This is a genomic window from Sporolactobacillus shoreae (genome assembly GCF_004684935.1).
In the GTDB taxonomy this organism is placed as follows: Bacteria; Bacillota; Bacilli; order Bacillales; family Sporolactobacillaceae; genus Sporolactobacillus; species Sporolactobacillus shoreae.
In genome coordinates this window covers 57,672-115,342 of record NZ_SRJD01000008.1, presented here as the reverse complement: position 1 = coordinate 115,342, position 57,671 = coordinate 57,672, and the positions used below count along the sequence as shown (strand labels likewise).

Here is a 57,671-nt window from a genome sequence, read left to right as displayed (position 1 = left end):
GGCGTGTCCGATGTCAAGATGGAGGAAGGTTCCCTGCGCTGTGATGCTAACATTTCGATTCGTCCGTTTGGTCAGACGGAATTCGGCACAAAGACAGAACTGAAGAACCTGAACTCCTTCACTTTTGTAGAAAAAGGGCTGGCGTACGAGGAACGGCGCCAGGAGAAAGTCCTCCTTTCCGGCGGCCAGGTTGAGCAGGAAACACGACGTTACAATGACGCAACGAAGACAACCACGCTGATGCGCGGCAAGGAAGGCTCTGACGACTACCGTTACTTTCCGGAACCGGATATCATCAAGCTTAAAATTGATCAGGAATGGATCGACCGCATTGAGGCAGAAATTCCGGAACTTCCGGATGCACGTCAGCAACGCTACGTCGAAGAGCTTGGCCTGACGGATTATGACGCAATGGTACTGACCCAGGCAAAAACAATGTCCGACTTCTTTGAAAGTGCCATCAGCACCGGATCCGACGCGAAACTCATTGCCAACTGGCTGATGGGTGACGTGTCCGCCTACCTGAACAGCAACTACAAGACCATTGACGAAGTACCGATGACACCAGAGGCACTCGCCAAATTGGTCAAACTGATTGAAGAGGGCACGATCTCAAGCAAGATCGCCAAGAAAGTTTTTAAAACACTGATTGAAAAAGGCGGCGATCCGGAAGACATCGTTAAAGCGAAGGGTCTCATCCAGATCTCGGATGAAGGAGCCCTCCACAAACTGATGGATCCGATCCTTGAAGCCAACAAGCAATCCATGATTGACTACAAAAACGGCAAAGATCGCGCGCTTGGCTTCCTTGTCGGCCAGGTGATGAAAGAATCCCACGGCAAAGCCAATCCGAACATGGTTAACAAAATTATCCTTGAAGAAATTGAAAAGCTTTAATACATTTTGACGTGAAAACCGGGCTGCGAAGCCCGGTTTTTCACTACTTGGCGGTATTTACTGTGCAGAAGAAAAGTCCCACTAGATCAGGCAAAGATCGTCTCGAATCGATTGGAAGTCGCACCTAAATTCATGAATCGCACCCAATTGAGTGAAAGTCGCACCTAATTGGACGAAAGTAACTCCGAAACTTATTAAAGTCGCACCAAAATCGTGAAAAGTTGCACCGAAATGATACCCTCGAGGCATTTAATCTGATTTCAGGTACATTTCTTTATCTAAACCCTACACTTAATGTCAGAGGTGATAAAAATGATCACTTATCACTATAGAACAAGATTCGATTTTTCCACAAGACAAACAACGATTTACAACGAGCAAGATGAGACGATCGGATCGATTCAAAGAACCTATCCGACCAAAGTTCAGCAGTTGATTGATACAGTTCTATACAGAAGCAGGCATTATAAAAATTATGAAATTAGGAATCAGGAGAGACGCCTCATTGTGTCCATTACGGATCAAACGAAACGCTTTAAAAGAAGAGATCAAAAAGTGATTTACTACAAGAATGATCAAGTGTATTCATTTCATTTAATAGACAGCACGGTCTTCGGGGACACGGAAAATGTGACTTTTTCGTTCGAAAACCAAAAATGTTCGATTCAAAAACTTCCCCTTGAACCAGCCAAGTTTACTGTAAATGGCCAACTGGCGGCGGACTGGAAGATTCCGGTTAAATCACCACTGAATACTCAGGTAAGATTACTTAATGAGGATTTAAAAAAAGATATTTTGTTGTTTATCGGCTGCTTGCATGGCTACTATAGTGCGGAAGGATACTGACTCTTCGCAGAACACCTTTGGCCGAAAAGAGAATGTACTATGGAATGCTTGGGCAACAAGTTTAAGGTGTCACGTCATATTTTGAGCCATATCCATAGCTATTCTTCAAGGGGGCATATTTTAACGTGTTCATTTCAGAATCTAATAATCCTGCTCCTCCCCATTCATGTTTCAAAATTAATTTTCGATCAATATATTCAGCGGTAAAATAGACCTGTCTGATTTCCGCTTTATAAATATACTCATAAGCAATATTGGGTTTTTCACCCTGTACATAAATAAAGCGATGGTATTGACCGTCATCCTGAGTGAAAAAGGATGACACTTTTATATCAGATTTTTTAATACCTTGTTTTTCAATGTATTGATTGATTGCTGCCCAAGCGACATCACGTTTATGTGCCCAATAGAAATGGCTGGCAAACAATCCGCTGGCAATGATGACAATGAGAACGGTTAAGATTATGACTTTCCTTTTTTTCTTGATCGAAATCATCTCCCTGCCGAATGAACATTTTGGAAATAATAGTGATGCTCATTTCTATAATAATAGCACGCCAAAAGTTAAAGATATAATCACACGTTGGTCTGACGCACAGCGGGGTTCCATCAGCCCTGCTCATTTTGCTTTTAAAAAATTTTTACAATATAATAAAACAAGGTAAATAAAGGTATCGGAACGTTGTTACAGCATTTCCATAGGAGTAATAGTGGCCCTGGATACAGAGATTGATTAGGTGATGAATCATGAAAAAAGCACGAATCATATATAATCCGACCTCCGGGAGAGAACTGGCGAAGAGGAATATCGCTTATATTCTTGACCGCTTGGAGGACGCTGGATATGAGGCTTCCGCCTATGCAACGAAAAGCAAGGGGGATGCCACGAAGGGCGCACGCAAAGCGGTCAGGCGTAAATTCGATCTCGTGGTCGCGGCGGGCGGAGACGGAACGATCAATGAAGTGATCAACGGCCTTGCGGAAAAAGAATTCCGCCCGAAACTCGGCGTTCTCCCACTCGGGACGACCAATGATTTTGCGAGGGCAGTCAATATTCCCCGTGATATTGTCAAAGCGTGCGATGTGCTTTGCGATGGATATGACATGCCAATCGACATCGGAAAAGCCAATGATCATTATTTCATCAATATCGCCGGCGCGGGAAAATTGACTGAGCTGACCTATGACGTTCCGAGCAAGCTGAAAACCATGCTCGGACAGATGGCTTATTTTATCAAGGGTATTGAAATGCTGCCCTCCCTGCGCCCGACCAACGTGACCATTCACTATGACGACCGGACCTTTTCCGGCGATATCATGTTATTCCTTGTCTCAAACACGAATTCTGTGGGTGGGTTTGAAAAACTGGCTCCGGATGCCAAATTGAATGACGGCCTGTTCGACCTGGTTATTCTGAAGGCGACCAATTTGGCCGATTTCATCCGTCTGGCATCCCTCGCCGCGCGCGGTGAACACATGAAAGATCCGAAAGTCATTTATGCGCAGGCGAGCCGCATCAGAATTGATGCCAATGAAAAAATGCAGCTGAATATCGACGGCGAGTACGGCGGCAACCTGCCCGGTGAGATTGTCAATCTTTATCAGCATCTGCACCTGATGGTACCTAAGAAGACAGCAGATGCTCAGCATGCCCGGCTTGAAATTGAGGAACAGCCAACAGAATAAGCAATGGATTCCGGTCATTCAGGTGTGCCCGACACAAAGAAGGGGCGCACTTTTTTATTATTACAATCGGAATCGGCTGGTAAACCGTGTAAGGCGGCTGGTAAACGAAGCAAAGCGGCTGGTAAAATGCCAAAGTTGGCTGGTAAAGTGCTGAAATCGGCTGGTAAACAGCGAAAACCGGCTGGTAAACTTCTCAAAGCCCGCTCAGAAACCGTGATAATAACATCTATGACGTGTTGAAATAAATAAAAGGGAGCTCTCATATGCCAGAACAAATGCCTGTAGAAAAAAATGACCAGATTGACGTTACTTTTTCCGACCTCACCCAGGATGGATCTGGAGTCGCGAAAGTAGATGGGTACACATTGTTTGTTCCGGGAGCCCTCCCAGGCGAGAAAGGTACCATTCAGGTTCTGAAAACGAAAAAAGGCTACGGATACGGACGGCTGATTCAGCTGACGAAGCCCAGCGAAAAGCGTGTGGATCCGCCTTGTCCGATTTATGACCAGTGCGGCGGGTGTGCCATTCAGCATCTCAGCCCGGAAGGCCAGCTCGATCATAAACGGCAAATCGTAATAGACGCACTAGAACGCATTGGCGGCTTTTCTGATGTCACGGTCTATCCCACCCTTGGAATGGACGAGCCATGGGATTACCGTAACAAAATTCAGGTGCCCGTCGCCACACAAAACGGTACCTTCGCTTTCGGTTTCTATAAAAAACGCAGCCATGAAATCGTGAATATGGATCACTGCATCATTACGGATCCAACAATTGACGATATTGTTCAGACCGTGCGGCGGATCGCTGAAGACAATAGCATTGCACCCTATGACGAATCAAAAAATCGTGGCACTCTCCGCCATGTGATGGCCAGGGTTGGCAAAAAAACCGGTGAAGTGATGGTTGTGCTGATCACGAGAACCGAAGAACTGCCATTCCGGAAAAATTTTATCAAAGAACTGACCGAAAAACACCCGGAAATCAAGTCCATCGTTCAGAACATTAATCCAAAAAGCACCAATGCCATTCTGGGTGAAAAAACTAAAACATTGTGGGGGCGTGATGTCATCTATGATCAGATCGGCGGTGTGACCTTTGCCATTTCCGCTCAATCCTTCTTCCAGGTCAACCCGGAGCAGACCGAAGTTCTTTACGGGAAAGCACTGGAATATGCAGGACTGACTGGAGATGAAACCGTCATTGACGCCTACTGCGGCATCGGCACAATCTCGCTCTTTCTGGCGAAACAGGCTAAAGAGGTCTATGGCGTTGAAATTGTCCCCGAAGCGATTGAAGATGCCCGCAAAAACGCGGAACTAAATCAAATCACCAATGCCTATTTCGAAGCAGGAAAAGCTGAAGATGTGATTCCGAATTGGCGGGACCAGGGCATCGAACCGGATGTCATTGTCGTCGACCCTCCACGAAAAGGCTGCGAAGCTTCACTGATCGAAACGATGATCGCGATGCAGCCGAAGCGGATTGTCTATGTTTCCTGTAATCCGGCGACACTTGCGCGGGACCTGAAAATGCTCGTACCAGGAGGGTATGAGATTAAAAAGGTTCAGCCAGTTGATATGTTTCCACAGACGCTGCACGTCGAATGTTGTGTGTCGCTTGAAAAAAAATAAAAGATAGATGGGGATCCGAGAATCGGTAATAAATTCTCGGACTACCATCTTCTTTTACTTCTATTCTCTTGATCAATCTGTGAAGTATTTCATCATTCAAGTTGGATTTTTAATGAACTGTTCAATTTTTTGAATAGCTCATTACATTATTGCTCATTAACTTGAGTGGATGAAATTTTTCCGATTTTTCTTTGGTTGCCACTAGACGAGAAATAATGGAGTCTACAAATGATAATCACAATATTTAATTCTTTATCAAACATTAAGAAGAAGTGCGGTAATGCATGAAAATAAGCAGAATCTTCAGAATGGTAGCATGATTTGATGCATTTATCCAATGTATGGCTATTCGTTATATGGACGAAAAAAGACTCTAATTTCCTTGACAAGCAGTATGAATTCTTCAATGCTGCAAAATGACCTCCTCGTAAAAGTTCCGTCTTTATGCATGCATAAGGCCGATGGTGAGTTTTTTAGGCAGTAAGCAAGCGTTTCTGAGGACATGTGAATTGCTGGTGTTCATATGCGCTTTCTTTTTTTCACTTAAGTCTGGATACATATTCCCGTTCTGATTCTGTAAGGGTAGGTACTCTCTGGGTAAGAATTTTGGGCTAGCCAATGCATGCAGGTGCATGCCGATCACATTCTCGGAATGAAAGCGTCCGAGGTTTGTTGTTACCTCCTGTCCCAATATATTCTCATCCATGAGCACTAAAATGATGGAAGCCTAGTATGTCAATCATGAGTTTTGTCCAGGGGTAGGAGATAACTTCCAGTACTATTTTCCAAACTTTTTTGAAAAAATGTGTGTTTTTTAAGCGTACTCGGTCTATTACACGAATTTTTTATCAAAAAGTACTCTGTTTTTACAAGTCACCTAAAAGGAGGTTGATTATTCAACGTCCTTGCAAGTATTTAGTCTGGGAAACCGCCAGAAATCATTTTAGGATGAGTCGTTGCATTTGGTTTGATAATCCGTTTTGAATTAACATTTTACGGACGTATTAGAGTAAAATATTAGCTATGGTAGTTCGATAATTGCAGGAATCCCTTACACCAACAACAGGCATAAGAAAGGCACAAATATATAAGCCTCCTCGCTAAACAATATGGGTTTATAGACTAGTTTTATAGTTCATACTGGGCAGTAAACTTTGAAAATACCCAATCATCGAGATTGGCGTTTACAAGCTGTTGTCGAGGGCTTTGAAGGGCAGGGCAGATAAGGTGATCAATGGATCTGCCGCGGTGTTTACCGTTTTTGTATGATTACTTGTCGCTTTGCTGTTGGTAAGCCACTGATAGGTGATAATCAGATAGTATTTGTAAAACAACTAGAAGGAATGTGGATGAAATGTGGCAATGTCCGAAGTGCGGCCCTGAGTTTGAAAAGAAGGAACAGGATCACGTCTGCGCAGCGTCCAGCGCTATCGACGATTACATCGCCGCACAGCACCCGCGCGGCGAAAGTAGATTTTGACCACAAGATGTTGTGGTTTGAGAGCAAAAATCGGGCGAAAATTGAGGCTAAAAAGTGCAAATTTCAGCTCGGTTTTTTGGCCGTTTTTATGGATGACATAAAGTCAAATAGGAATGTGGCGGTGAAATAAATTGGATTTTTCAGAGATAAAAAATATGTATACTGAGGCTAGAACAGAGGAGAGAAATAAAATTTCGCGTTTTTTTAGTAAGCAAGCTGATTTTGAAACTGAGAAGCCAGCTGCTGGCAGCAAGAATTATAGCTCTGGTGGGAGGTTGATAGAAAAATATGATTTGAGTAATTGGAAATGGGTTTGTGTAAAAAGAAATGATGTGCATTTTTTTGTTTCACTGCAAACATTTGATAGAGATCCACGTACAGGGAATCTTCATACACTTATGGATAGAATCGGAGTTTATGCTTATGTAGGTAATTATTCTTCAGTTGATGCTCAAACAAAGATGATGACGACGAATATTGAATTGCCACTGGATGATAAAAAGTTAAATGAATTGGGCCAAACATTACGGGATTTGAGCGAGTGCGATATATATAAATTACAGGCGCAATATGAGAAGGTATGTACTAATCATAGATTGGTATAATGTAGAAAATTTCAATTTGTCAAGGAATGTATGTAGTAATTTAAAAATCCCCCACTCTATTATAAAATGAACCCACACAAATGAACCCACACAATGGATGACTTTTTTTGTGGGGAGATGGGATGATGATGATTTTGAAGCAGAAACAAGAAATTCTATTAATGTATCTGAGGGAGGGAAAGTCTCAAAGGGAGATAGCGAATCAAGCGGGTGTTGATCGTAAGACTGCCCGGAAATACATTCATGCTTATGAACAAAGATTAACTGAGCTGGAGGGAATGAATGCCTCCGTAGATCGAGGAGAATTGATTCAGGAGTTGGTTGAAGCCCCAAAGTACTGTTCCGGTGCCCGACAAAAACGTGTCTTGACTGAAGAAATAGAAGAAAAGATCATCCATTACCTTCAGGAGAATAAGGAGAAACGAGCAAGGGGACTCCATAAGCAACAAAAAAAGATTATGGATATCTATGAGGCACTGATCAAAGAGGAAATGAACGTCAGTTACAGTACGGTTCTTCGAACCGTTCGACAACTGGGAGGATTTTTTCACGATTATCATAAACTTTAAGAATTCACGGCACCCTACGCTCATCCCGTAGAATGCCGTGTTCATTTTTGCCCTTATTCTTTTACATCCACCATTACGCCGGACTTAAATTCCACGGTGAATTTATTCTCGTAGACGGTGACCTTTTCAATGAGCCGTCGGACAAGCGGTTCGTCGTATTCGGTCAGGGTAGTGGGCTGCTCCCGAAGGAAGGTGCCCATGTCGGTGATGCGCTTTTTCTGCTCGTCCCGCCCGGCACCTTCCAGTTGAAGCTTCTGCTTATCCTCGCGCAGGCGGTAAAGCGAAAAAATACTACCCGTCCATTGATAAGCTTGATAGTTGGAACGGGACAAAAAGGGCAAGGCAACTCGTTTGTCTTTTTTGTCTTACTCCATGTATTAACTTTTGTAAATGGTAGCTATATCATATATTCTACGCTTCATTTCTGCGCGGATATGTAACGGCTCTAAACACTCGCATTTATCCCCAAAACTGAAAAGAATATTGTAGTAGTAATCATTCTCTATGAAAGGAAAACGAACAATGTAATGCTCATCACCATCTGGAGAAAAATCTTCATAAGAACAAAAATCAAGTACCCTGTCCATGACAGATTTATGAATACGAATTTTGATTTTTGTTTGTATTGTTTCCAAAATTTCTGCAAAGTCTAAAATCGGCTTTTGATAATCTCGTGGTGTAAAAGTTTCCTCTTGCATTTGTAGGTTTGATGTGCGGGATAGTTTGAATAAGCGAAAATCATTTCTTTTATGGCAATAGCCTTGCCAATACCAATGGCTGCTTTTCAATACAAGCTGATATGGTTCGGCTGTTCGTGCGGTTTTATTTCCGTAGCGGTCTGTATATTCAAACGAAAGTAGCTTGCTTTCCTGTAAAGCTGTTTTGATAATTTCTAAATAGGGTTGTATGGTCCTGTTGCCCATCCACGGACTTAAATCTATATATATTTGATTTGCTTTTAATTCAATGTCTTTCGCTCTGTCGGCGGGGATAAAGCTCTTGACTTTCGCAAGGGCGTTTACCAGTTCATCACCTCGTATCATGTTGGAAAGACTGGAAAGCCCCATCAAGATAGCGGAAAGGTCGGCCGTCGAAAAAACCTTTTTATCAATCTTGTATTTCTGCATGATTTCAAAGCCACCGCCCACTCCCGATGTTGAGCGAACAGGAATACCCGCCATGTTGATCGTGTCTATGTCGCGGTAGATTGTACGGGGTGAAACTTCAAACATATCTGCTAACTCCTGTGCGCCTATCCGCTCTTTTTCAAGGAGTATCATAATAATGCTAACAAGCCTGTCTACTTTCATCTGATAGACTCCTTTCAAAATTTCTTTTTATCACTATAGATTGTTGCCATACTGTTGTCAACAATTACATAGTACAATAAAAAGCAAGTAAATCAATCTATCCATCAGGATGAAAATGGAGGAAATTTATGTTTACAATCTATGTTTACGTTCTTGATACTTTAGCCGATTGGGAACTTGGGCATGCTATTTCGGAGCTGAATTCTGGCCGATTTTTCAAAAAGGGCGCGCACCGTGTATCGCTCAAAACGGTTAGTTATTCTCAAGAGCCAATCCATACAATGGGCGGGCTGACAATTATGCCCGATTGCTTAATCGATAATATTGTTGTGAATGAAACAAGCATGTTGCTATTACCGGGCGCAGATACATGGAACGACCCAAAGCATGGCGCTATCATCGAAAAAGCAAGCGAATTTCTCTCTTTAGGCGCTACGGTGGGTGCAATCTGTGGGGCTACCGCTGCGCTTGCCAACTTTGGGCTACTTAATAACCGTCCGCATACCAGTAATGGACCGGGATTTCTTGAAATGGTTTCTCCTGGTTATAAAGGGCAAAGTTTTTATATAGACAAGCCATCTGTAGCGGATAACAACCTTATTACTGCAAGTTCCACCGGAGCTTTGTTGTTGGCGAAACAAATTATTGAGCATTTAGGTGTTTTTGGGTCAAACACACTGGAATCTTGGTATGAATATTTTAGTACCGGTGAGCCTAAACATTTCTTTGCCCTCATGCAAACTTTGCCGTCCAGCAATGAAAACTGATCCACCTTTAAGAAGGCTGCCCAATCCTAACGTTGATAAAGTTATAGAGAGACTGTCTATTTTGGATTTATGTGTCGGAATCACATCTTTCACAAAAAATACGGAACCAATTAAGATAATGACCACAATCGGTATGATCATCTCAAAGAGTATGCGCCAAGAATAATTGTCCAGCAAGTAACCGGAAAGCGTCGGTCCTATCGCCGGGCCTAATCCTACAACAACGCCGTTCAATCCCATGGTGAATCCACGACTTTCCGGAGCGAAAATCGTCAAAATGATAGTTTGCAGCAGAGGCATTGTCACACCGACCCCTATCGCCTGTATTAAGCGGCCGATGAGTAAACCGCTAAAGTTGCCAGCCGCCGCAATGATCGATCCTATTAAAAAAATAATCATGGATCTGATATATAAAACTTTAGTCGGAATACGATTCGACAACCATGCTGTGATCGGGATCATAATGCCGTTTACCAAAAGAAACCCTGTTGTCAGCCACTGAACGGTAGCGGTGGAAATGTGAAAGGTGTTCATTAAAATGGGAAAAGCGGTCGCTAGGATGGTTTGATAGAGTACAGTTACAAAGGTCTCAATCAGCAAAACGGTGACCATTAGTGTTCGATTGTATGATTTTTCATGAACGTCAATAATCTTGAACGATTCAGACATACTGACATTCCCCCTTTGCGGATCGAATAAAAGATTTAGTGTAAATAATGGTTAAGCAGAACCACACAGGGTCCTGCTTAACCATTTTTCAGTATCAATTTTTTTGTTGTGTATCCCTTAGAAAAGAAACTCACCACAGACAATTTAATGTGGAACGTCAAATTGATAGCATATCTTTCACGCGGATTTAATTGTGGGGAAATGGAAACCAATCATTCTTTTCCATCTTCTGCATAATGACAAATTACGCTTTTCTGAACTGCAGCGAGCAATACCAGAAATTTCAAAGAAAATGTTGACAACACAGCTAAGAGAATTAGAATACCACGATATAGTCCATCGAAAAGTGTATGCAGAAGTCCCGCCTAAAGTAGAATACTCAATCACAGAATATGGAAAAAAATTAATACCGGTTTTAGAGGTCATGCGAACCTGGGGATTAGAGCATCTACAGCATTTGGATGAACTCTATGGGACAAAAAATTAATTAAACGACCACCTGCTTAGAAGGTGACCATTTAATTAAAAATTAGGCTAAGAAATTTTAGATCTTATAAATCAGCAGATTTTAGGTTGCCTTATCAAGGTCGGAGAGGGTTTTGATGCGTATCTAGCCATAGACACTATCGTCAGAAGAGTTTATTTAGGGTAGATCTATTTCAAAAACGTCAGAAAAATTTCGGACTGGAATGCTGTTGTAAAAATTTTATATATTCTTCAGGTATAAAAAAAGAAATGGGAATGACAGATAAAAAGATCTATGGTCATTTTCTGATTACAATTAACGTAACTTGAAACTTAAAACTAAAAGTGATATGATTGAAAATCAAATAAGAAAGACTATCTATTAAAGTCAAGTCTAAAATGAATTCTTTTTAATATTGTTCTGAAAGTATTCTAGGAATATTAGAACTTTGTAAGCTGGATTGCATATTAATTTCTTTGCAAGAGCTTTAAAAACAACTGTCCTTGTAGAGGGACTTTAAACACTACTATTGTATAGTGCGAGAGGTGATGAATTTGGACAAGATTTCGTTAGATAAAGAAATAATACTCAATGCAACAGAAGAAGTTATTCGCCGTTTCGGACCAGAAAAAGCGAATATTTCTGACGTAGCAAAATCATTAAAAGTTAGCCATGCTGCCCTTTATAGATATTATAATGGAAAAACTGACCTTTGGAATGCTGTTACAGAACGCTGGCTTTCAAATTTGCATGCTCCTTCAAAAGATATTTTAAAAGAAGATAATTCTGCTGATATTAAACTTTTTCGTTTACTTGAGGACTTCGCGGAAGCGAAACGTCGCAGTGCCGTTAATGATCCGGAAATGTTTGCAAATTATCTTAAACTCGCCCAAAGTTCAATGGATGTAATAGAAAAAAGTATAGAAGACGGGATTAATAGTATTAAGGAAGTTATAGTACAAGGAATTACAGAGGGAATATTTTTTGAAGAATTTCCTCATCAAGCGGCGATAACTGTATATCTTGCAACTAGCGTTTTTATTCATCCAAACTCATTCGAAGTTCCTAATCGAAAGCAAAACATAGATTCTGTTTTAAATCTTCTGATAAGAGGACTTAAAAATCCTAATAAATGAATCGAGTAAGAGAGGGAAGAGCCCAGCCCTCGTCCTCTCACAATATTTAGTATGAGAGATAGCACTAGGTTTTTTTCGAAGATTGACACAGCTCTAAATACGATGAGTTAAAATTTTTTCGCCCTTGACTTTCCCAATAGGATTGTTAAGGGCGTTATTTATTTGTATTCCAAGGCTCTGACCATACTGAAAGAGGGAACAACACTCTTTTATAAAATTTGTTACAAGTTACATAAACAATAATATTGTAATTAAAATCGCGGTGTGATATTATCAATATTACAAGTTACAAATGACAAATAGTGAAACATGAAAAATTAATTTTTAACTTTTAAGGAGGGTTTATTTATGCGTGTTTTTGTAACAGGAGCAACAGGTTATATCGGTTCTGCGGTTGTCCGAGAACTCATCGATGCTGGACATAAAGTCATTGGTTTAACACGCTCAGACAAGGGTGCATTAAAGTTAAAGGATGCTGGAGCCGAAGTGCACCAAGGTTCACTTGATGACCTAGATAGCCTTCGCAGTGGCGCTGCCATTGCGGATGGTGTTATTCATCTGGCTTTTAAGCACGATTTCTCGGACTTTGTCGGTTCACTCGCCACAGATTTACAGGCAATCGAGGCGATAGGGGAAGTGCTTGAGGGAACTGGCAAGCCATTTTTGACTACAGCTCACGCAAATGGTACAGCATCAGATAACGCCACTTTAGCACTTGCAAAGCGTGGTGTACGAGCATCGGTCGTGTCGCTTTCAACGTCTGTGCACGGAGATGGCGATAAGGGTTTTGTTCCACTATTAATCAATATCGCCCGTGAAAAAGGTTTTTCTGCATACATCGGCGATGGGTCCAACCGCTGGCCAGCTGTGCATCGTCTCGATGCGGCACACCTTTTCCGTTTGGCGTTGGAAGCTGCCCCCGCAGGATCAAAGCTGGACGGGGTTGGAGATGAGGGTATACCGTTCCGTGATATCGCCAATGTAATCGGTCGTCATCTGAACCTGCCAGTTGTCAGCATTACACGCGAGGAGGCAGAGGCCCACTTCGGTTTTCTTGGCCCCATTGCGGCTCTTGACATCCCAAGGTCGAGTGTACAGACTCAAGAGCTCTTGAACTGGAGGCCAGTGCATCCTACCCTGATCTCGGATCTCGAACGGGGGCACTACTTTAAAAAATGATCTGAGGACAAATGTCACTACTCATGACGAACAATAGTGACAATGGAGTAATCTTGCCTGGTTTGAGAAACCATTCTGGATAATATGAGACACAGTACTGTTGCAACTGATATTGTAATGAACTGTTATCTACTAAGGCGAAATAAGTTTTAATTTATGTGGCTGTCCATTTTCATGATAAATGGACAGCTTCTTTCTAGGACATGTTCGTTTCAGTAAGATGGGTTATCCATAAATTGTTCTTATTGCCAGTCCTGTTACACGTCGAATCCGTTGCTTTGCCAGAGAGAAAACTGTCTAACAAAAAAATAAACTTCTGAACCAAAAGAAACATTTCCGATTTCTGGGGCCCAAACGCCCCTTTCTTATTTGGTCTTGTTAAATGTAAAAATGGTAGCATTCAAAATTCATGCAGCTTGATTTAAAGTGCTTAAGCATGCTATAAGTGTTAAGAAAACAATTTTGGGGATAAAGTTTTTGGCTGGGTATCCCATAATGTGAGGATTTGAATTTAACTATGATTGATAATTTTTGGCGTGATTTGCCACGTCCTTTTTTTGCACTGGCACCAATGGAAGAGGTGACGGATGTTGTTTTTCGCCATGTAGTGAGTGAAGCAGCTAAACCTGATGTGTTTTTTACAGAGTTTACAAACACGGAGAGTTATTGTCACCCAGAGGGAATTAATAGTGTGCGTGGGCGTTTGACTTTTACAGAGGATGAACAACCTATTGTAGCCCAAATATGGGGGGATAAACCTGAATACTTTCGGCAAATGAGTATTGGTTTGGCGAAGCAAGGGTTTAGGGGTGTGGATATCAATATGGGCTGTCCAGTACCCAATGTGACAAGGCATGGGAAGGGAAGTGGCCTTATCCTGCGTCCCGAAGTCGCAGCAGATTTAATACAAGCAACAAAAGCAGGGGGATTGCCTGTAAGTGTGAAGACAAGACTGGGTTACACTGATGTAGACGAATGGCACGACTGGCTCACACACATATTGAAACAAGACGTTGCTAATCTTACCATTCATCTGCGTACTAGAAAGGAAATGAGCAAAGTCGATGCCCATTGGGAACTCATCCCGGAGATTAAGAAACTTCGTGACCAGTTGGCACCAGATACACTTTTGACGATTAATGGCGATGTCACTGACCGTCAAACCGGCTTGAAACTCGCTGATCAATATGGTGTGGACGGGCTAATGATTGGGCGTGGTATTTTTACAAATCCATTTGCCTTTGAAAAGGAACCGAAAGATCATAGTAGCAAGGAACTGCTTGATCTCTTGAGATTGCATCTGGATCTCCACGATCACTATTCAGAAGAATTAGAGCTACGTCCGTTTAAAGCTCTTCATCGTTTTTTTAAGATCTACGTCCGTAGTTTTCGAGGGGCGAATGAATTAAGAAATCAACTGATGAGCACAGAGTCGACAGATGAAGTGCGTGCATTGCTTGATCACTTTGATCAGCAACAGGACAAAGACGATCTGGGGCCGCAGTCCGATCTATGATCAAATTGGCGGCGACGCAATTGCGATTTCAGCACGCTTTTTTTCAGGTCAACTCGATAAAATAATGTTTCTTAGGGTTTATCGTTGTGAGAGTACAAGAAAGAAGGTCCGCAGTATCGGCAGTACTGGAGCCTACGAAGCAGTCTATGGATTTGTTGATGCGGAAATATAAAAAATAACCGACTCGCGCGGGGGCGTATGTGGATTTGCAACCCCAACGTCCATAAAATAACGGGAGTAGTCTGTGGCGTTCGCGTTGGGAAATCGAAGACCCGCTCATGCAGAAAATTCGCTGGCTTGACAAAATGGTTGACGAATTGGCTTGTTAAACTGGTACCACATCGCATGGGCAAACTGATTTAATATAAGTGAAGAGTTCTCCGTTTAATACTAGCTTAATGAAAAAAGCGGAACAATACAAGTGAAATCCTGCTGTCTGCTGGTGTTTCATGAATAGAGGGACAAGATCATGTCAAATAAAAAGACAAACCGTAAACTCGTTACCATTGCAATGCTCGTCGCCATTCTTATCGTGGCGATCGATGTGACGATTGTCAGTACTGCAATGCCGAAAGTGGTTCGCGATCTGCATGGTTTAAGTTTAATCAGCTGGGTATTTGCCATCTACACGTTGACGACATCGGTGACCACACCGATCTATGGCAAGATTGCCGATCTGTTCGGCCGAAAGAAAGTCTTCATCATTGGGGTTATACTGTTTATCGGCGGATCCGTTTTATCCGGACTGTCGCAAACAATGATGCAGCTAATTATCTTCCGTGCGATTCAGGGGATTGGTGCAGGAGCGGTGATGCCGATCACTTTCACGATTATCGGTGATCTTTACCCGGGCGAGGAGCGGGCGAAAATGCAGGGAATGTTCAGTTCGGTCTGGGGTATTGCCGGTTTGCTCGGTCCGCTTGTCGGCGGCTTTTTTGTCGATCAAATCAGCTGGCGCTGGATTTTTTTCATTAATTTGCCGATCGGCTTGGTGTCGTTGCTTTTGATTACAATCTGCTTTCACGAATCGTTTGACAAGAAAACAAGCCATTCAATCGATTATTTCGGAGCAGCTGCGTTTACGCTCGGCCTCTCGTCGCTTCTGTATGTGCTGCTTAACGCGGGACAGAGCTTTGCGTGGAACTCGGCTCCGGTATATGCACTCTTTGCTGCTTTTGTCATCTTCATGGTCTTATTTAGTTATTTGGAAACAAGAGTGGACGAGCCGATGCTTCCACCATCTTTATTTCGAATTCCTGTAATTCTTGTTTCCAATCTTGTGACTCTGCTGGCAAGCAGTGTAGTCATTGCGGTTAATGTCTATCTGCCAATGTGGATTCAGACAATTCTCGGAAAAAGCGCAACCAGCTCAGGACTGACGCTGATGCCAATATCGTTTGCCTGGCCGCTCGGAGCAGCCCTTGCCGGACGCTATATGTATCAGGTCGGGTCAAAGCGAACCGCTGTGATCGGTACGATTCTCGTCACACTGGGCGGCATTTGGCTCGCGGCCTTGTCACTTGGGTCACCCTACTGGTATTTCGTCGGGATCATGATTGTCATCGGCTTCGGCATGGGCTATGCGATGACACCGACAACAGTACTTGTGCAATCTGCGGTCGGCTGGAGTATGCGCGGTGCGGCGACCGCATCGAATATGCTGATGCGGTCCGTTGGACAAACCGTCGGCATTGCGGTCTTCGGCACAATATTTAACAACGCGCTTTCAGCTGAAAAAATATCATCAGGTGGAAACACTGCTGTCCACATGGCTCATGGTATTCATCTCGTCTTTATTTGTGTCTTCTTTATAGGCATTGCCACGTTGATCGCGTCCCTGCTGCTTCCCTCACATCAAAAAGTGGTTGCTCAACAAAAAAGCGTGGCGAATTGACGATGACCGACCGTTCGGTTATTATTGAAATATGAAAAGTAAAGATAAAAATAAGTTACCACTTATTCGTCATGCAGTTTTTGATCTGACTTCAACCGACGACCTGGTTAATTTGTCGATCAGTAAAATCGCGGCTGCAGCCGGAATATCCAAATCAACGGTATACGTGTATTTTAAAGATAAAGAGGAACTGCTTTCCAAAACCTATATGTATGTCAAGGACCTGATGGATGAAGGCATTGCAGAAGTTGAAGCCGCGCATCCGGATTTGGAAGCACGAATTGGTGCATTGATTCGCCATTTTGTCGCTCGCTTTCAGTGTTATCCTAAAGAAGCGAAATTCATGGAAGCAATTCAATCAAACCCGAGCATGGTAAGCGAAGAAGCGCACAAATATGCCGAGGCCACGGCTGCTCCCATTTACAGGACTTTTGAAGAAATAGTCGGAAGTCCAGAGTTTGTTCAGGCACCAGCCTATGTGTATGCAGCCTTCTTTTCGCTACCCATGAAAGTGGCAGAGATGAATGGGACAATGACAGATACAGAACTGGATTCAATTATTTGTATGGTGCTGAACGCAATGAAAGTGCGTTAAAGATAGGCAGGAGCGCAGAAATGCGCTTTTTAATAAAATATAAAAAGACCGAACGTTCGGTCATCAGAGGAGCCTTGACAATGCAAAATGAAAAAAGAGTGGTATTAATTACAGGAGCTTCATCGGGCATGGGTCACGCAAGTGCAAAGTATTTCCATGAACACGGCTGGATCGTTTATGCGGGAGCCAGGCGTACCGAACGTATGAAAGATCTGCAGGAACTTGGCGTTCACGTCTATCGATTGGATGTGACGGATCATGAATCCAATCAATACTTTGTTGAAGCGGCGATTAAAGAACAGGGAAGAATTGATGTACTCATTAATAATGCGGGATACGGAGAATACGGTCCACTCGAAGAAATTAGCCTTGATAACGCCAAGCATCAATTTGATGTGAATGTGTTTGCGGCCAGTGAATTGACTCAGCTCGTTTTGCCGCTAATGCGAAAACAGACTTTTGGACGGATTATCAATGTGACATCAATTGGAGAAAATGTATTTATGCCTCTTGGCGGATGGTACCATGCAACCAAAGCGGCGCTTGGGATGTGGTCCGATGTGCTTGATATGGAAATCCGGCCATTCGGCCTTCGAAGCATCGTGATTCAACCCGGAGGAACCCAATCCGAGTGGGGCGAAATAGCGATGCAAAACGCTGAGCATAATTTAAAGACGGATTCCCCATATAAGAAACTGGTGCTGGCGATCAAGAATGCCTTCTCCTCATTCAAGATATCAGCAACTTCCGATGATCTGGCGAAAATTTTCTACAAAGCTGCGACAGACGCAAAACCTTCAAGAAGATATTATCACTCATTAACGGATAGAATGGCGGTACGGATTGCACGAAACCATCCATCCCTTTGGCGTCTGGGAATGGGGTTCATCGTGAATCGGCTGAACAAGTAAAAGGCATTTCGAAGAATGATTCATAATCTTGAAGTTTTATCTTCGAAACGGATCAGTAGATTGAACGACTGGACAGTCAGGCTGATGCGACTTGCGGCTGTTACAGCCAAATCATTGCAATCAATGTCCATCTGATCATTCATCTGCGTACAAAAAAGGAAATGAGCAAAGTAGACGCTAATTGGGAACGCATCCCGGAGATTAAGAAACTTCGTGACCAGGGTGGCACCAGATACACTTTTGGCAATCAATGGCGATGTCCCTGACCGTCAAACCGTCCCTGTTTAGATAATGACCAAAGTGGTGTCTGAGCAGTTTACTCAGTTAGATGTATCCGCTCGGAAGGGCAACGCAAAAACCCGGTCGTATCATCAATCTTTTTCTGCATCTGGCTTAATCATTCAAAATACTAGGCTATATTTTGAAAAGAAGTACTCAAGGAGAGGGGCATATACATGAGTGTAATAACTTTATGCGGTTCTACAAAATTCAAGAATCAATTTGAACAGATGAATGTATTTCTGTCACTTCAAGGAAATATAGTTATTAGCTTGGCCTTCTTCGAACAAAGCGATGGTTTTGAAATGACACAAGAACAAGCTGAACTTCTTGGTGATTTGCATTTTAAGAAGATTGATATTTCCGATGAGATATTCGTTATCGATGTTGGCGGCTACATAGGAAACAGTACAAGAAAAGAAATAGAGTATGCCGAAAAGAATGGAAAAGTAATACGGTACTACTCTAGTTTTGATGAGATACCGCACAAACACCAACCGATGTAGGAACAGGCGCTTGAAATGATTGCGGGAACAATCAAACCCGCACAGTACAAGACGTGGTTCAATCAAACATCGGCTACTTACGATGGTGATACGTTCATTATTAATTGTCCAAATGACTTCTCGAAGGAATGGCTTTATTCTCAGTATTCTAATATAATCCTTAAAGCCGTAGAGCAGGTAACTGGGAATGATAAAGTAAAAATCGGTTACCGATCGTTCCAGCGTCCTGCCAATACTTTTGATAAATCTCGTGTAATTCTGATTGACAAATAATCGAATAAAACCGTGACTGTATATTAATTGCTGCCAAAGGGATCAGAGAGGCATGGCATCTTTTTTGCACACTCAAGGTAGCGAATGGTAGTATAGTGATGCATCATGAAAGAATTTCAAACACAGTACCCTGGTTCGAATCATTCACATTCATAGAGCCATAGACTCCTAAATAGAGTTTGGTTTGATCCAGATTCGTTCCCAAACTGACATAGAAAGCGGATTGAGACCCAAAATTATAATCGGTTTCAATAACACTAAAATCGCTTAGTTTATGATTAGCTCTTACCCTTGTATAGGCTAAAACCCCTCTAACTGGAGGTTGAGATCCTTCATTCCTGGCAATATCGGTAAACACAACACTTCCAGTTAAATCGGGGATTCCATGGCCCATGTAAGCTTGGACTCCAGTGAGTGCAGTTCCTCCAAACTTATCGGGCCTGGGATCTTGATGAAAATAACTGGTTAGAGGTTGAGCGCGCAGCACTGAAGTTTTTATTGCATCATTGTAATAGGCAATGACTTTCTCATCCAAGGCCGGATTTGCCGAACAGCTATTTATTATCGAAGTAGGGAAAGCACCTTCCCATCCACGCCAGCCAAAGTTAATCAATCCTTCTTGGTCAGCCTGAGAATTCATTAAAGAAGCTTGAATAAGCTGAGTAACCGGTAGGGCTTGATAATCAACGAACGAATAAATTGACTCTGCCAGATCCTGTCCGACAATGCCCACATATTTGATATACTGATTATAAAATTTTTGAAATGAGATGCCGGGTATATTGCGGACGCCTTTGGCCATTACCGCAAGCGTTTCTTGAATCTGTGCGGGAAGTTCATTGAAACGTGTGACTACGGGTGAATCATTGATAAACGTATTCTTATCGACGTCAATTTCAATGATTTTACCGGCAATTTCCATATCATTCTGACTTAAATTAAACGGATCATAGCCCATTCCACCATCTCCGGTTGTTAAAACAAGTTTTCCCGTTTCAGGTGAAAAGTTTAAGCTATTGACACCATTATGATTAAAAAATGGCCGCCTTAAATTAAGTAATGTTCGCCTCTTTTGAGGTTGGCCATTCGGTTGTAAGATCCATTCTTCAACGGTATCAATATGATCATAAAGAATTTCTCGATCGATCCATTTTAAGTTTAAGGTTCCGGGGTCACACGGGTTTGGCTTAAAAAATTCAGGAAGAACAGCCGGTTCTTGTCTTGCGGCTTCTGGTTTACTAAGCGCGCCTGGACCCTGAGTTCCGGTTACTGAATAATGGAGATAAAACAGACCGTTATATTGAAACTTGGGATGAAACGCCATCCCTATCAATCCACGTTCATCATACTTGCCGCCAGAAGCACCTAATTTTAGGATTCGTGGGCGAATATCTAAAAAATTTCCTATAAACCCGTTTCTAATGTAATAGATCTCTCCTGACTGGGTTGCAACAAATAGTGTTTCAGTTGAGTCACCCGGAAGTATCGTTGTCTTTAAAACAGTGGGTAAATTTAGATTGCTGACGATGGGCTGCAAACTAACTTTTGTCAACTCGCTTTACCTTCCTTATTTATCGTTTTTGTTTTAAAGCATATGGTTAGAACGGTTCCATTAGTATTAAGTTGAGGTCATGTGGATTGATTATTTGCAAATTGCAAATATATGACCTATAATGAATTTAGGTTACGAGGAGGAATAAAAATGGAAAACCTTAGAGAACTCTTTCAAATTATGATCAGGCGCTTCGGCTTTCTGGATAAATACTGTTGCTCAACAGATGAGTACAATATTTCTCTTGTTCAGAGTCATATCCTTTACGAAGTTGATCGTAGACCGGGACAGTCGATACAAACCATTTCCGAAACGCTGGGCATGGAAATGTCGACCTTCAGCCGACAAATTCAGACGCTTGTTAAAATGGATCTGGTAAAAAAATCGCCAAGCCCGGAAGACGGAAGGGTGTTTGTGCTGCGTCTGACCGAAGAAGGGAAAGGGGTAGCCAGACAAATTGACCAACAAATGAATGCTTTTTTGGATGATGTGTTTTCTCATATGAGCTCTTTTGAAAAAGAGACGGTTATTCGGTCCATCCAATTACTTAATGCATCAATGGCCCAGTCGGACGGATGTTGTTCCTGTAAAACAGAGATATCTTTGGCAACAAAAGAATCATGAGGCTCTTAGTTCTGACAAAGGGAGGCTTTTGACCTATATTTGCAAAATACAAATTTATTGGAGCGATTCAAGATGTTTGGGAGTATTTTTCAAAGCTTTTTATCCATTACTTTTGAGCTAACCTTATTGTTTATCGGCATTTCTTTTCTCATTAGTTTGATTCAGGGATTGATTCCTTATAAAAAAATCAATCGATATTTAAGTGGAAAAAACACGGCTTTAGGGATTCTAGCGGCTCTGCTCCTGGCCTTCATCACTCCTTTTTGCTCCTGCTCTACTGTCCCTGTTATTGTGAATCTTCTAAAAGAAAAAATCCGTTTTGGGATTGTTATGGTTTTCCTGTTCTCTTCTCCGGTTCTGGATCCGACGATTATCACCTTGATGGGGGCTTTGTTAGGCGTTAAGGTTGCGGTTGCCTATACGGTGATTACATCGATATTGTCAACGATCATTGGCCTACTTCTCGAAAAACTTGGCTTCGAAAAATCGGTAAAGCAGGTCATCATGACAGGATATGAAGAAAACGCACAAAAATTCAGTTTGAAAAGGGCCCTTCAAGAAACTCTTGAATTGATGAAAACCGTTTATCCCTACTTGATTATCGGAGCGGCAATCGGAGCGGTTATCCATGGAGCGGTTCCCACCGAATGGATCTCCACAACCTTTGGAGGAAATCAATGGTGGATTGTTCCGGTCGCAGCCATCATTGGCATTCCACTGTACATTCGATTATCCATGATGATTCCAATGTCACAGATTTTGATTGTTAAGGGCATGGCCGTTGCTCCTGTCATGGCCTTAATGATCAGCTCGGCTGGTGCAAGTTTACCGGAGTTGACGCTGCTCAATTCCATTTTCCAAAAGAGATTGGTCGCAGCCTTTGTCGTTTCGGTCTTTGCCATGTCCACTCTTTCAGGATTTCTGTTTTATCTGATTTAGAAGATGATCCATCGTATGAACCGACCACTTTATTTAAAGGAGGTGAGGGCCATGAAGTTATTTGGAAAAAAGAAGGACCAGTCCTGCTGCACCATCAAGATTGAGGAAGTTAAAACGGACAATCAGAAAACGTCGTCTTGCTGCTCTTCTGCAAAGACAGCAAAGGAAACAAAAAGTGTAAAATAAGCATTAAATGGATGCATGGGATGGGGTCCCCGGTGCATCCTACTTTTATTTTTCGATTGGGGAGAAGTGAGGCTAAGAATGAACATCAATCAAGTGAGCTATCAAATGGATTTTATGAAAGCTTCGGACTGGGAGCAGGTCAAAAAGATTTATCTGGATGGCATTAAAACGGGATTAGCAACCTTTCAAGACGCGGCTCCGGAATGGGATGAATGGGATCAAAGCCATGTGAAGGCGTGCCGGATTGTGGCACGTTCAGAAGATTCCATATTGGGATGGGCTGCATTAAGCCCAACTTCGAGCCGTTGTTGTTATAAAGGCATTGGGGAAGTCAGTATTTATATTAGCAATGTATGCAAGGGGCAAGGGGTTGGAACAGCACTTTTAAAACACTTGATTCGTGAATCAGAAGACAATGGTTTTTGGACCTTGCAGTCTGCAATCACCAGAGAAAACAAAACAAGCTTAGCATTGCATGCAAAGTGTGGATTCAGGGAAATTGGGTTTAGAGAAAAGATTGCTCAAATGCCTGATGGAACATGGCATGACGTGATTCTAGTGGAACGCAGGAGTCATGTTGTTGGAATATAATCAACTAAAAAAAATAGCCGACTTTTTTAAGTCGGCTATTGATCTATAAAATTATGGCTTAAAGGCTTGAATCGCTGACGATCCAGCACACTTTTCAATATTTGCTTTTGGGAATCCATTCAGCGATTGAAGCGATTAAGATTTCTGGCGCAGCATACTTTTGATCGCTTCTTTATAATCACCACGAAGGGCTACGATAAAAAGGATGATTCCCAGTGGGACGAGCGCGACATATTGGATTAAATGAAGCAGCAGTCCCGCAGTCAGCGCTTCACTTTGCAAGATACCCAGTCCTGCGAGCCCGATAATGACGCCATCTTCAAAGAGGCCGATCGCACCGGGCGAGGAGGGTACCAGTCCGACTAGGTTTGTTGCTGCGAATACGGCGAGCGACATGCGGAAGGAGGCACCAATGCCGAATCCGCACGCGGCAAGGCCCACCCATGTCGCAAGAAGCAATAGCACGTACGAAAAAGTCACCCAGAGCATCATTTTCAGCAGGTGGATATTTAGAAATTCATTAAAATAACTGCGGAACCGTGGCACAAAATAAAGAATGGCCAGGAGCAATACGATAAGTGCAATACATAGAAAGAAAAGAATCCATAACGCACTAACTAGTCTGTGGTCTTTAAATCCCGAAAAGGGGACAGCGAATAGCGAGATCGCCATCATCGCAATAAAATCGGCAAATGCCGGTATCATAACCAATTTGGTCCGTCGCAGCGCGTGATAATCACTTGGGAAAAAAGCGAAGCGCAGTCCGTCCCCGATATGAAGAGGCAGGATCATGTTTGCGGCGTGGCCGATGACAACGATTTGCAGCGCATTCAGGCGATTTATATTCGGGTCAATGCCAAAAGTATACCCCAGAGCCCGAATATAATTGGCATAGATCGTGATAATGATTGAAACGATGACCAGAATCCAATTCATATTCGAATTTAATAAGGTGTCCAGATTCAGGCGTTTGAGTGTCTTGAATGAATAATAGATAACGATTATCGTGATGACAATCCCTAAGAGTAACTTGACTTTGATTTTGGCTGACATGGAACTGCTCCCTGTTGAACCTTTTTTTCTGTTTATTAACTATGATACATAAATGAAGACGTATGTATGAGAAGGATCAGGCGAGAAAAAGTCTCTTTCATGCCTTCTCTGAATTGATAAAAGAGAAGCGGAAAATTCACGCGATGGGCTGATCTTGAGATGTATGGGTTTCTTTAGCCGTTTGGATGAGCAATTGAGCGATCGCATGTGCAGACTCCGGTTTCCGGAACAAATATTGACTTTTAGAAATTTGCATTAATTTTTCACCATGATTTGCAAATAAAGCTGAGATCATGTTCGGAAGGCTGCTAATGTCTCTGCAATAAAGTCCTAACTGGTGTTTTAAGACAAACTGAGGGTTCTTCGCTTCTTGTCCCCTCAATGCACCGGTCACGATGATAGGTCGGCACAGGTTCACCGCCTCCATTAATACATTGGGACTTGCTCTCAAGATCAAAAGATCTGCCTCCATCATACGTTTTTCCACTTCCCTGATGAATCCGTAAATGGAGACTCTTTTTCCAACGTAAGGTGACAAAGCCTTCTCCAAAAATTTTTTTAAAGACGTGTTATGACCGGCAATAATCGTGATGCGGATCTTTTCATCATTTAATAATGTTTGCGCGATCTTGAGAATTTGAGCCGATCCCTGGCTGCCGCTCATCAGAAGGACGGAGATATTTTTTTCGTTTTCACGCCAATGAAGCGGCTTGGGAAGATGTACATCACAGAATTTACGGCGCACCGGGAAACCGGTCAAAAACAATTGATCGTTTGTCATGCCCGCATGCAACATGATTTGTTTTACCTCTTCTGACGGACAAATGATATATTTTGCCCGCTTGTCTGCCCAGAGATCCGTGACATTGTCCAGATCCGCAATCAATGAAATGACCGGAATATCCAGATCTGCACGGTCTAATACGTTTATAACCGAACCGACGAAAAGGTTATGGACGGATACGATCAAATCCGGATGAAAGGCATCGATTTGTTTTAATAAAGACTTTCTAATATTTTGCCCGACCATCCAATTGACAAGGGCTTTAAATGGGTTGCCTAATTGATAGATGAATCCCCAAAATAGAGGGAATTTTACAGCAAAAGAGTCATAACTGCGGCTGGAAGACCGGAGAAACCAGTTGCCAAGATCGAAACCATCAATAATGGAGAACTGAATATCCGGAGAAAGCAGTAAGAGCTGCTCGCTTAGCGCTTCTATAATGCTCTTATGCCCACTCCCTGTATGTTCTGATGAAAGAAACAGGATGCGATACACAGCAAGAATTCTCCTTTATACATCTTTATGAAGTCTTTTCAAATCATTGTTGATCGTTCCTTTTATCGTTGCCCTTTTATTGGCAAGAAGGTTTAAAATCCGTGGCCGATTATAGCGCTGTATGATGATATACGGGAGATTGAATACTACAGCGATGAAGATCATGAGAAGCGACATGCCCATACTATTCCATACTGAAAAAATCAGCGAGCTGAAAATAATGCACCAATGGACAAGCTCAGCGCGGCAGGTTTCCAAAGCGAATCGGACTAAATAATCCGGACTGTATTGCATCATTTGTTTTTTCGAAAAAAGGAAGGATAAAAAATCGCTGAGCTCCGGTAATTGATTCTTCCACTTTTTTACGCCAAAATACCACTGATAAATTTGTCCGTTTTTTTCCCAATGCGTCACTCTGAAAAACCAGCTGTCATAATGGAATAGGGAAATGGGCAACTTTATCGAAATCAGTGTATTTATAATAGAGAGGATCAAAAAAACAATCAAATTATTAAAAAGTAATATAGGTTTCAAAACGCCTGTCTCTCCCTTCTATTTCAAAAATAAAAAAAATGAAAGGCAACGTATGCGCGTCGGGATCATGATTTAAAAATCAATTGATTTCGTACAACTGTTTACAGAAGCAGTGAATCCACGAAGGGCAGGGGGTTAACTATAGTATAGGGCAAGTATTATTCCGGAGAAATGGTTACACTGGCTCAATTGTCTGATCTGCTTCTATGTAAAACCTGTGGTATTTGTACTGCTGATCCATACAGGTTATACGAAAAATGTTGTCTGACAACGTCATCTGTCAAATCATGGCATAAATGATATCCACTTTTACACTATAAGTTATTTGTTATAGATATTCAATTTTGATCGATTTTTAAAGAAAGTCATCATTTTACATTTCGGGAGGTTACCAATGATGGAAATTTGGGACGTGTATGATCAAGACAGAGCTTTAGTCCACAAAACAATGCGTCGGGGCGACCCATTCGAGTCCGGGGCCTATCATTTGGTCGTTCACCTATGTATTTTTAATGCGGCCGGCGAACTGCTGATTCAGCAAAGACAGCCATTCAAAAGCGGGTGGTCAGGCATGTGGGATGTTACCGTCGGGGGCAGCACCGTATCCGGTGAGACGAGCCATTCAGCGGCTGAACGCGAAGCTTTTGAAGAGCTCGGATATAAGATTGACCTGGCCCATGTCCGCCCGTCGCTGACCGTGAATTTTGAAAATGGCTTTGATGATTTTTATCTTGTGGAAGACGATGTAGCTATCAGCGGCTTGAAGCTGCAATACGAAGAAGTACGGCAAGTCAAATGGGCCCCAAAAAGCGATATCTTTTCGATGATTGACAGTCAGGAATTTATACCGTATCACAAAAGCCTGATCGAATTACTGTTCGACATGCGAAAGCAGACGGGTGCACATCGCAGTGAAAAGCGGTGAAGTTCGTTTCAGAATTAGGCTCAACGTCTGGAGCTCGTAAATTTAATTGTTTGCCAATCAAATGTAAGGGATCACGAATTCATCTCGTGCCCCTTTTTACTCCAGACGGTCGCTTTCCACGAACCTGGCTTGTGGTTCTCACAGGAGACTCGTGCTTTCCGCTTCAATCAGCAAAAAACAAGATTGAATTTTAACAAGGCAAAAAAAGGGCTCATTCGTGAACAGCCTGCGTTCTTCACGAATGAGCCCTGATGCAGGTCCAAACTTTATTGATTTTTCGCCAAATTTTCCAGTGCCCAATAATTTGGTTTTCCGCTACCGAGAAGCGGGACCTCTTCCACATATTTAATGTCAGAGGGCATATACAATAATGACATTTTTTTGTTCTTGATAAACTTTTTAAAATCTCTGGCTGAAATCTTGGGCTTTGTGGTAAACATGACGATCTGTTCACCTTTTCGCGTGTCAGGTATGGCAACGGCAAAAAAGGCGGACTCGCCATAGCACTCTAAAGCGAGTTCCTCAACTTTATTCAGTGAGATCATTTCTCCGGCTATTTTCGCAAACCGCTTCAGACGACCGATGATCCGAATGTACCCATCTTTGTCGATTTCCGCGATATCGCCGGTATTGTACCATTCACCGCAAGGCACAAACCCTTTTCCGTGAATGAGATAGCCTTTCATGACATTGGGGCCTTTGAGCAACAGATTTCCGCCTTCCTGAACGCCTTCCACTTTGGCAATCTTCGCTTCCATTAACGGGATCAGCCGGCCTACCGTTCCCTCTTTGTGGTGTTCATGCGTATTGAGCGAAATTATCGGCGACGTCTCCGTTGCTCCGTAGCCCTGAAGAATGTTAATCCCAAACTTGTCGTGATAAACTTCCAAAACGTCTTTCTGCAGCTTTTCTCCACCGGCAACGACAATTCTTAGCGTCTGGAACTGCTCTTTCGTGGCGAATTTAGCGTAATTCTCAAAGAAAGTGTTTGTGGCCACAAAAAGTGTGCTCTTATCCTTTTCAATCGCCTTTGGGATCTCTTTATAGTGAAGTGGCGATGGATATAGGAACACTTTAGTATTTGTAACCAGTGGAAGTATGGCCCCCACAGTCATACCAAACGAATGAAAAAGAGGCAGCGGGTTGAATATCCGATCAGTGTCCCAGATTTCGATATGAGCAAATACTTGCTTGATATCGGCGTAAATATTCCGATGGGTCAGAATAACGCCCTTGGGTTTCGATTCCGTTCCGGAGGTAAATAAGACAACCTGCGACGAGTCTCTTTTTTTGAAACGCGATACCCGCGATTCAATAAGCCCGGACAGTTTGTGAAGGGTAGAGATACCGTCCCGTAAATCCTCCAGGTAAATAACTTTAACCTGTTTTTCCATCTCTTCAACGGTATAGCCGAGATCAGCCACCTTCACAAATTCCCGTGATGTGATCACCGTCTTCAGGGAAGCCGTCTCAATACAATCGATGATATTCTGCGTTCCCATCGAAAAATTTAAAATGCACGGCTGCTGCTCATTTTTAAACAAAGAAAACAGCACGATGACATGCGCGACCACGTTCGGTAAAAAAAGACCGACTCTTTCTTCATTCTTCACGACTTCATGAATCTTTTTACTCATAATATTTACAGCGATTAAAAACCGGTTATAGGTTAATGAACTATTCACATCCTCGATAATCACTTTTTTCGGATGCGCCTTAGCCTGCTTCACCATTTCATCAAATAAATTCACATCGTCCGGTAATTGTAATACCAAAACTTTCACTCCCAATTAAAAATATTCAGTTCTTGTTTATATCATTAATAGATTAAAAAAGCAAGGGCAAGATGGATGGAATTACCAAAATAACACATATACATTATGATTGATACTAAACCACCATTGAGAATACGAAAAAAACATGAAAAATGTTCCATTAATGTGTGCTAGTGATTTACTCAACTTGTGCAGTTTAATCAAGGTAGTAGGCTTTGATATAACTGTACGGACACGCAAACTATTGCTAGATTTAATGTGCCACCATCTTTTTGATTTCCTGTAAGCCGTCTAAAAGCATCCTTTAGACTGTTGATAAAACGTGTGAGTGGACTTCAAAGTCTAATTGACATTCCATTATTGAGTTCATAGAACAATGCCACAGCGTGTCTGACCATCTGGATTGCATAGGTTCTGCTAGGCAAAAAGATAGACCCCATATGGTAATTTAGCATATCAGCTAAAATATTATCGCAATAGTGAAATACTTCATGAATATAATGGTGTAAATATTTTTGCAGTATGTATAATGAAAATTAATAAAACGTTTGAGATGGGGAGACTATTTCTATGAGTAAAATCATGAGAGGTGCAGAACCAAAGAACTATGTAGGCAACTCGGTGGGCGTACTGGTACTACATGGATTTTCTGGGACACCGCAGAGTGTTCGTCCCTTAGCTGAAGACCTGGCTGCGAGAGGATATACAGTGAGTATGCCACTGCTAAAGGGACACGGCCGAACCCCGGAAGAAATGGAACAAAGCAGCTATCAGGAATGGATCAAAAGCTGTGTGAACGGGTTGAATTGGCTTAAAGAGCATACCCGAAATCAGTACGTTTTCGGCCTTTCAATGGGCGGAACGCTGGCCTTGTATCTCGCAGAAAATTATCAGGTGAGTGGATTAATTTTATTAAACGCCTGTTACTCCAGACTTGGAATGTTCAACATGTACGAAGATCTTCACCAGCGAGGTATTGCCTTTGCCGAGAATGACGGATCGGATATAAAAAAACCCGGCGTTAAGGAAGTGGCATACAGCAAGATCCCTGTCCGTTCAGGCTTTGAATTTAGAAAGCTGGTAGATATTGTACAATTGGGAAGTTCAAAAGTAGATGTGCCAGTCATGATTTTCTCAACTGTTCAGGATCACGTCGTTAATTTTAGAAGCGGGACGGATATCTTCACAGCTATTTCTTCAAGAGAAAAATACTTCTACACTCTAACAGAGAGCGGCCATGTGGGCTTGCTGGATTTTGATGCAGAGACTATCAAACGGATCACAGCTGAATTTATTGCGGATCAGGTTAGTCATGTGGGGTGATTATTCGGATTTTAGAAATACTATTTACCATAGTGAATAAATTTTTAAAATCATGTCAGAATATATGACAATTTGTGTTAAAAATATTGATCTTGGAATTAATGTTTGGTAGAATGATAACCGTTAAGTTGTCAGTAAGTTTAAAACATTTAAAACATAACGACATGATGAAAAATATCAGCTTTGGAGGTGCTTTAAGTTGTTAAATAGAACTTCATGAACTCAGTGCAGATTATTTTTTTTACTTCAACTGGTTATGACGACATTACCTCATAGTATAAACATCTTTTTATTTAGAAAGGTGAAAAATTGATGGATTCAGTAGGAATTGTTGGCAACTTTAACCTCGATGTGGTGATTAGCAGTGTTGACCATTTGCCAGATTGGGACGAAGAAGTAATGGCGGACAGCTATGAAAGGCGGGTTGCTGGAACCGCAGGCTACATGGGAATGGCACTTAATGCTTTGAAAGTTCCCTCAGTTATTATTTCAAGCATAGGAGATGATGGGAATGGAAAATATTTGATTGATCAATTAAACTCACATGAGATTTCAACTAATGGTCTAGTCTCCATTCCTAATAGCATGACACCAACGAGCTTTGTGATAGTAAATGAATTGGGTGATCGGGGAATTGTCTCCGTGACCGGAGCACATAATAAATTCAGCATGGAGATCTATCAAACAAAAAAAGAATTGTTAAATTCCTGCCGTGAAATTGTAATTTGCGGAAATTATCTGCTTCCTGGCTTTTCAGTGTTTGATGCAGTTAAAGTAGCTAAAGAACAAAAAGCAAATGGAAAATTGATTTATTTTGATCCTTCATGGGATCCGAATGGATGGAAGGAGGTGACCCGACAGGGAACTTTGAATCTTCTTAAATATATTGATGTATTTCTACTTAATGAAACCGAGCTGTACCATTTAACACAACTAAATAATTTGAATGCGTCATTGAAATATCTTGGTAAGTTCTGTAATGAAATTATTGTAAAACTCGGGGAAAAAGGATCTGCTGCGCTGGTCAACGAAAAAATATTTACAGTTCCAGCTTTTAAAGTATCTGCAATCGATACAATCGGAGCAGGAGATATTTTTGACATGGGGTATTTATACGCTGCAAGGAAGAAGATGTCCGTGAATCAACGCCTTGAGTTTGCGGGCAAAATGGCTTCATTAGTTATCTCCCAAAAGACAAGAGAAAGTTATCCGGGAATAAAACAAATCAAGAGTTTGTCGGATCATAATTAAGTCATCCATAATGGAGGGATTCATAGTGAAAGGCTATAGAAAAACCGCATTTCTTCTTGCTGTTATTTTTGCTATTACGATGCTCGTTTCTGCCTGTGGTAACTCCTCAACCGGTAATAGTTCCAGTACCTCGGGACAGACTATAAATGTACTGTTGCCGCCTTGGGGAAACTTCCCGAAGAGTATGCTAGCACAATTTAAAAAAGAAACAGGAATCACAGTACATCTAACTACAATGTCCTGGGATGATATTCATGACAAGATTGTCACAAGTTCTGCAGCAGGGGTTGCTCCAGCGGATGTAACAGAGTTCGATTGGTCATGGATCGGCCAATTTGGTCAAGCAGGCTGGTATGAACCCTTGAATAAATATTTTAGCAGCAGTGTCATTAATGATACTAAAACGATGCCAATATTTAAATATAAGGGTAACTATTTAGCGATGCCTTACTCGAATGATTTTCGTGTTACTTATATCAATAAAAGCATTTTTAATAAAGCAGGTATAACCAAGATGCCGACGACACCGGAAGAATTAATGAATGATGCGGTTCAGGTGAAGAATAAAGGTGTATTTAAGTATCCAATAGGACTGCCACTCTCAGCAACAGAGGGGACGGCTACACCATGGTACTTACTGACAAAATCTTTTGGTGGGGATTTGTTTGATAGTAACTTTAAACCGGAATTTACAGATAAGAATTCAGCCGGGTATAAAGCAATGGCATTTATTATCAGTGGTTTAAAACAGCAAAAAATCATTGATCCGGCGGCTGTCAGTTTGAAAGACACTGATGTGATCAGCAATTTCCAGCATGGTAAAACAGCAGTCGACCTTGCTGGTTGGGTTGGGAACATGTCACTCTATCAAAATAAAGCTAAATCTACTGTTGCAAATAGTGCGGTCATGATTCCAACACCTGGTGAAAATGGAAAATCACGTACTTTTGGACTTCCAGAAGGATTAGGTATACCGAAGGCTTCGACACATAAAGAGGCTGCGGCGAAATTCATTCAATGGATTATTCAACCAAAACAGTTAACTGAAATTTATTCCAGCCTGGGTCTACTTCCAAACCGCCAGAGTGTATTACAAGAGCTAGATAAGGAAGGAAAACTAAGTGGTGGTAAGACAGTAATCAAAGTGATGCCTACAGTTGAACCACTTTTCAAGCAAGGAGCTCCTTCATGGTACTTGAAATTCAGCACGGATGTTTCAACGACTATTAATCAGATGGCTTCAGGATCTATGTCAATTGATGCAGGATTAAAACATATTGCCGACAATGTGAATCAGATTAATAAGAATAATTAAGAGAAAGATGGATATTTAAGGAAGGGCCACTGTCCAATCCATGCCCTCCTTTATTTTTTACCCCTGATCACCATGACTATCAGTAGGCTGATGGTCTTAAACATACTCAGTAAGCAAAAACGGCTATTTCTTCATAAAGGAGTTACAGAAATGTTGCTGAAAAAGTATATTTTTCCTTACTTACTTATTCTGCCACTGATTATTATCATGATAGGTCTGGTTTTCTACCCGGTACTAGTGACATTTACAGACAGCTTTAAATCAATGAGCTTGTTAAATCCAGGTGATGAAAGATTTATTTGGTTATCAAATTATTATACTTTATTGCATGATCCGACCGTGCTCCGAACATTGGAAAACACTTTTTTTTATTTCTTACTTGCGATTGTTGGTGAATTAATTGGTGGTCTGTTCATTGCAATGGTACTAAACAGAAAATTCCGTGGAAGAGGGCTTGTTCTTGCAGCAGTGATTATTCCGTGGTCGTTGCCACCAGTTGTTAACGGAATTATATGGAAGTGGATTTATGATCCGAGTACGGGAGTTTTGAATGATATCCTTATGAATTTCCACATCATTCAATCAAATCAGATATGGTTGGGTAATTCAACTCTTGCTCTGCTGTGTGTCACTCTGGTTCATATATGGAAAATGATACCTTTGACAGCAGTGATTTTGTTAGCTACTTTACAAACTATCCCAAAGGATCTATATGAGGCAGCAAGGATGGACGGTTCATCACCTATTAATATTTTCCGCTTTATCACTTTGCCTTTTCTAAAACCGGCTATTGTTATTTCTTTAACACAGTCTACAATAGCTGCAATTAATATCTTTGATGAAATTTACGTATTGACCGGAACCAACTTGGGTACGCGGTCTGTTTTACTTCAAAACTATTTAATCGCCTTTCAACAATTAAATCTAGGACAAGGCATGGCGCTATCATTAATGATTACACTAATCACCGTATTAATAAGCATTGTCTATGTCCTGTGGCTTAGAATAGGGAAGGGTGAGAAGATGTGAAACGTAAAATAGGGATTTTTATTTCTATTTTATTAATACTTTTTTGGTCATTGGCACCAGTATATTGGGCACTTCGAACCAGTCTAATGTCTTCAAGCAGCCTTATACAAAAGCCTCTTAAATATTTACCATATCCAATAAATATTGAAAATTACAGTCAACTGCTGGGATTTAACAGCAGTCAGAGTATATGGCCACAATTTGAGAGTGCAATGCTCAATAGTATCATTTCTGCGACAGGGACGACCCTTATCGTTATTGTGATCGCAATACTTGCGGGATACGCCTTCGGAAGGCTAGAATTTGTTGGTAAAAACATCATATTTGTTTCTGTGTTAGTTACCATGGCGCTACCAGCCTATGCAGTGATGATCCCTCTTTATAAAATTATTATCAGTCTGCATCTTATTGATACACAGACTGGTATAATACTAATTTACACATCTGCCTTTGCCCCCTTAGCTGTGTGGTTGATGCGAAGTTTCTTTATGACAATTCCTAAAGATCTTGAAGAGTCTGCGATGGTTGACGGTGCTTCAAGATTCAGGGCACTTTGTACGATACTTCCTATGGCAGCACCCGGGTTAATTGCAGTTGCGCTATTGACATTCCTTAATTCATGGAGTCAGTTTGCGATCCCACTGGTTTTTGCACCGACCAATGCTAAACCACTAACTATTTTAATCACTGAGTTCCAGGGAAAAAGCTTTATAAATTATGGGTTAATGACAGCTGCTGGAATTGTGACAATTATTCCGCCTATATTAATTGTTTTATTCCTCAATAGGTATTTGATTTCAGGTCTGACAGCGGGCTCAGTTAAAGGCTAATAAATATTAGAAACTTACTTTACAAAATAATATGAAAACTTTAAAATTACGTTAGTAAATTACAACGGAGGTTTATGTGGTGTTAAATGCAGGGATACATGCATCCAATAATATAGATAGGAAGACTGGAATCCCATTATATCTTCAACTTATGGACATTATAACAAGGGATATAAACAACCATGTTTATAGACCTGGTGATCAGTTGCCTTCTGAAAGGGAATTCTGTAGTACCTATGAACTAAGCAGAATAACTGTTCGCCAGGCCTTACAAGAGTTAGAGAGAGAGGGATATATTAACAAAAAGCATGGCAAGGGAACTTTTGTAACGAAAGAAATTTTTCAGCAAAACCTTATTAATCTGTACAGTTTCACTGATGAAATGAAACGAATTGGAAAAAAGCCAAGTACGAAAGTAACTAGCTTTGAGATCATTCCTGCAAATGATAACATTGCTCGGCGGATGAAATTAACAGGACATAAGCAGGTTATAAAAGCAAAGCGTCTCAGAATAGCGGATGATGAGCCCCTTATGTATGAAACAAGTTACCTTCCAAGGGATGTCTTCATTAATCTGACAAAAGAGCAACTTGAAAAACAAGCAATGTATGAGATATTCCAACAGGATTATCATATTGGGGTAACTAAGGCTATTGAGGATTTCACTGCAACGACTATGGAAAAATCCGAAGCTGATTTTCTTCATGAGGAAGCTGGTTCTCCTGCTATTCTGATAAAACGTTATGGTTATTATAATGACCAGATTATTGAATACACTACAAGTATAGTTTCAAGTCTAAAGTTCCATTACAGAGTAGAGATTAGTAAGTAGGTTATTTATTTATACAGCTGGTAATAACGACATTACCACTTAAACAGGGAGTGGAGGACTATTGTTCAATCTTTCAGAAACGGAAATTAATACCAAAAAAGCCAGATATACGATTCACGAAATTCAGCAACAGCCAGAACTTTGGGAAGAATTATTTATGTCAATAAAAACAAACAGGAAAAATATTGATCATTTTTTGCAAAATCTGATAGACCGATTTCAATCAATCAGGGTTATATTTACGGGAGCAGGTACTTCTGAATTTGCAGGAAATGTGATTACACCTTTATTAAGAAAAAATTCACACATACCACATTTATCTTATGAATCAATACCGACCACTGATATCGTTTCTGATCCATTATCATTTCTGCTTAAGGATGTACCAACGGTTATTGTCTCCTTTGCTCGTTCAGGAGACAGTCCAGAAAGCGTCGCAGCGGTAAATCTTGCAAGAAAAATAATAAGAAATTGCTTTTTTATTACTATTACCTGTAACGCCAAAGGATCACTTGCTAGACTTATGGAAAAAGACGATAAGTGTTTAACCATTATCATGCCTGAAAAATCGAATGATAAAGGTTTTGCAATGACAAGCAGTTTTACATGCATGCTTTATGCGGCTTATTTGGTCTTTATACCTGAGATGACGGAAACTACTAATAGAAATTTGATTAATACTGCTATCAAATTTATTAAAACTTGTGAAAAAAGCGTAATAAGACTTGAAAAGTTTAAATTTAAACGAGTTATTTACCTTGGATCCGGGGCACTTGGAAAACTCACTCAGGAGGCGGCATTAAAGTGCTTGGAACTGAATGCCGGCAAAATAGATACCTACCATGACAGTTCGATGGGGTTTAGGCATGGCCCGAAGTCACTGCAGTCGGATGAGACGCTGATTATTCTATTTGGGTCATCCGATTCTTATACAAAGATGTATGATTATGATATTGCACTTGAAGTTGCAAGCGAACCGCTTACTAGCAAATTAGCAGTTCTCTGCTCAAATATTGAAGTGGAAAATTACTCCTGTGCAGATTTAACAATTCCATTTTATATAGTTGATAGTATGCATGATAATGATCTTTTGCGTAGTTTTTTCTGCATTCTTTTCTCACAGATTTTTGCATTGCATCATTCACTCATATTAGGCATTACTCCTGATAACCCAAGTCCAGACGGAAAAGTTAATCGTGTTGTTCAGGGTGTAAAGATTCATGATTTTAACTAAGAGGATCATCCATGTCTCAATATCGATCAGTGTCTGACTAAAATATTAATTGGAGGATAATGTTATGGCTTCCATTGTACTTAATCATATTAAGAAGCATTATGGAAAAAGTGATAGTAACGCGGTTAAGGATTTCAATCTTCATATTGATGACAAAGAATTTATTGTACTAGTCGGTCCATCAGGATGCGGCAAATCAACAACATTACGAATGATTGCAGGACTAGAAGATATCTCAGAAGGAGATATCTATATTGATAATAATCGAGTTAACAAACTAGCTCCGAAAGACAGAGATATTGCAATGGTTTTTCAAAGCTACGCCCTTTACCCATATATGACAGTATATGAAAATATCGGCTTCGGATTGAAAATGAGAAAGTTCAAGAAACAGGAAATTGATGAAAGAGTTCGACATGCAGCAAAGATACTTGGACTTGAACCGTACTTAAAGCGTAAACCAAAAGATCTGTCAGGGGGGCAACGACAACGTGTCGCATTAGGGAGGGCAATCGTTCGGAATCCTAAGGTGTTTTTAATGGATGAACCTCTCTCGAATTTAGATGCAAAGCTTAGAATACAGATGCGTTCTGAAATAATCAAGCTACATCGTCGCCTAAACACAACTACGATTTATGTCACCCATGATCAGGTCGAAGCTATGACAATGGCTGACCGTATTGTAATTATGAAAGATGGCGAAATTCAGCAGGTTGGTACACCTGAAGAGATTTATAACCAACCGGCAAATATATTTGTGGGTAGTTTTATTGGTTACCCCGGAATGAACTTTATTCCTGCTAAATTTTCTGAGGGCTCAATTCTAATTGAAAATAGTCGCTTTAATCTTCTTGATGAAGAAATAAAGCTACTCACAAAGCATCATTATCAAGATAAATCTTTGATCGTTGCTATTAGACCAGAAGATATTCATATGGCTTCTGCTGGTACGGATTCTTCGTTTGAAGCCCTTATAGAAATTTCAGAATTATTGGGATCAGAGAGTGTTCTTCATACAAGTATTCATCATCATGACCTGCTTGTAAAAGTGTTTGCAAGTAATATTAAAAGCAATGACAAAATCGACTTACAATTTGATTTTACAAAGATGCTTTTCTTTGATGCTGAAACAAAAAAGCTAATTCATTAACCCATTGTTTGAATAATTGTCTAGAAAAGTATACAGTGCACCCCTGATGTTGGATTCTAAGATCCAATGGATGGGGTGCATTTTTGGCAATGATTAGCCCCTAGTGTACAATCATTCTTTTTTAACAACGCGTTTATTTTGCCAATATAGTCTTCAACATCATTTTATTGAGGGTAGCTGTGATACCTATGAGTGGACGGCACGTCTCATTTGTAGTTGCAAGTTTGAGTAGCTGAATCAAATGATCTTATATTATTTTGAGTGAACGGATCAGGTGACAGGAACCATCAACCCAGTCGCCAAAACAATTTGCAATTTCCTGCGCAAATGAGCAATTTTTCCTATGATTATATGTTTAATAATGTATAATAAAATTAACATGTTACGGTTCGTTTCCAGAATAGTTCTCTTGTTTGACCGAAGCGTCATTTAACTTCCGGCAGATCCCCTAGTCAGCTTTTAATAGCCGATCAGACCGGCTGAAATGAATCGATGAGATGAAACGAAGACTCTGAGCATCACGAATTTTTCCTCCTTGCTTCTATTTAATGATATAAATTTTACTTCTAGTGCAATGACGAAGGATGAGGCGTTATATGAAGGCGATCTTCATCAAAAAGAATGAACATGTCCGATTGAATCGGAGCGAGAGCGAGCGGAAATTTACTGTCTTTTGCAACAAATCAATTTCCTTCGCATTTGTGGCCCACATTCTGCTCATTCCCATTTTTTTCTTATTAGGCAATCCCTATGTTCTTACCAGTGATTTGATTGCGGTTGTCCTCGATCTGATCTGTCTGCGGCTGATTAAAAAGGATTTTATCCGTATGTCCAGCCTGATCTGGGTTCTTGAGATTACGGTACTATCCAGCATTTGTGTGTTTGTCTTTGGATGGGGACAAGGGCATTATTATTATTTATTTTCCTTAATACCTGTTGTTTTCTTCTCACGGTGGCCGCAATTTTTGCGCATCATCATTTCTGCTTTCCTTTTCTCGGTGACGCTGTACCTTTATTACTACACGCACATGTATTCTCCGATAACAGTCTTAACCCCGTTTATGGCAACTTTTATGTATGTATTTAACGTGACAGCGAACTTCATCGGACTTGCCTATGCGTCCTATTACTACCGCCAGTATTCGGAACGGCTGGAGCAGAAACTTCAGAAACTGGCGAACACGGATGACCTGACCGGCATCCGCAATCGTCGGTGTTTCGAGCGCACGGCAAAGTCTCAGCTTGAGCACTATCGCGGTCATGAAACGCAATGCGCCCTCATCTATTTTGATCTTGACCATTTCAAAAGGATTAATGATACGTACGGACATGCGGCCGGAGACCGGGCCTTAAAGGCTGTTTCGGATGCATGCCGGCAGTTGCTGCGGAAAGAGGATCTCTTTGCCCGTATTGGCGGTGAGGAGTTTGCCGTGCTGCTTGTCAATACGACACATACGGAAGCCGCCCAGGTGGCTGAGCGGCTTCGAAAGTGTATCGCCTCATGCAGCTTAGTACTCGAGGATGGTACGCAGCTGTATTTGAGCGCAAGCGTTGGCCTTGCCGCTCCTCAAACAGATGATGACAAACTGTCTCAACTTATGGCTCATTCGGATCTCGCACTGTATCAGGCGAAAAGAGGTGGAAGGAATCAGGTAGTTTCTCTAATATGATGTACATCAGGTTGACGATCCTGGCCTTGTACATAAAAGGCTGAAGGCAATGATGGAAACAATAGTGCGGTAATTAAGGAATACCGATAAACGCCAGCAAAAGAAGCATCAACAAGTCACGCTCATCATTCGTCGTTGAACGGAGGCAAAGGCCTTCTACATCCTCGCGTAAGCCACAATTCACCCATGCTTTTTCACAGCATCTTCATTAATATTGCGCGGCTCGACATGTTTGAGCTGTTTGAGACGGTGGGTTCCCCATTCATACATCAGATCAATGATTGGAAGAAGTGTCAAGCCAAGTTCGGTGATTTCATAGTCAACCCGGACCGGAACCTCTGGATACAGCTTGCGAGTGAGCAACTCGTCCTGCTCCAACTCGCGCAGCTGTTGCGTTAATACTTTATTGGAGGCGTTCGGCAAGAGTTTCTTCAATTCACCGAAGCGATAGACCCCGTCTTTCCCCAAGTGATACAAAATGACAATTTTCCACTTGCCGCTGAACATGGATAGGGTCAGTTCCTTAGCGCAGCTGTAATCTCCGGATAGCAATTTTTGCTGGACATCTTTTCGTACGACATCAGTCATTTATCTGCCTCATTTCTTTATTTAAGTTACCATCAGGTTACTGGATAACAAAAAAGTGCGTACTTTAAAAAATAATATACCTAGTATACCATATAGTTGTTGGTGTTAAAAAGAACCTAAGGGGGACTTTAGATATGAGCAAGGTTGCAGTCATTGTAACGAACGACGTTGAAGATATTGAATTTACGTCACCGAAAGACGCTTTGGAAGCTGCCGGACATGAAGTGACGGTTATTGAAAAAGAAGCGAATACCACGGTCACCGGTAAACACGGCACGGAAATTCATGTGGATAAAGGCATTGATGATGTGAAACCAGAAGACTTTGATGCACTGCTTGTTCCAGGTGGTTTTTCGCCAGATCAGTTGCGTGTTGATCCACGTTTTGTCGCATTCACAAAATATTTCTTAGGCTATGACAAGCCGTTGTTTGCGATCTGCCATGGCCCGCAGCTCTTCATCCAAACCGGTTTGGTCAAAGGTCGTACGCTGACAGCTTATGAATCGATCCAGCCGGATCTGTACTATGCAGGTGCGATCGTTAAAAATGAGCCAGTCGTCATTGATCATGCACTGGTGACAAGCCGTGTTCCGGATGACCTTCCGGAATTCAACTCAGCCATTGTTAAGGCGCTCGTTTAATTTTTGCATATCAATCTTGGAAGTGCATCACATGCCTTTGGATCGGCAGGCGAAAAACCTGCCGGGTCTGAAGGCATTTTTTTTTGTGGAAAGCACCATCAACCGGCGGGGCACAAGCACGAAGTTTGCATCGGTTTGAGAGCCTGTGGTAGACTCTGAGTGCTGATCGATAGGTGAAAAAGTCGCTCGAGCTGCTATCAATCGATCAGAGATTTGGAACGAATCGTATGAAGCAAGCATCAATCACGGGGGTGTCTGTATGAAAATTGAAGTATGGTCGGATATCGCCTGCCCGTTCTGTTACATTGGCAAACACCGATTGGAAGAAGCGTTGAGCGGATTTTCTCATAAAGACCAGGTAGAGGTTGCATTTAAGAGTTTTGAACTGGATCCTGGTGCTCCGAGAAGCACTGAGAAAACTATTTATGAGAAACTGGCGGCCAATTATGGTATCAGTATTGAGCAGGCGAAGCAAAATACGAAGAGCCTGAACCTTCAGGCGGCGAATGTCGGTCTGACATTGAATTTTGACGGGATCAAACTGACGAATACATTTGACGCGCATCGCCTGATCAAGTGGGCGATGCACTTTGGAAAAGAAGCGGCTGTTACAGAAAAACTGTTCCATGCTTATTTTATTGAATCCAAGAATTTGGGGAGTCTGGAAACACTGGCAGACATTGCCGAATCAGCGAATCTGGAGCGAGACGAAGCATTGAAGGTAATTAATGACCAAGCACTCTATTCGGATGAGGTACGTTCGGATGAAGACATTGCCCGGCAATACGGGATTAATGGTGTACCCTTCTTTATTATTAACCGCAAATATGCGATTTCAGGCGCTCAGCCGACAGATACCTTTGTCGCGGCGCTTCAGCAAGTGTGGGAAGAAGAAAACCCTGCACCCAAACTGCAGGTTCTTTCATCTGATGCCGGTGATGGATTTTGTGCCGACGGGCACTGTGTGATTCCTCAGAAAAAATAAAAAGATGCAGTTGGCACCTGTTTGTTCTAAGATTTGGCGCTCACTGTGACTACTTAGGCAGCTGAACGAGGCCAATGGATCAAATACCCGGATCGCCAAGACACTCCGCCTTCGATTGCCCGTCATAAACTACATTGGCGGGCAATTTTTCATCGCTTCATTAGAGCGTCAGTGTCGGTGTGGCCATTCCTCAAACTGGTACTAATAAACTGTCTGATGGTACGAGTGGATCGAGCACTTTATCAGGCGCAAAGAAGGGACAGGAATAACGAGGCATTGTTGATCTGATTGAAGCCGAAACTCCGGACTTCGGGAATCAGTTTTTTTTTCAGCAGACATAAGGCGTCGGAAAGAGTTATTCATCCGTTTAAGCGAATAATCGTTCATGGAACAAAATTGATTAAATATCAATATATTGATAAAATATGCATATGATGATGGCGGAGGTGTAATATGCCGAAAATTAGACCGAGTTCTGATTTGAGAAATAAATACAATGAGATTTCGGAGTTCTGCCACGAATATTCAGAGCCTGTTTACATTACAAAAAACGGACAGGGAGATTTGGCAGTTATGAGTATTGAAACGTATGAAAGGCTAACCGGAAAGTTTGAGCTCTACAGGCTTCTGGACGAAGGCATGGAATATGTGGAGAAACATAAGGCAATACCTGCCGAAGAAGCATTCAAACAAGTAGAAGACGAATTAACTGAATGAGACCATACAAATTGTCGATGACTCAAATTGCAGTGAATGATTTACATGAGATTTCGGAGTATATCGCAAAAGAATTGAGGGAGCCGGAAACTGCCCGGAGCCTGGTTATTAAAATCAAAGAAGCTGTGATGGGATTATCTGAGATGCCGGCGCGTTACGCGTTTGTAGCAGATCAATACCTTTCTTCCCGGGGAATTCGTTGGTTAATGGTTGACCGTTACATCTTTTTTTATCTTATTGATGAAGAGGAGTTCACAGTTATTGTAGTCAGGATTTTGTACGGCAAGCGGAATTGGAAGCAATTTCTGTGATCTAAAGTGATGATTGGCGGCGCATATTGCGGGTGCTTTTTTATTAGGCATGAACAGGACAAGCTTTGACCAATGACCCATTCGGCGTATAGGTGGAGAAAAATATACTGCTTTCCTTTTTTAGTATATATGATTCGTCCATTTATTTATAGTATACATAAATTAGAGATGTCATTACTGATCCGAATGAAATGGGTATCATGGTTGAAACAACGATATATAAACATATTGCAGTTTTTTACGACACAGCGAATGCTTAGGTCGGTTACTATTGTAAACTCAAAGAAAACAAGAAAGAACTGGATATTGTGGTTGAACTTCCTGTCTCCCGAGTTTTGTATGGAGCTAAGTATCGGGAAAATTCGCATATTCCTGAATCAGATGCGATTATTGAATTGGCCGATGATGAAAGCAAAAGACGCAATGTGCGCTGATAATTACAAAACGAGCAGAGGACTACGGCGTTTCTGCTCATCACACGAGAATACCTGCTCCGGCATTTTTTGTATCTACTGAGACATGCAGAAAAAGAAGGTCATGCCGCGAAAATGGTTTAATACGGCTTGTCTTACATCAATCTGTTGAGAGGAATGGATGCCATGCTGATTCAATGCACAAAAAAGCTGCTCGATCAACTCAAAATTAAACCCGAGCCAGTGGGAACGGAGTCTTCTTTGTTCTCCTGGCACGCGAATCTGATCACAATCAACCGCCGAAAAACAATCGTCCTGATGAACGACAGCAGCCGGTACACCGTCGTCCTTCACGGACTTAGGGCGAATGATTTCAAGCATTTAAATGAACACATTATAAATGCCATTCGCCGGACGCTTCTTGATGAATGGATCAAGCCTGAACTTGTCGAACGTTTTCTCTCAGGCTCGCCGGAAATCGTTTATACCAAAACAAAGGACAGAAAGCTGGTCGCACGGATGAATAAGGCCTGCGACACAGTGTGGTTCAGAGGAGAAGCTTTGAATCCGGATCATCTAATTCAAAGTGCTGCAGGCAGGAGGGCGAGTGCCTTGCTTGTCGGCGATGGGAGCGGCAGCTACGCAAAGCCCAATGAACTGATGTATAAGGAGTTGGAGGCTTTCGCAAAAGAGCCAATATTCAGCTGTAGGGCCGTAACGTTCAAAGCGACTCTTGATCTTGAAAATCATAAGGCTTGGCGCCGAGTCATTGTTCCAATCGAAATAACTTTTGAACAACTGCATGATGTTCTTCAAACCGTTTTTGATTGGAAAGAAAGCCACTTGCATGATTTTTATATTTTAGACGGCAAAAGGCCAGTGGCCAATGTCGTTTGCAGTGATGATGCTTTTGATTACCCAAATGAAGTGCCCATGTTTATGGAAACGGAGTGCAAACTATCGGACTATGTGCCAAAGTATTCAAGAATTAAATATACCTATGACTTTGGAGACAACTGGGAGCATGAAATAGAAATTGAAAAACTTGATGAACACTATTCAAAGAACTATCCGGTTTGTCTGGATGGGGTTGGCAACGCGCCACCGGAAGATGTAGGCGGCCCGTACGGTTATGATGAATTTTTATCTGCAATTTCTGACCCCAAACATCCGGAGCATGAGGACATGATCCAATGGGGCAGCATGCAGGGATATAGAGATTTTAATATTGAAGGTGTGAACAGACAGCTGAAATGGGTCCTTTAAAATTCAATTGAGATTTTTGAACGGGAGCTGAAACATATGGACTGGGAAAAAGCAGACAGGAATTTAGGCGAATACCTGGGGACGCTCGTTGCGGACTACGCATGCAAAAAGAAGCTGATGTTCGGGGCCGCCGTTTATTTTGTGAATGACAACATGTGGACCGGTGTGAAAGGCAAAATCGTTTTTCTTAGATTATCTGAAAACGACCGCTTGACGATTCAGACCGAAAGTGATGAAATTAGGCCGTTTGAGCCTGCCCCTGGCCGCTTCATGAAAGAATACGTTGAGGTCCCGGAAAGCAAACTGGCCGACGACGCATTTGCCCGTAAATGGCTGGACATTTCCTATTCATACGTCAAAAGCCTGCCTCCTAAAGTAAAAAAGGAGAAAAAGGCGCCATCGAAAAGCAAAAAACAGAATTAGCTGGTCTCATATCATTGTAAAAAGAGGAAACCATGAAGCACATTCCCAATATACTCACGACCAGCAGAATGATCTTTGTGATCTTGATGCTTTTCTTTTATAAAAATCCGTGGATTTTTGCGACGCTCTATGCGACTGCGGTGCTGAGTGACGTGCTTGACGGCGTGATCGCCCGCAGGACACAGACCCAAACCCCTTTTGGAGCGAGACTTGATTCCTTCGCTGATCTGTTAATGTATGGAATCATCGTCATGCTGATCTTTTATTGGATGGGAGATTTGCTTGCACCAGGTGTTCCTCTGATTGTCACCATTGCCGGGGTGAGGATGATCAGCATCCTCATCGCGGCAGTCAAATTCCATACCTTTGTCAGTCTGCACACATGGGGTAACAAATTCACTGGAATCCTGATCTTCCTGGCACCCATTGTTTTTATTATTTCAAAAAGTACCTCCTTTTTCTGGTTTGTCGGCCTGATCGCTCTTTTGTCCGCAATTGAGGAAGGGCTGATCCATTTGATGAGTGATTCAGTGGATGAAAACCGGCGTAGCATCTTTCTAAGCGATTAATTATTTTGGTATACATAGTCCTTTAACCTTATAAGAGACTGTTTTTGGATCGACGAAACTATAGACTCCAGAGGTAAAGCAAATGAGTGGCGACAAGAAACAGTTTATCTACGTTTTGCGATTAATTCCAGCCTTATTAAATGATTCAAACTGGACAAAAAGGGAAGAAGATATAGTAGACAGGCATTTCTCGCGATTGCAGAAGCTGTTGAATGAGGGGAAACTCATTTTAGCCGGCAAAACCGCAGGGATCGATGAAAAGACCTTTGGCATTGTCATTCTGGAGGCTGATTCATATGAAGAGGCGCTGGAGCTGATGCGGATCGATCCGGCAGTCGCGGAGGGAATCATGACGGCAGAATTATATCCTTATCACGTCGCATTGATGAGACGATAGGGAAAAGAACGGAGACGATTCTTATGGAAAAAGAGAAAGGTCTGGAAACAATCGACGCGTACATCGCCGCTTTCCCAGCGAATGTACAGGAGAAGCTGGAGAAACTGCGCGCCATTATCCGGCAGGCGGAACCAGATGTGAAGGAAAAAATCAGTTATCAGATGCCGACCTTCACTTTGTATGGCAAAAATCTGGTCCACTTTGCCGCTTTTAAAAAGCACATTGGATTTTACCCGGGTGCGAGCGGGATTGCAAATTTTGAAGAAGAGCTGTCCGCTTTTGAAACGTCCAAGGGGACTGTGCGATTTCCGCTTGAAGAACCAATTCCTCTGGATCTGATCGGCAGAATTGTGAGATTCAGAGCGGAAGAAAACCGAAGAAAATACGGATAAAATACCGATCAGGAATAAGAAAAAGGGGGCAAGCTCTGAGCTAACACGGGCTGCCCCTTCTGATTTTCTGCGCTGACAGAACTAGGGGATGACTGGTCAGGAAAGAATCTCGGTTTCTCTACGATAGTGAGCGGCGGAAATGGAGCCGCTGATAATAAAAAGAATGCCTGGTAGGAAAAATGGCGAGAAAAAAAACACACTGCCAATAACAATCGTAAAGATGGCCCACCACAACTGGTTACCGCTGAGCTTGAATGTACCAATCCAAGTGAAAACAAGGGCGATGGCAGTCATGACAATAACAGTCAACAGAAAACCGAAAACCAAGTTCTGTTCATTAGGATCCTGTGCCGGTGTCAGATAGACGAGGATCATGAACAGGATTATAAGGGACCAAATACAGGTCGCTAAAATATTGCCAACTAAAGACAGGATAAATGCTGTTGTTCGTTTCATTAGGGGCTCACCTTACATGATAAATTTGTTTCGGATAACTGGAGGCAATCGGCTGCCAAATGAAAAAGCAGTTCGGAAAAATTTTGAAAAAAGGAAAGACTCCAATGACCTCATTATATCATTTTGATACATCGCGTCAGTAAATGAAGTCTTCATACAAACATAAAAACGATCCCTTAGTTTGAATGACCTGGGATCGTTTTTTCTAGAGTCCTTGAATTTCTTTACTTATTCCTATTATTGTATTCTTTCCATCCCCCGTAATTGGAAATATCCAGAGCCACTTGAGCGGCATAAGGCTCACAAATAAACCCGGGGACTTCCTGACCGTCCTGAAGTTCGACTTTCCCAATTCCGAGAGGAGAAGGAATGGAGGCGGTGAATGAACCGAACTCGGCCAGTGGTATTTCCCAAAGTTCGACTTGAATGGCAGCTGCTCCAGTTTCTGTTTTCACTAGCCCTGGCTTGACAGGCACAGTGTCCAGCCGGAAAAGTCGGTATTTTTGAGCCGTTTTTGTTTCACAGAGGAATCGGGCATGATGTTCATGAAGTTGATGTTCCAGCTCGAATCCCCGCATATGCAGACCACAGACCGCCAGCTTGACGGAATCAGCTTGATTTGATGACTCGCTGTTTTTTTCAATGCTTGGGGTTGAAAAATGCTGCATTTCTCTGGCAAGACCGAATATGAAGTCCTCATGATCAGAAGGAGCGAAAATGGTGGCGCCAAAAGGCAAATCATCGGCAGCATCGTCCGTCGGTACAGAAATGGCGCAAAGATCAAGCAAATTGCAGTGGTTGGTGTATTCACCCATTTCGCTGTTGGTTTTAATCGGATCCTGATCAACCTGCGCACGAGTCCACGTGCCTCCGGCTGTCGGTGTGATGAATACGGCGTCCCGCAGTAATTTTTTCACTTTTTGTTTAGCTGCGGCCAGCTTGTGCATGTGATCGAAAAGCAATGATGCTGTATATGAATCCTTAGCGCCTGATCTTAGAATCTGCTCAGTCACTGGAAAAGTGCTTCCGGGGTGCGCTTTAACAAAAGGTCCTAAATCAGCCCATCGTTCAGCAACAAACGGTCCGTCGTACAGCAATCGCGCAGTTTTCGAAAAAAAGTCATTGTCGATCCGCTCAATTGGCAGTCCGAGCTGTTCGAGGGAATGCACCGTTTTTTCCCATGCCGCCTCATACTGTTCCTTATAGGGTCCGAAGAAGTGCAAGGCCTGTCGGGGCAGGAGGATTTTTTTGGGGAGCTTCGGCACGGGGGTAGGGATCGGTTTGGACCAGGCACACTTATCGTCAAAAGAACGTGCGGCGCGATCTACAATCATTGCTTCTTCCGCATCATGAGCGAACACGGTGATGCAGTCGAGGCTTGCGCAGGCCGGAACCAAGCCTTTTGTTGACCAAGCGCCGAGTGATGATTTGAATCCGATCAGCCGGTTAAGCGCCGCAGGTACCCTGCCGGATCCCGCTGTGTCCGTGCCAAGGGAAAAAGCAGCCTGTCCCCGGGCGACCGCCACAGCTGATCCGGCACTGGATCCACCGCTGATGAGCTCGTCCTTTAAACCGTTATGCACTTCGCCGTACGGGCTTCGGGTTCCGACTAAACCTGTGGCGAATTGATCCAGGTTCGCTTTACCGACCGGAATGGCTCCTGCAGCGATCAGATTCGCCACTACGGTGGCATGCTCTGAAGGTGTATAGGCGTAGTCCGGGCAGCCGGCGGTTGTCTGGACGCCGGCCAGATCGATATTGTCTTTTATGGCAAAAGGAATGCCCCAGAGCGGATGGTTTTCCTTTGAAATTTCGGACAAGCGGTCAAGATAGGGCTGGATGAACAAACGATCCGGCTTTGTAATCCATATATTCTTTTGGATGTCTTTTTCAGAGCGTTCAATGATTGCATCAATGATTTCTTCGGGTGTTATGCTTTTGTTCAGGTAACTTTGCCGCAACCAGGATAGGGTCAGCGCAAACGGAATCTCTGCAGTCTGGTTCATCACTATCAACATCCTTTCATATTCTGATGCTTAATAAAGTCTGCCCGGCATGTACCTCGTCACCGGGTTTCACGAGAATGGAGGTAATGGTCCCATCTTCATCGGCTTTCTGAGGAAATTCCATTTTCATGCTTTCTTCAATAATCAATGTATCGCCCTTTTTGACTTTCTGGCCATTCTTAACCAATACCTTCCAGACACTGCCCGGCATCTGGCTGTTCACAGCAATCGATCCTTCCGGAATATCAGTTGAAGTACCATAAGGTGTTTCTTCATGTTCAGAAACAAATTTATCCAGTCCGAGACGGTGCCAGTTATTTTTTTCCTTATCAAAAGCGGCTTCCTGTCTGGTCCGGAATTCTTTCGCCTCATTCTTGATGTTGTCCAGGAAGGACATGTATTCACCAAGATCAAATGTTGTTTCGGTAATATCTGCCTCGAACCTGCCCCGCAGGAAATCTTCACGATCCTGAAGCAATTCATCAGCGGAAACGGGGTAAAACCGGATCTGGTCAAAAAAGCGCAGAAGCCATGGTTTGCCGGGTTTGAAACTTTTGGTCGACCGAAGAGGGTTCCACATCTGAATCGTTCTTCCGACAAACTGGTAGCCGCCAGGCCCTTCCATTCCATAGACGCACATATAGGCACCGCCTATGCCGACGGCGTTTTCCGGTGTCCATGTTCTGGCAGGATTATATTTTGTTGTCACAAGAAGGTGGCGTGGGTCGGTGGGCACGGCTACCGGAGCGCCCAGATAAACATCGCCAAGACCGAGAACAAGATAATTAGCGTTAAAAACAATTTTTTTCACATCTTCAATGGAATCCAGGCCATTAATTCGGCGGATAAATTCCAGATTGCTCGGGCACCAGGGAGCATCCGGTCTCACGTTCTGTTGGTAGCGGCGAATGGCCAGCTGTGTCGCCGGATCATTCCATGACAGAGGGAGGCGGACAATTCTTGATGGCACGCGGGCAGATTCAAGCGGCTCTAAACTTCGGTCGATACTAATGATTGCTCGGCACATTTCCCGGGGAGTAACCTTTGACGGGTCAAAATGAACCTGCAATGAACGAATGCCAGGAGTCAAATCAATAATCGGCAGCGACTTATCCTCTTGAATGGCTAACATAAGGTGGTGTACCTGAAAACGGAATAACAAGTTCAGTTCCATCCCTCCGTACTCAATCAGCAGATTATCGTCTCCTGAGCAGCGGATGGTGATCGGAAACTGACGACCTTGTGACTCCTGAAAAAGGATTGGGTACTGCAGATCGGGAACGTGGCTCACTGGAGTAGCAGGCTCTAACGAATGTGATTTTTTCTTCCCATTCAGTGCGCTTTCCTGTCTTTTACGCAGGTCATCAGCTTCTTCAAGTGTGATCAGGCTGAAATGAACCGTGTCTTCGGGATGCAACTGTCCCATTTTCCATAATTCGGAGAGAGCAATGGTGACGGGGCAGACAAACCCTCCGAGGCTGGGACCATCGGGGCCAAGCAAGATCGGCATATCACCAGTAAGATCAATCGCGCCGACAGCATAAGGTACATCATGAACATTGGAAGGGTGGAGTCCGGCTTCACCGCCGTCTTCACGCGACCAGAGCGGAGCCGGGCCAATCAGGCGGACACCCGTTCTGGAACTGTTGAAATGAACTTTCCAATCTGTCTCCGTAAGCTGGTTGACATATTCCGGCTTCAGAAATTCTTTTGAGCTGTGTGGACCGGGAATGACACCAATCGTCCAGTTGTGGCTGATGACCGGTTTCGGATAGGAAACATCGATCTTCGGCTTTTCAATATAAGGATTGGTTCTGAGTACGTCGCCCGCTTTCAAAGCGCGTCCGCCATGGCCGCCGAAATGGCCAAGTGTGAATGTCGCAGAGCTCCCCAGAAACTGGGGCATATCAAATCCCCCGCCTGCCAGCAGATAAGTGCGCATCCCGGCCTCAGCCTTTTTAAAAGTCAGTGTCTGTCCTTTCTTTCCATGTATTCTTGAATACATCGGAACAGTTTCTCCATCCAGCGTCGCCTGCATATCTGCACCGGTAATGCAGAAGACAAGATCTCCGCGAAGGCGGTAACTCCCCCCGCGAACGGTGAGCTCAAGACCGCTGGCCTCTTCCCTGTTCCCAAGAATTCGGTTTCCAGTTCTGAAAGAAAGGTTATCCATCGGGCCGGATGGGGGGACGCCGACACCCCAGTAACCTACTCTGCCTGGCCAATCCTGTACGGTTGACTGCAGACCGCCGTCTAGGACTTCAATCGCCTGTTCCGCGGGATGAAAATCCTTTAAGAATTGGGTATGAATCCTGCCCTTTCTATAGTCATTTTCATGAAACAGAGCCTGCAGGTAATGCAGATTGGTTGTGATCCCGTAAAGCTTTGTTTCACTGAGCGCCTGATCCATCATCCGGACGGCATCCTCACGGTTCTTGCCATGAACGATGATCTTGGCGAGCATTGGATCATAAAAAGGTGAAACGGTAACGCCGTCGCGAACCCATGTTTCATTTCGCGATACATCGGAAAAAAGAACATGATCCAGTTTTCCGGGGCTTGGCCTGAAGTCATGCAGCTGATCCTCGGCATAGATACGGACCTGTATACTGTGCCCTTCAGGGTTTAAAGATAACTGGTTCAGTCCGCAGAATTCACCGGATGCTTCGCGAAGCATCAACTCGACCAGATCGATTTTCAGAACTTCCTCGGTGACGCCATGCTCTACCTGAAGACGTGTGTTGACTTCAAGAAAATAAAAATTTTCCGAGTGGACGTCGTACAGAAATTCAACCGTCCCTGCACTTTGATAATGGACGGCCTGAGCAAGCGCTTTGGCGGCATGAAACATCTTCTGCCGCACATTGTCCGGGAGCAGCGGTGCCGGGGTTTCCTCAACTACTTTCTGATTTCGGCGCTGAATGGAACAGTCACGTTCACCCAGTGTGGTTACTATCCCGGCCTGGGTACCGAAAATCTGTACCTCGATGTGGCGGGCGCGGTGGATGTATTTCTCAAGAAATAATCCGCCGTTATTGAAATTCTTTTCAGACAGGTATTTGACAGATTCGTAAGTATTCTGCAACTCTTCTTCGGTATTGCAGATGCGCATGCCGATTCCGCCGCCGCCGGCCGTACTTTTTAAGATCACAGGATAGCCTATTTTCTCTGCTTCTCGTACGGCTTCCACGGGACTTTGAATCAGGCCGGTTCCAGGAAGCAGGGGAACACCGGCTTCTGTCGCTATTTTTCTGGCTGAATGTTTCAACCCGAAAAGCTTGATCTGCTCGGGCGTCGGTCCGATAAAAGTGATATCTTCCCGGGCACAGCGTTCGGCAAAATCAGCATTTTCACTAAGGAACCCGTATCCGGGATGAATGGCTTCGGCACCGGTCTTAATTGCCGCATCAATAATGCTTTCAGAATCTAGGTAGCTTTCCTTTGCAGGACCGTCGCCAATCAGAACAGCCTCATCCGCCTGATCGACATGGAGACTGTCCTGGTCCGCTTTAGTATAAACGGCGACGGAAGCTATACCCATCTTCCGCAATGTCCGCTCGATACGGCAGGCGATTTCGCCTCTGTTGGCAATCAGCACTTTTTTGAACATCGATGGATGAGACCTCCTTTCAATCAGATGGGTTATTCCAGATGATCACCCGGACCGGCGTTGGGTTGTAAGCATTGCACGGATTGTTCAACTGCGGGCAGTTGCTGATTAATACTGTCGTGTGGGCGATCGATGTCATCTCGACGTATCTGCCCGGAGCGGAAATACCGTCGGCAAAATCAAGATCGCCTTCCGGTGTGACCGGAACGTTCATAAAGAAGTTGATATTCGGTGCGAGATCCCGTTTTGAATAGGGATAAACGCCTTTGTACCGAGCCATGTTGTACATGAATGTATCACGACATGCGTGCATGTGCACCTTCTCATGCGCATAGCGGACCGTGTTGCTTTGCGGGGAACATGCTCCACCCAGTGTGTCGTGTCTTCCGCAAGTATCGGCCGTGATTTCAAGCAGCGGCTTTCCTGATTCAGCACGTAAAATGGTTCCCGTAGCCAAGTAAATATTTTGCTGGCTGTTTATTGTCATCGTGGCGCTATAGTGGTCACGTGGATCGTCCGTATCAAAAAAAGTAGTGTCTACAGCCTGATTTCCTTCAAGATCGACAAGACGAAAAACTTGTCCTGGTTCCAGATCGTGCATCCAGCCCTTGCCGGCCGGTATCACTTTGTTATAGATCGCATCTTTTTCCTGGTATTTACTTTCAGTCATAATGAGCTCTGACATCAAAATTCGCCTCCAAAGCGTTTCAGGATAGTGTTTCCATTTCCCACGTGTTTTCAAAAGCCCGCTGATTTTCCGGACAGGACAGAACGCATGGATCCAGCGGGGTCACTGGAACTGCCGGAAGAACTTCACAGCGTACGGGTACGGACGGGTAATCGGTGCTCGGATCAACGGGGGCAGGTGTATTTGACAGAATGAAGAGTGTGTCCATTTCCGTACGAAGTGTGACGGTTGCACCATAGGGGCAGTAACCTTTAATAAAATCCATATTTCCATTTTCATCACTTGTAATTTTAGAGAAGAAGTTGACCGGAGCTGTCAGATCTCGTGCATCCATCCCATTGCGCACCAGTTCAATCGTAAAATTTTCCTGACCGCATCGAAACCAATCGTTCCGCACTTTCTGGTACAGGGACTCTCCGTATTTTTTATCTGTCAGTTCCCGCGTTGTGTAGCCGCTGATGGTGTCGTGCCATCCGAGACTGTCTGCCACAATGCTAATCATCGCACGGCCATTGTCAGTCATCAGGATATTTCCGGTCGTCAGATGAAAAGTATGCTGTGCTTTCAGAGTATCCGGCATATTATAGCGTTCCGTGTGGTCGTGAGCATTGTAGAAAAGTGCGGAGAGGTTGGCACCTTCTCCAAGAGCCGTCAGGCGGACTAATCTGCCACGCTTGATGATACCAGACCATTTTTCTCCCTTACGTAATGTTTTTGTCCATATGTTCTGCATAATATAAATGCCTCCTTAGCATTTTATTGAAAGACAGAAGTTGTAATCCTCGCAGATTTTGAGATAAATCCCCAGATAAGTAGGCTGGAAATTTTGAATATTATAATTAAATGCAAAAATAAAAAGCCTGGAAGATATCTTAATAAAGGTATCTCCCGGGCTTTTATCCCTCCGTGTTCACAATGCAACTATTGTGCGCCTTCTCTCGGACCAATCGACGGGACTCTGCAGCCCGCCTGGAACCCTAGAAAGCAGTTTATTCAATTGGGCATCGCATTAGATTAAATATTCACACAAAATCTGTTGACAGTATTATCACAAATAAGTTTCAAAAAATCAAGATGTTTTATAAAAATAAAGAAAGTTCCATTTCAAAATGACAAGGGAAATAAAAGAATCTATGAAAAAGTGACCATCTTTTAATTTTTAATAAAAAAAGAAGAAAAAGCTTATATTATTGATATGAAAGCGATGTAAGACATTGACAAAAAGACGCGAATTGTTAATTTTTATGTCAGAATATATGACATAGCTATTGATGTTTTCAGAATCTTATTTATACTGTAAATAAAGTTAAATACGAAAAGTCTTCTAGGGTTCCGTTATTGATTTTTAATAAGTCTGGTCCGAGAGAGGACGATCCTAAACAGGTTTACACGGAGGGATAAAAGCCCGGGAGAATTTGCTCACAAATTCTCCCTGCGGCTTTTTATTTTTTGCAATTTTTTGGAGGGGATAAATTTACGGGATGGCGGAAATGACAATCTGATGAAGGTCGTTCTGAAAATGATTATGGGATTTATAATCGGAATATTCAGTCCTTTTTATCTAGCTTATCTCTGAACATTAACTGATTGTTAAAGCCGTACTTAAGCACGACTTCTTATGATACTTAAAACCAGTTAAAGGGAGGGTTCAAAATGGGAAAAAAATTAAAACTGTTCGCAATTTTGCTACTCACAATGGCGCTTGTGCTTGGGGGGTGTTCATCAAATAAAAGTCAGGGAAGTTCCGGATCATCAGCCAGTAAGAAAATAGTGCTGGGATTCAATCCATGGCCAGGATACTTTCCATGGTATATCGCACAGGAAAAAGGGTTCTTTAAAAAATACGGGCTGGATGTTCAGCTGAAACAGTTTTCTGCTTTAAGTGGTATGCTGAACGCACTTTCCAGCGGACAGCTTGACGCTGCTGGGGTGACCATAAACGACATGATTGTTCCTCTCAGTAAAGGTGTGGATTTAAAAGCAGTTGGTGTTTATGATATTTCAAACGGTGGTGACGCATTTGTAGTGAATAAAAACATCAAGAGCTTTAATGATTTGAAAGGGAAGAGAGTGGCTACCGAACTCGGAACAGTAGATCATCTGTTGATGCTGGAAGGTATGAAGAAAGCCGGTCTAAAGGAGTCCGATGTACAATTCTCAAATATGGATATCAGTGACGCGGGAAACGCTTTAATTTCCGGAAAACTGGATGGAGCGTCACTCTATGAACCTTTTATCAGCAAAGCGACCAGTAGCGGCAAGGCCAAGGTACTCTTCTCTTCCGCGGATATGCCCGGTTTGATTACTGATGTGATTGCTGTAAAAGGATCTCTTGCAAAATCGGATCCGAAAGACGTGGAGAATTTGCTCCGCGCCTGGTATGATGCACTGGATTATTGGCATAAACATCCGGACGAATCCATGAAAATTATGGCTAAGGCAGCAAATACGCCCGTTAATGAATATAAAGATGTGTACAAGACCATTAAAATCTATAACCTCGATGAAAGCATCAATGCCTTCAAAAAGGCCAATGACTACAGTTCGTTATATTATACCGGTCAGGAAACGGCTAAGTTTCTGAAAGGTCAGCAAATGATTACCGGAAATCCGGATCTGAACAAAGCGCTCGACGTTCAATTCCTGAAAAAGCTCCAGGCTGGAAAATAACTGAAATGTAAGATGAGTTTCAACTAGACAGTGGTCTTATTTGAAAATCGACTTTTTGAACGAATAACAGAGTGGAGGCAAATGCACGTGAATATTCTTGTCACCGGCGGTCTTGGCCTTTTGGGGAGCAATCTTGTTCAGATGCTTCTGGAAAAAGGCGAAAAAGTGATTAGTTTTGACAGAAAGGGCAAAGAAAGTAAGAACGAAAAACTGATTTATGTGCAGGGTGACTTACTTGATCTCCCATCCCTTCTTCTGACAATCAGAAAGTATGAAATAGAACGTATCATTCATACGGCGGCGATTTCTCATCCGGTTGTGGCCATTGAAATCCCATACCAGACAGTACTGACCAATGCTCTTGGCACTATGAATGTTTTTGAAGCTGCCAGGCTATCGGGAATTAAGCGTGTAGTAAACCTCAGTTCCGAATATGCCTATGGGAGTAACGAAGAACTTGGGACAACAAATGAAGACATTCCGCTTCATCCGTCAGGGGTTTATGGGGCAACCAAGGTCTTTACTGAAAAATTGGCGGCAGCTTATCGTAACCATTACGGTGTTGAAATTCCATCCTTGCGTCCGGGATGGATCTATGGCCCAGGTCAGTTTATGCCGTGCTACGTGAGGGACTTATTGCGCAATGCTATTGACGGCAAACCTACCATCATGCCGGAAGGGAGCGACCACGAGTTTCAGTTTGTCCATGTAAAAGATGTAGCGCAGGCATGTTTCCTGGCTTGTACCGTTGACACACTTGAAACTTATGTTTACTCAATAACGGCTGGATATAAAACCAAATATAGTGATCTGATCGCTTATGTCAAAACACTTTATCCTGATACTTTGATACAGATCGGCAGGGGGTACTTTGCGAATATTGAGCGCTATGCGACGATCGACATTTCAAGGGCCAGAAATGAGCTGGGATACAAGCCACTCTATGAAGATCTCAAAGAAGGTGTCGGTTCCTATGCAAAATGGCTGGAGAAACATCCGTATTAATGACTATTGATTCCGGAGCGCGACTTGGGAGTCCGGAAAATTTAATCCATTTCTTACAGAGTACATGAAAGGGGAGGAACAATTACAATGAAATCTCCTACACGATCAAAACTTTTTAAAATCCGCGAGGACATCCCTAAGAAATGGTACTGGACCGGCACAATTGCCACATTTGTCGTTGTTCTGATCATCTGGGAACTGATGAGTATTTTTCAAGTGGTTCAGGATACTTTTCTGCCCAGTCCCGGATTTGTGTTCACTACATTTATTCAGTTGATTTCGACCGGTAGTTACTGGGGAGACATCGGCATCAGTATTTACCGGGTGTTCATGGGTTTTCTGCTGGCGGCGATCATCGGCGTACCGCTTGGGATACTTGCGGGCACATTTAAAATCTCCGACTCTATCATCATTCCGTTAAGCGAATTTATCCGTTACATGCCAGCACCGGCTTTCATTCCTCTGGTAATGGTTTGGGCGGGAATCGGCGAAACTGCAAAAATTCTGATTATTTTCATCGGCAGTTTCTTTCAGCTGATCATTATGGTTGCTGATGACACGCGGGCCGTCAATAAAGATCTGATCTATGCCGCCTACACTTTAGGCGCAAAACGATGGAATACACTGATAAAAGTTATTGTTCCGGCTCTGATGCCTAGACTGTTCGCCACATTGCGTCTGATTATGGGCTGGGCGTGGACCTATCTAGTTGTGGCCGAGCTGGTTGCCGCCGACAGCGGCCTTGGTTATTCGATCTTGAAAGCTCAGCGATTCATGAACACCAACATTATATTCGTCGGTATCCTGGTCATCGGGCTGCTGGGGCTAATCATTGACCGACTCTTTGTCGTTCTCGGGCGTGTCCTTTTTCCCTGGTCGGGAGGTGAGCGATAATGCCAATTGAAGCAGAAAGCCGTACCGAAGAAGGACGGGCAATTGATGTCAGTCATCTGACAAAAATTTATCATACGACGAAGAAAGAGATTAAAGCCATCGACGATGTCTCCATTCATGTTGATCCTCATGAGTTTGTCAGTATTGTCGGCCCCTCCGGCTGCGGGAAATCAACTTTGCTTAAAATACTAGCCGGATTGGACGAGCTGACTGAAGGGAAAGCGACGATCTTCGGAAAGGTGATCGAAGGTCCCGGAGCTGATCGAGGGATGGTTTTTCAGGGATACACGTTATTTCCATGGTTGACAGTCCGTAAGAATATCGAATTTG

Annotated in this window: 57 protein-coding genes, 3 pseudogenes and 2 riboswitches (2 of these 62 cut by a window edge); of the genes and pseudogenes, 45 read left to right on the top strand and 15 right to left on the bottom strand. The window is 42.7% G+C overall.

Features of this window, described 5'->3' with window-relative positions; translation table 11 throughout:
* Positions 1–897, top strand: partial view of an Asp-tRNA(Asn)/Glu-tRNA(Gln) amidotransferase subunit GatB gene (gene gatB, locus E4665_RS08935; protein ID WP_135348442.1) — the 3' portion only. The gene continues 540 nt to the left of window position 1, outside the view; the window shows 897 of its 1,437 coding nt (coding positions 541–1,437); its start codon lies beyond the left edge, outside the window; its stop codon occupies positions 895–897.
* A 312-nt stretch (positions 898–1,209) separates the two neighbouring features.
* Positions 1,210–1,743, top strand: a complete 534-nt coding sequence (locus E4665_RS08930) for a tubby C-terminal domain-like protein (protein ID WP_135348441.1) — start codon at positions 1,210–1,212, stop codon at positions 1,741–1,743.
* Between the two features lie 61 nt (positions 1,744–1,804).
* Here the strand turns inward: E4665_RS08930 and E4665_RS08925 are convergent, their stop codons facing one another.
* On the bottom strand, positions 1,805–2,239 hold the full coding sequence (locus E4665_RS08925) for a DUF3139 domain-containing protein (RefSeq protein ID WP_135348440.1): 435 nt from the start codon (positions 2,237–2,239) through the stop codon (positions 1,805–1,807).
* A 251-nt stretch (positions 2,240–2,490) separates the two neighbouring features.
* Between E4665_RS08925 and E4665_RS08920 the strand changes: the two genes are divergently transcribed.
* The 4 genes and pseudogenes from E4665_RS08920 to E4665_RS08905 all read left to right on the top strand — a co-directional run.
* On the top strand, positions 2,491–3,429 hold the full coding sequence (locus tag E4665_RS08920) for a diacylglycerol kinase (RefSeq protein ID WP_135348439.1): 939 nt from the start codon (positions 2,491–2,493) through the stop codon (positions 3,427–3,429).
* Positions 3,430–3,692: 263 nt separating this feature from the next.
* Positions 3,693–5,063, top strand: coding sequence for a 23S rRNA (uracil(1939)-C(5))-methyltransferase RlmD (rlmD, locus tag E4665_RS08915; RefSeq protein WP_135348438.1), 1,371 nt, complete (start codon positions 3,693–3,695; stop codon positions 5,061–5,063).
* Positions 5,064–6,674: 1,611 nt separating this feature from the next.
* The gene (locus E4665_RS08910; protein WP_174845473.1) at positions 6,675–7,148 is read left to right on the top strand and encodes a hypothetical protein; all 474 of its coding nucleotides are present in this window, start codon (positions 6,675–6,677) and stop codon (positions 7,146–7,148) included.
* A gap of 125 nt (positions 7,149–7,273) precedes the next feature.
* Positions 7,274–7,684, top strand: a pseudogene (locus E4665_RS08905) (helix-turn-helix domain-containing protein); the annotation flags it as partial.
* Between the two features lie 86 nt (positions 7,685–7,770).
* Here the strand turns inward: E4665_RS08905 and E4665_RS08900 are convergent.
* Positions 7,771–8,049 carry a resolvase gene (locus tag E4665_RS08900; RefSeq protein WP_241654774.1) on the bottom strand — a complete coding sequence of 93 codons (279 nt, stop codon included), beginning with the start codon at positions 8,047–8,049 and terminating at the stop codon, positions 7,771–7,773.
* A 45-nt stretch (positions 8,050–8,094) separates the two neighbouring features.
* On the bottom strand, positions 8,095–9,027 hold the full coding sequence (locus E4665_RS08895; RefSeq protein WP_135348436.1) for a helix-turn-helix transcriptional regulator: 933 nt from the start codon (positions 9,025–9,027) through the stop codon (positions 8,095–8,097).
* A 128-nt stretch (positions 9,028–9,155) separates the two neighbouring features.
* Here E4665_RS08895 and E4665_RS08890 point away from each other — a divergent pair, with 128 nt between their 5' ends.
* The gene (locus E4665_RS08890; RefSeq protein ID WP_135348435.1) at positions 9,156–9,794 is read left to right on the top strand and encodes a type 1 glutamine amidotransferase family protein; all 639 of its coding nucleotides are present in this window, start codon (positions 9,156–9,158) and stop codon (positions 9,792–9,794) included.
* Here the strand turns inward: E4665_RS08890 and E4665_RS08885 are convergent.
* Positions 9,696–10,463: an MFS transporter gene (locus E4665_RS08885; protein ID WP_135348434.1), complete on the bottom strand. Its 768-nt coding sequence runs from the start codon at positions 10,461–10,463 to the stop codon at positions 9,696–9,698. The genes E4665_RS08890 and E4665_RS08885 overlap by 99 nt on opposite strands.
* A gap of 193 nt (positions 10,464–10,656) precedes the next feature.
* Here E4665_RS08885 and E4665_RS08880 point away from each other — a divergent pair, with 193 nt between their 5' ends.
* The 11 genes and pseudogenes from E4665_RS08880 to E4665_RS18500 all read left to right on the top strand — a co-directional run bounded on the left by E4665_RS08880 (position 10,657) and on the right by E4665_RS18500 (position 19,218).
* The gene (locus E4665_RS08880; protein WP_277752219.1) at positions 10,657–10,950 is read left to right on the top strand and encodes a winged helix-turn-helix transcriptional regulator; all 294 of its coding nucleotides are present in this window, start codon (positions 10,657–10,659) and stop codon (positions 10,948–10,950) included.
* 533 nt (positions 10,951–11,483) lie between these two features.
* Positions 11,484–12,065 (top strand): TetR/AcrR family transcriptional regulator, encoded by a 582-nt coding sequence (locus E4665_RS08875; protein ID WP_206663573.1) that lies wholly within the window; start codon positions 11,484–11,486, stop codon positions 12,063–12,065.
* A gap of 348 nt (positions 12,066–12,413) precedes the next feature.
* Complete coding sequence (locus tag E4665_RS08870) at positions 12,414–13,244, top strand: SDR family oxidoreductase (RefSeq protein ID WP_135348431.1); 831 nt, start codon at positions 12,414–12,416, stop codon at positions 13,242–13,244.
* Positions 13,245–13,761: 517 nt separating this feature from the next.
* Positions 13,762–14,760, top strand: coding sequence for a tRNA dihydrouridine synthase (locus tag E4665_RS08865; protein WP_135348430.1), 999 nt, complete (start codon positions 13,762–13,764; stop codon positions 14,758–14,760).
* 210 nt (positions 14,761–14,970) lie between these two features.
* Positions 14,971–15,089 (top strand): annotated as a pseudogene (locus tag E4665_RS08855) (DUF2200 family protein); the annotation flags it as partial.
* A gap of 140 nt (positions 15,090–15,229) precedes the next feature.
* Positions 15,230–16,654 (top strand): MDR family MFS transporter, encoded by a 1,425-nt coding sequence (locus tag E4665_RS08850; protein ID WP_135348428.1) that lies wholly within the window; start codon positions 15,230–15,232, stop codon positions 16,652–16,654.
* A 31-nt stretch (positions 16,655–16,685) separates the two neighbouring features.
* Positions 16,686–17,249 carry a TetR/AcrR family transcriptional regulator gene (locus E4665_RS08845; RefSeq protein ID WP_135348427.1) on the top strand — a complete coding sequence of 188 codons (564 nt, stop codon included), beginning with the start codon at positions 16,686–16,688 and terminating at the stop codon, positions 17,247–17,249.
* Positions 17,250–17,329: 80 nt separating this feature from the next.
* Positions 17,330–18,160: an SDR family NAD(P)-dependent oxidoreductase gene (locus tag E4665_RS08840; protein ID WP_135348426.1), complete on the top strand. Its 831-nt coding sequence runs from the start codon at positions 17,330–17,332 to the stop codon at positions 18,158–18,160.
* 125 nt (positions 18,161–18,285) lie between these two features.
* Positions 18,286–18,436, top strand: a pseudogene (locus tag E4665_RS18510) (tRNA-dihydrouridine synthase); the annotation flags it as partial.
* Positions 18,437–18,615: 179 nt separating this feature from the next.
* Complete coding sequence (locus E4665_RS18505) at positions 18,616–18,945, top strand: hypothetical protein (RefSeq protein WP_241654773.1); 330 nt, start codon at positions 18,616–18,618, stop codon at positions 18,943–18,945.
* A gap of 15 nt (positions 18,946–18,960) precedes the next feature.
* Complete coding sequence (locus tag E4665_RS18500) at positions 18,961–19,218, top strand: DnaA N-terminal domain-containing protein (protein WP_241654772.1); 258 nt, start codon at positions 18,961–18,963, stop codon at positions 19,216–19,218.
* A gap of 103 nt (positions 19,219–19,321) precedes the next feature.
* Here the strand turns inward: E4665_RS18500 and E4665_RS08825 are convergent, their stop codons facing one another.
* A complete protein-coding gene (locus tag E4665_RS08825; RefSeq protein ID WP_135348425.1) occupies positions 19,322–20,770 on the bottom strand; it encodes a PQQ-dependent sugar dehydrogenase in 1,449 nt (482 codons plus the stop codon).
* Positions 20,771–20,920: 150 nt separating this feature from the next.
* On the opposite strand from E4665_RS08825, the gene E4665_RS08820 reads away from it, so the two are divergent.
* The 4 genes from E4665_RS08820 (at position 20,921) to E4665_RS08810 (ending at position 23,110) form a co-directional block, all read left to right on the top strand.
* Positions 20,921–21,394, top strand: a complete 474-nt coding sequence (locus tag E4665_RS08820) for a MarR family winged helix-turn-helix transcriptional regulator (protein ID WP_135348424.1) — start codon at positions 20,921–20,923, stop codon at positions 21,392–21,394.
* A 72-nt stretch (positions 21,395–21,466) separates the two neighbouring features.
* On the top strand, positions 21,467–22,333 hold the full coding sequence (locus E4665_RS08815; protein WP_135348423.1) for a permease: 867 nt from the start codon (positions 21,467–21,469) through the stop codon (positions 22,331–22,333).
* 51 nt (positions 22,334–22,384) lie between these two features.
* Positions 22,385–22,519 carry a hypothetical protein gene (locus E4665_RS18680; protein WP_277752218.1) on the top strand — a complete coding sequence of 45 codons (135 nt, stop codon included), beginning with the start codon at positions 22,385–22,387 and terminating at the stop codon, positions 22,517–22,519.
* A gap of 78 nt (positions 22,520–22,597) precedes the next feature.
* Complete coding sequence (locus tag E4665_RS08810) at positions 22,598–23,110, top strand: GNAT family N-acetyltransferase (protein WP_241654771.1); 513 nt, start codon at positions 22,598–22,600, stop codon at positions 23,108–23,110.
* Between the two features lie 135 nt (positions 23,111–23,245).
* On the opposite strand, the gene E4665_RS08805 is transcribed toward E4665_RS08810, so the two are convergent.
* The 3 genes from E4665_RS08805 to E4665_RS08795 form a co-directional block, all read right to left on the bottom strand.
* A complete protein-coding gene (locus tag E4665_RS08805; RefSeq protein WP_135348422.1) occupies positions 23,246–24,163 on the bottom strand; it encodes a lysylphosphatidylglycerol synthase transmembrane domain-containing protein in 918 nt (305 codons plus the stop codon).
* Between the two features lie 136 nt (positions 24,164–24,299).
* Positions 24,300–25,442: an MGDG synthase family glycosyltransferase gene (locus E4665_RS08800; protein ID WP_135348421.1), complete on the bottom strand. Its 1,143-nt coding sequence runs from the start codon at positions 25,440–25,442 to the stop codon at positions 24,300–24,302.
* 15 nt (positions 25,443–25,457) lie between these two features.
* Positions 25,458–25,976 (bottom strand): glycosyl-4,4'-diaponeurosporenoate acyltransferase CrtO family protein, encoded by a 519-nt coding sequence (locus E4665_RS08795; protein ID WP_241654769.1) that lies wholly within the window; start codon positions 25,974–25,976, stop codon positions 25,458–25,460.
* Positions 25,977–26,370: 394 nt separating this feature from the next.
* Here E4665_RS08795 and E4665_RS08790 point away from each other — a divergent pair, with 394 nt between their 5' ends.
* Positions 26,371–26,901 carry an NUDIX hydrolase gene (locus tag E4665_RS08790; protein ID WP_135348420.1) on the top strand — a complete coding sequence of 177 codons (531 nt, stop codon included), beginning with the start codon at positions 26,371–26,373 and terminating at the stop codon, positions 26,899–26,901.
* Positions 26,902–27,167: 266 nt separating this feature from the next.
* Here the strand turns inward: E4665_RS08790 and E4665_RS08785 are convergent, their stop codons facing one another.
* Positions 27,168–28,685: an AMP-binding protein gene (locus E4665_RS08785; protein ID WP_422067251.1), complete on the bottom strand. Its 1,518-nt coding sequence runs from the start codon at positions 28,683–28,685 to the stop codon at positions 27,168–27,170.
* 561 nt (positions 28,686–29,246) lie between these two features.
* On the opposite strand from E4665_RS08785, the gene E4665_RS08780 reads away from it, so the two are divergent.
* The 9 genes from E4665_RS08780 (at position 29,247) to E4665_RS08740 (ending at position 39,310) form a co-directional block, all read left to right on the top strand.
* The gene (locus tag E4665_RS08780; protein ID WP_135348418.1) at positions 29,247–29,999 is read left to right on the top strand and encodes an alpha/beta hydrolase; all 753 of its coding nucleotides are present in this window, start codon (positions 29,247–29,249) and stop codon (positions 29,997–29,999) included.
* Positions 30,000–30,311: 312 nt separating this feature from the next.
* Positions 30,312–31,250, top strand: a complete 939-nt coding sequence (locus E4665_RS08775; RefSeq protein WP_135348417.1) for a carbohydrate kinase family protein — start codon at positions 30,312–30,314, stop codon at positions 31,248–31,250.
* A 25-nt stretch (positions 31,251–31,275) separates the two neighbouring features.
* Positions 31,276–32,565 carry an ABC transporter substrate-binding protein gene (locus E4665_RS08770; RefSeq protein WP_167815167.1) on the top strand — a complete coding sequence of 430 codons (1,290 nt, stop codon included), beginning with the start codon at positions 31,276–31,278 and terminating at the stop codon, positions 32,563–32,565.
* A gap of 150 nt (positions 32,566–32,715) precedes the next feature.
* Positions 32,716–33,594 (top strand): carbohydrate ABC transporter permease, encoded by an 879-nt coding sequence (locus tag E4665_RS08765; RefSeq protein ID WP_167815166.1) that lies wholly within the window; start codon positions 32,716–32,718, stop codon positions 33,592–33,594.
* A complete protein-coding gene (locus E4665_RS08760) occupies positions 33,591–34,424 on the top strand; it encodes a carbohydrate ABC transporter permease (RefSeq protein ID WP_206663572.1) in 834 nt (277 codons plus the stop codon). The genes E4665_RS08765 and E4665_RS08760 overlap by 4 nt, the downstream gene beginning before the upstream one ends.
* A gap of 79 nt (positions 34,425–34,503) precedes the next feature.
* Complete coding sequence (locus tag E4665_RS08755) at positions 34,504–35,256, top strand: GntR family transcriptional regulator (RefSeq protein WP_241654767.1); 753 nt, start codon at positions 34,504–34,506, stop codon at positions 35,254–35,256.
* A gap of 61 nt (positions 35,257–35,317) precedes the next feature.
* Positions 35,318–36,490 (top strand): SIS domain-containing protein, encoded by a 1,173-nt coding sequence (locus E4665_RS08750; RefSeq protein WP_135348414.1) that lies wholly within the window; start codon positions 35,318–35,320, stop codon positions 36,488–36,490.
* A 64-nt stretch (positions 36,491–36,554) separates the two neighbouring features.
* Complete coding sequence (locus E4665_RS08745) at positions 36,555–37,640, top strand: ABC transporter ATP-binding protein (protein ID WP_135348413.1); 1,086 nt, start codon at positions 36,555–36,557, stop codon at positions 37,638–37,640.
* A 596-nt stretch (positions 37,641–38,236) separates the two neighbouring features.
* Positions 38,237–39,310, top strand: a complete 1,074-nt coding sequence (locus tag E4665_RS08740) for a GGDEF domain-containing protein (RefSeq protein WP_167815165.1) — start codon at positions 38,237–38,239, stop codon at positions 39,308–39,310.
* A gap of 180 nt (positions 39,311–39,490) precedes the next feature.
* Here the strand turns inward: E4665_RS08740 and E4665_RS08735 are convergent, their stop codons facing one another.
* Positions 39,491–39,898, bottom strand: coding sequence for a winged helix-turn-helix transcriptional regulator (locus E4665_RS08735; RefSeq protein WP_135348411.1), 408 nt, complete (start codon positions 39,896–39,898; stop codon positions 39,491–39,493).
* Positions 39,899–40,032: 134 nt separating this feature from the next.
* On the opposite strand from E4665_RS08735, the gene E4665_RS08730 reads away from it, so the two are divergent.
* The 9 genes from E4665_RS08730 (at position 40,033) to E4665_RS08690 (ending at position 46,012) form a co-directional block, all read left to right on the top strand.
* Positions 40,033–40,539 carry a type 1 glutamine amidotransferase domain-containing protein gene (locus E4665_RS08730; RefSeq protein WP_135348410.1) on the top strand — a complete coding sequence of 169 codons (507 nt, stop codon included), beginning with the start codon at positions 40,033–40,035 and terminating at the stop codon, positions 40,537–40,539.
* Positions 40,540–40,798: 259 nt separating this feature from the next.
* Positions 40,799–41,524 carry a DsbA family oxidoreductase gene (locus E4665_RS08725; RefSeq protein WP_135348409.1) on the top strand — a complete coding sequence of 242 codons (726 nt, stop codon included), beginning with the start codon at positions 40,799–40,801 and terminating at the stop codon, positions 41,522–41,524.
* 453 nt (positions 41,525–41,977) lie between these two features.
* A complete protein-coding gene (locus E4665_RS08720) occupies positions 41,978–42,241 on the top strand; it encodes a type II toxin-antitoxin system Phd/YefM family antitoxin (RefSeq protein ID WP_135348408.1) in 264 nt (87 codons plus the stop codon).
* A complete protein-coding gene (locus E4665_RS08715) occupies positions 42,238–42,552 on the top strand; it encodes a type II toxin-antitoxin system RelE/ParE family toxin (RefSeq protein WP_135348407.1) in 315 nt (104 codons plus the stop codon). The genes E4665_RS08720 and E4665_RS08715 overlap by 4 nt, the downstream gene beginning before the upstream one ends.
* Positions 42,553–43,151: 599 nt before the next feature.
* On the top strand, positions 43,152–44,231 hold the full coding sequence (locus E4665_RS08710) for a plasmid pRiA4b ORF-3 family protein (RefSeq protein WP_135348406.1): 1,080 nt from the start codon (positions 43,152–43,154) through the stop codon (positions 44,229–44,231).
* Between the two features lie 36 nt (positions 44,232–44,267).
* A complete protein-coding gene (locus tag E4665_RS08705; protein ID WP_135348405.1) occupies positions 44,268–44,654 on the top strand; it encodes a TfoX/Sxy family protein in 387 nt (128 codons plus the stop codon).
* A 32-nt stretch (positions 44,655–44,686) separates the two neighbouring features.
* A complete protein-coding gene (locus E4665_RS08700) occupies positions 44,687–45,223 on the top strand; it encodes a CDP-alcohol phosphatidyltransferase family protein (protein WP_135348404.1) in 537 nt (178 codons plus the stop codon).
* An 82-nt stretch (positions 45,224–45,305) separates the two neighbouring features.
* Entirely contained in the window at positions 45,306–45,620 is a 315-nt protein-coding gene (locus tag E4665_RS08695; RefSeq protein ID WP_135348403.1) for a YciI family protein, read from the top strand.
* Positions 45,621–45,643: 23 nt separating this feature from the next.
* Positions 45,644–46,012, top strand: a complete 369-nt coding sequence (locus E4665_RS08690) for an iron chaperone (protein WP_135348402.1) — start codon at positions 45,644–45,646, stop codon at positions 46,010–46,012.
* A 96-nt stretch (positions 46,013–46,108) separates the two neighbouring features.
* On the opposite strand, the gene E4665_RS08685 is transcribed toward E4665_RS08690, so the two are convergent.
* The 5 genes from E4665_RS08685 to E4665_RS08665 all read right to left on the bottom strand — a co-directional run bounded on the left by E4665_RS08685 (position 46,109) and on the right by E4665_RS08665 (position 53,505).
* Complete coding sequence (locus E4665_RS08685) at positions 46,109–46,468, bottom strand: DUF4064 domain-containing protein (protein WP_135348401.1); 360 nt, start codon at positions 46,466–46,468, stop codon at positions 46,109–46,111.
* 224 nt (positions 46,469–46,692) lie between these two features.
* On the bottom strand, positions 46,693–48,474 hold the full coding sequence (gene atzF, locus E4665_RS08680; RefSeq protein ID WP_135348400.1) for an allophanate hydrolase: 1,782 nt from the start codon (positions 48,472–48,474) through the stop codon (positions 46,693–46,695).
* Between the two features lie 16 nt (positions 48,475–48,490).
* Positions 48,491–52,084, bottom strand: a complete 3,594-nt coding sequence (gene uca, locus E4665_RS08675; RefSeq protein ID WP_135348399.1) for an urea carboxylase — start codon at positions 52,082–52,084, stop codon at positions 48,491–48,493.
* Positions 52,085–52,103: 19 nt separating this feature from the next.
* Positions 52,104–52,769, bottom strand: coding sequence for an urea amidolyase associated protein UAAP2 (locus tag E4665_RS08670; protein ID WP_135348398.1), 666 nt, complete (start codon positions 52,767–52,769; stop codon positions 52,104–52,106).
* A gap of 22 nt (positions 52,770–52,791) precedes the next feature.
* Positions 52,792–53,505, bottom strand: a complete 714-nt coding sequence (locus E4665_RS08665) for an urea amidolyase associated protein UAAP1 (RefSeq protein WP_135348397.1) — start codon at positions 53,503–53,505, stop codon at positions 52,792–52,794.
* 150 nt (positions 53,506–53,655) lie between these two features.
* A riboswitch (guanidine-I (ykkC/yxkD leader) is annotated at positions 53,656–53,764 on the bottom strand.
* 321 nt (positions 53,765–54,085) lie between these two features.
* A riboswitch (guanidine-I (ykkC/yxkD leader) is annotated at positions 54,086–54,186 on the top strand.
* Between the two features lie 239 nt (positions 54,187–54,425).
* On the opposite strand from E4665_RS08665, the gene E4665_RS08660 reads away from it, so the two are divergent.
* The 4 genes from E4665_RS08660 to E4665_RS08645 form a co-directional block, all read left to right on the top strand.
* Positions 54,426–55,442: an ABC transporter substrate-binding protein gene (locus E4665_RS08660; RefSeq protein ID WP_135348396.1), complete on the top strand. Its 1,017-nt coding sequence runs from the start codon at positions 54,426–54,428 to the stop codon at positions 55,440–55,442.
* A gap of 87 nt (positions 55,443–55,529) precedes the next feature.
* Positions 55,530–56,447 carry an NAD-dependent epimerase/dehydratase family protein gene (locus tag E4665_RS08655; protein WP_167815164.1) on the top strand — a complete coding sequence of 306 codons (918 nt, stop codon included), beginning with the start codon at positions 55,530–55,532 and terminating at the stop codon, positions 56,445–56,447.
* An 87-nt stretch (positions 56,448–56,534) separates the two neighbouring features.
* On the top strand, positions 56,535–57,341 hold the full coding sequence (locus tag E4665_RS08650; protein ID WP_135348394.1) for an ABC transporter permease: 807 nt from the start codon (positions 56,535–56,537) through the stop codon (positions 57,339–57,341).
* On the top strand, positions 57,341–57,671 hold the beginning of the coding sequence (locus tag E4665_RS08645) for an ABC transporter ATP-binding protein (RefSeq protein WP_135348393.1). The gene runs 455 nt beyond the window's last position; only the first 331 of its 786 coding nucleotides appear in the window; its start codon is at positions 57,341–57,343; its stop codon lies off the right edge, out of view. The genes E4665_RS08650 and E4665_RS08645 overlap by 1 nt, the downstream gene beginning before the upstream one ends.

Bases quoted from the DNA above. Each gene is read 5' to 3' on its own strand.
- E4665_RS08665 (WP_135348397.1), bottom strand. From the start codon at position 53,505: ATGCAGAACATATGGACAAAAACATTACGTAAGGGAGAAAAATGGTCT.
- E4665_RS08810 (WP_241654771.1), top strand. From the start codon at position 22,598: ATGAACATCAATCAAGTGAGCTATCAAATGGATTTTATGAAAGCTTCG.
- E4665_RS08780 (WP_135348418.1), top strand. From the start codon at position 29,247: ATGAGTAAAATCATGAGAGGTGCAGAACCAAAGAACTATGTAGGCAAC.
- E4665_RS08650 (WP_135348394.1), top strand. From the start codon at position 56,535: ATGAAATCTCCTACACGATCAAAACTTTTTAAAATCCGCGAGGACATC.
- E4665_RS08700 (WP_135348404.1), top strand. From the start codon at position 44,687: ATGAAGCACATTCCCAATATACTCACGACCAGCAGAATGATCTTTGTG.
- E4665_RS08670 (WP_135348398.1), bottom strand. From the start codon at position 52,769: ATGTCAGAGCTCATTATGACTGAAAGTAAATACCAGGAAAAAGATGCG.
- E4665_RS08840 (WP_135348426.1), top strand. From the start codon at position 17,330: ATGCAAAATGAAAAAAGAGTGGTATTAATTACAGGAGCTTCATCGGGC.
- E4665_RS08720 (WP_135348408.1), top strand. From the start codon at position 41,978: ATGCCGAAAATTAGACCGAGTTCTGATTTGAGAAATAAATACAATGAG.
- E4665_RS08870 (WP_135348431.1), top strand. From the start codon at position 12,414: ATGCGTGTTTTTGTAACAGGAGCAACAGGTTATATCGGTTCTGCGGTT.
- E4665_RS08920 (WP_135348439.1), top strand. From the start codon at position 2,491: ATGAAAAAAGCACGAATCATATATAATCCGACCTCCGGGAGAGAACTG.
- E4665_RS08820 (WP_135348424.1), top strand. From the start codon at position 20,921: ATGGAAAACCTTAGAGAACTCTTTCAAATTATGATCAGGCGCTTCGGC.
- E4665_RS18505 (WP_241654773.1), top strand. From the start codon at position 18,616: ATGAGTGTAATAACTTTATGCGGTTCTACAAAATTCAAGAATCAATTT.
- E4665_RS08685 (WP_135348401.1), bottom strand. From the start codon at position 46,468: ATGAAACGAACAACAGCATTTATCCTGTCTTTAGTTGGCAATATTTTA.
- E4665_RS08925 (WP_135348440.1), bottom strand. From the start codon at position 2,239: ATGATTTCGATCAAGAAAAAAAGGAAAGTCATAATCTTAACCGTTCTC.
- E4665_RS08715 (WP_135348407.1), top strand. From the start codon at position 42,238: ATGAGACCATACAAATTGTCGATGACTCAAATTGCAGTGAATGATTTA.
- E4665_RS08845 (WP_135348427.1), top strand. From the start codon at position 16,686: ATGAAAAGTAAAGATAAAAATAAGTTACCACTTATTCGTCATGCAGTT.
- E4665_RS08765 (WP_167815166.1), top strand. From the start codon at position 32,716: ATGTTGCTGAAAAAGTATATTTTTCCTTACTTACTTATTCTGCCACTG.
- E4665_RS08735 (WP_135348411.1), bottom strand. From the start codon at position 39,898: ATGACTGATGTCGTACGAAAAGATGTCCAGCAAAAATTGCTATCCGGA.
- uca (WP_135348399.1), bottom strand. From the start codon at position 52,084: ATGTTCAAAAAAGTGCTGATTGCCAACAGAGGCGAAATCGCCTGCCGT.
- rlmD (WP_135348438.1), top strand. From the start codon at position 3,693: ATGCCAGAACAAATGCCTGTAGAAAAAAATGACCAGATTGACGTTACT.
- E4665_RS08890 (WP_135348435.1), top strand. From the start codon at position 9,156: ATGTTTACAATCTATGTTTACGTTCTTGATACTTTAGCCGATTGGGAA.
- E4665_RS08850 (WP_135348428.1), top strand. From the start codon at position 15,230: ATGTCAAATAAAAAGACAAACCGTAAACTCGTTACCATTGCAATGCTC.
- E4665_RS08690 (WP_135348402.1), top strand. From the start codon at position 45,644: ATGGAAAAAGAGAAAGGTCTGGAAACAATCGACGCGTACATCGCCGCT.
- E4665_RS08660 (WP_135348396.1), top strand. From the start codon at position 54,426: ATGGGAAAAAAATTAAAACTGTTCGCAATTTTGCTACTCACAATGGCG.
- E4665_RS08705 (WP_135348405.1), top strand. From the start codon at position 44,268: ATGGACTGGGAAAAAGCAGACAGGAATTTAGGCGAATACCTGGGGACG.
- E4665_RS08710 (WP_135348406.1), top strand. From the start codon at position 43,152: ATGCTGATTCAATGCACAAAAAAGCTGCTCGATCAACTCAAAATTAAA.
- E4665_RS08805 (WP_135348422.1), bottom strand. From the start codon at position 24,163: ATGTCAGCCAAAATCAAAGTCAAGTTACTCTTAGGGATTGTCATCACG.
- E4665_RS08885 (WP_135348434.1), bottom strand. From the start codon at position 10,463: ATGTCTGAATCGTTCAAGATTATTGACGTTCATGAAAAATCATACAAT.
- E4665_RS08745 (WP_135348413.1), top strand. From the start codon at position 36,555: ATGGCTTCCATTGTACTTAATCATATTAAGAAGCATTATGGAAAAAGT.
- E4665_RS08865 (WP_135348430.1), top strand. From the start codon at position 13,762: ATGATTGATAATTTTTGGCGTGATTTGCCACGTCCTTTTTTTGCACTG.
- E4665_RS08695 (WP_135348403.1), top strand. From the start codon at position 45,306: ATGAGTGGCGACAAGAAACAGTTTATCTACGTTTTGCGATTAATTCCA.
- atzF (WP_135348400.1), bottom strand. From the start codon at position 48,474: ATGAACCAGACTGCAGAGATTCCGTTTGCGCTGACCCTATCCTGGTTG.
- E4665_RS08740 (WP_167815165.1), top strand. From the start codon at position 38,237: ATGAAGGCGATCTTCATCAAAAAGAATGAACATGTCCGATTGAATCGG.
- E4665_RS08930 (WP_135348441.1), top strand. From the start codon at position 1,210: ATGATCACTTATCACTATAGAACAAGATTCGATTTTTCCACAAGACAA.
- E4665_RS08790 (WP_135348420.1), top strand. From the start codon at position 26,371: ATGATGGAAATTTGGGACGTGTATGATCAAGACAGAGCTTTAGTCCAC.
- E4665_RS18680 (WP_277752218.1), top strand. From the start codon at position 22,385: ATGAAGTTATTTGGAAAAAAGAAGGACCAGTCCTGCTGCACCATCAAG.
- E4665_RS08775 (WP_135348417.1), top strand. From the start codon at position 30,312: ATGGATTCAGTAGGAATTGTTGGCAACTTTAACCTCGATGTGGTGATT.
- E4665_RS08725 (WP_135348409.1), top strand. From the start codon at position 40,799: ATGAAAATTGAAGTATGGTCGGATATCGCCTGCCCGTTCTGTTACATT.
- E4665_RS08730 (WP_135348410.1), top strand. From the start codon at position 40,033: ATGAGCAAGGTTGCAGTCATTGTAACGAACGACGTTGAAGATATTGAA.
- E4665_RS08815 (WP_135348423.1), top strand. From the start codon at position 21,467: ATGTTTGGGAGTATTTTTCAAAGCTTTTTATCCATTACTTTTGAGCTA.
- E4665_RS18500 (WP_241654772.1), top strand. From the start codon at position 18,961: ATGATTGCGGGAACAATCAAACCCGCACAGTACAAGACGTGGTTCAAT.
- E4665_RS08895 (WP_135348436.1), bottom strand. From the start codon at position 9,027: ATGAAAGTAGACAGGCTTGTTAGCATTATTATGATACTCCTTGAAAAA.